Raw genomic sequence first — 56,576 nt, forward strand, 5'->3', positions numbered from 1 at the left:
CCGCTCCTTGGGCTCCCAGTGGTCGCCGACCTTCTCGAACGAGTGCTTCAACGCGCTGTACGCGGTCCGGTGCGAGCGCTCACCCTCGCCGTAGGTCTTCACGGCCGAGTCGTGCGCCTCGATCCACGTCCGCTGCGCCTTCTTGGACGAGCGCGCGATCGTGCTCGGCAACTCCTCGCGTCCGGGCATGGTCGTCCCTCCTCGGGGCTTCGCCTCGGGTTTCACGTCGGCCACCGGGGTACCCGTCGCGCATGACGGACATGCGTGTCGAAGCACTCGACGTCCACAGCCCGGTGGATGGTCAGCTGATCGGCTGGCTGCCCACCGCCACGGACGAGGACGTGGCCGGCGCGGTGCTCACCGCGCGTGAGGCGCAGCCCGGTTGGGCGACGACACCCGCCGCCGAACGGGGAGCCGCGCTCAAGGCCGCGGCCGAGGCGATCCGCGCGCACGCGACAGACCTGGCGACCCTGCTGCACTCGGAGACCGGCCGACCGCTCGCGTCCGCGCGGGACGGTGTGCTGGCCGGTGCGTCCACTCTGGACCAGTACGCCGAGCTGGGTCCGGTCCACCGCGGCCGTTCGCTGCTGGGTTCGCACGACGCGGCCGACTTCATGATCCCCGAACCGCGCGGCGTGGTCGTCGCGCTGACACCGTGGAACGACCCGGTCGCGGTGTCCTGCGGACTGCTCGGTGCGGCCCTGGTGACCGGCAACGCGGTCGTGCACAAGCCGAGCGAACGCTGCCCGCACACCGGTGTGCTGCTCGCGCAGCTCATGGTCGACCACTTCCCGCCGGGCGTGGTGCAGAGCCTCACCGGCGACGGCTCGGTCGGCGCGGCCCTGGCCGCCTCGCCGCACGTGGACCTCGTCGCGCACGTCGGCGGCACGGCGACCGGCCGTGCGATCGCCGCCACGTGCGCCGCGACCGGCGCGAAGGCCCTGCTGGAGAACGGCGGCAACGACCCGCTGGTGGTCGACGCGGACGTGGATCCGGTGTGGGCGGCCGAGCAGGCGGCGATCGGCGCGTTCACCAACGCGGGCCAGCTGTGCACCTCGGTGGAGCGGATCTTCGTGCACCGGGCCGTGGCGGAGGAGTTCCTCGCGGCGCTGTGCGAAGAAGCGCACCGGTGGAACGCCGACCCGCAGCCGCTGGTGGACGTGCGGATGCGGGAACACGTGCACGCGCACGTGGCCGAGGCGGTGGCGGACGGCGCGCAGCCGTTGGTCGGCGGCGTGGTCCCGGACCGCGAGGGCGCGTACTACCCGGCGACCGTGCTCGGCCGGTGCACGCCGGACATGCGCGTGATGCGGGAGGAGACGTTCGGTCCGGTCGCGCCCGTGCGCGTGGTGCCGTCGTTCGAGGAAGGCCTGGCCGAGGCGTGCGTGGACGAGCACGGCCTGGCCGCGACCGTGCTCACCGGGTCGATGGCGCACGCGCAGCACGCGTGGCGGGCGCTGCCGGTCGGCACGGTGAAGGTCAACGCCGTGTTCGGCGGCGCGCCGGGCGGCGCCGCCCAACCGCGCCGGATGTCCGGCACCGGGTTCGGCTACGGGCCGGAGCTGCTGGACGAGATGACGACCGTGAAGGTCGTGCACCTCGGTCAGGCTCAGATCCAGCCCTCCTCCCAGGCCAGCCGGGCGGCCTCGTAACGGGTGTGCACGCCCAGCTTCGTCATCGCCGACGACAGGTAGTTGCGCACGGTGCCCGCGGCCAGGTGGGCCTCGCCCGCGATCGCGGCCACCGTGCCGCCCTGCAACGCGTGCCGCAGCACGTCCAGCTCGCGGGCGGTCAACGGGCACGTGCCCTCGGTGAGCGCGGCGGCGGCGATCTCGGAGTCGACGTAACGCCTGCCCGCGTGCACGTCGCGCAGGATCGAGGCGAGCTGCGCGGCAGGCGTGGTCTTCGGCACGAACCCGCGCACGCCGGCGGTCAACGCCCGCCGCAGCACGCCGGGCCGCGCGTGCCGGGTCACGATGACCACCGCGACGTCGGTCAACCCGCGCACCGCCTCGGCCGCGAGCACGCCGTCGCGCCGGGGCATCTCCAGGTCGAACACGGCGATGTCCGGCCGGTGCGCCCGGACCGCGGCGACCGCCGCGTCGCCGTCGCTGGCCTGCGCGATGACCGAGATGTCGTCCTCCAGCTCCAGCAACGCCGCCAGCGCACCCCGGATGAGGTCCTCGTCGTCGGCCAGCACCACCCGGATCACCGGCCCACCCCCGCCCGGCCGACCAGCTCGAAGCCCTCCGGGTTCGTCGTGCCCGCCTCGACCCGGCCGCCGACCGTCGCGAACCGCTCGCGCAACCCGGCCAGCCCGGCGCCCGCCTCGTTCGCGGCCGCCGAGTCGGCCGACACCCCGTCGTTGCGCAGCCGCACGCACACCAGGCCGTCGACCACGTCGATCAGCACGTCGCAGCGCTGCGCCCGACTGTGCCGCAGCACGTTCGTCGTGCCCTCCCGCACCAGCGCCCCGAACAGCGGCTGCAACGGCGGCGGCACGCCCGCCGCGTCACCCTCGACCGTGGTCTCGATGCCCGCCGCCCGCAGCACGCCCACCGCGTTCGTGATCTCCGTGCCCAGGCTCGCCCGCCGGTAGCCCTGCACCACCTCGCGGGTCTCCTTCAACGCCGTCCGCGCCAGCTCCGCCACCTCGCCCGCGTGCTGCCTGGCCAACTCGTCGTCCCGGCCGATCAGCCGCTGCGCCAGCTCGCCCTTCAACGCGATGGCCTGCAGGTGGTGACCCTGGATGTCGTGCAGGTCGGCGGCGAACCGCAACCGCTCCTCGGCCACGGCCAACGCCTCGGCGGTCTTGCGGCCCTGCTCGTGCTGCACCACCATGTCCCAGATCCAGAGCTGGATGACGTCGGCGAACACGAGCACGGCGGTCATCGTGGCGGCCAGCGCGACCGCCTGCCCGGCGTCCTCACCGCTGAACAGGCCGCCGACGGCGACGGTGAGCACCGCCATGACCGCCACAACCGGCCAGCGGCGCCCGGCCGGCAGGATCGCGGCCACGTGCGCGACCACCAGGGCGGGCAGCGCGGCCCAGACCATGAGGAACCTCTCATCGGCGCTCGCCGCGCCCCACGCCGCCAGCGCCACCACGAACGTCGCTGCGTGCTCCCACGGCCGGTTGGCGCCCCGACCCAGCCCGTTCATGGCCTGGTGCAGGTAGCGGGTGTGCTGGACGATCACGACCACCACGGCCACCGCCAGCAGGGGCCTCGCGACGGGGTCGCGGCCGTTGACGACCAGGTCCAGGGCGGTGCCCGCGCCGACCACCACGCCGCCGGTCACCACCGACCACCAGGTGTAGCGCCGCAGCCTGCTCAGCGCGGCCGTGTTCTGCGGTGTCACAGGTGGAATCTACGAGTCGGATCGCACGCCTGTCTGCTGACATCTGTCACAGGGACCGGTGCGCGACGGCACTGGGTACCGCCCTCGTGGGCGGCCAGCATGGCAACCATGGGAGAAACGGTGATCGACGTGGCGGACCTGAGGTGCCGCTACGGAGACTTCGAAGCCGTGCGAGGGGTGGACTTCGAGGTCCGGCGGGGGGAGTTGTTCGCGCTGCTGGGCACCAACGGCGCGGGCAAGACCACGACGATGGAGACGTTGGAGGGGCTGCGGGCGCCGTTCGGCGGCACCGTGCGGGTGCTGGGGCTGGACCCGTTCCGCGAGCGGGCGGCACTGCGCTCGCGCACCGGGATCATGCTCCAGGACAGCGGGTTCCCGGCCGACCTGACCGCGCGTGAGATGGTGGCGCTGTGGGGCGTCACGAGCGGTCGGCGCGCCACCGAGGACGTGCTGGCGCGGCTGGACCTGGCGCACCGCCGCGACGTGCGGATCAAGCAGCTGTCGGGCGGTGAGCGGCGGCGGCTCGACCTCGCGCTGGCCGTGCTCGGCCGGCCGGAGCTGCTGTTCCTGGACGAGCCGACGACCGGGTTGGACCCGGAGTCGCGGCGGCGGACGTGGGAGGTGGTGCGCGGGCTGCTGGCCGAGGGCACGACCGTCGTGCTGACCACGCACTACCTGGAGGAGGCCGAGTCGCTGGCGCACCGGTTGGCGATCCTGCACGAGGGGCTGGTAGCGGTGTCCGGCGCGCTGGTAGACGTCCTCGCCGCCCAGCCGGCGCGGATCTCGTTCGACCTGCCGGACCGGCTCGACGTCGACGCGTTGCCGATGTTGTCCGGCGACGTGGTGCACCGGCCGTCCGGTCGGGTCGAGGTGCGCACCGGTGAGCTCCAGGACGACATGGCGGTGCTGCTGGCGTGGGCGACGCGGGAGGGCCTCCGGCTGGGTCGGATCCGCGCGCACCACGCGTCGCTGGAGGACGTGTTCCACAGTGCCCGGACGGGCAGGGAGGTGGTGGCCGCATGATCGCCGCACTGGGCGTGGCCGAGCTGAAGCTCCTGCTGCGCAACCGGACCGCCGCCGCGCTGGCCGTGCTGATGCCGTTGGCGGCGGGGATCTTCTTCGCCTTGCAGATGGACGGCGAGCAGGGCGGCTGGACCATGGTCGTGACGCTCCAGCTGCTGTTCTCGTTCGGGTTCACCGTGTACGTGACCGTGACGACCGCGTTGACCGCACGCAGGCAGGACCTGTACCTGAAGCGCCTGCGCACGGGTGCGGCGTCGGACGTGGTGGTGCTGACCGGCATCCTGCTGCCGGTGGTGCTGCTGGGTCTGGCGCAGGCGGTCGTGCTGCTGGGCATCAGCGTGGCGGCGGGCGCCCCGATGCCGTCGCGGCCGGAGCTGCTGCTCGTGGCGATGGTCGGCGGCGTGGCGCTCAGCTGCGCGGCGGGCGTGGGCACCAGCGGCGTCACCGGCACCGCGGAGCTCGCCCAGATCACCACCGCGCCGTTCTTCTTCGCCCTGATCGTCGGTGGTCTGTTCGGGACGAACGGCGGGTTGGACGTGCCGGTGTTCCTCGTGCCGGGCACCGGCCTGGGCACGCTCATCGGCGCGGCGTGGGGCGGCCCGACCGACCAGGTCGGCCTGGCCGCCCTGTCCGTGGCCGGCTGGACGGCCGTGGCCACCGCCCTGTCCGTGCGCTTCTTCCGCTGGGACCCGCGCGGGTAGCGGTCGGCCCGCCACCCGTGCGGGTAGCGGTCAGCCCGCCGGGGTGAAGTCCGCGCTCTGGACGTACTCCATCGCCGCCACGAACGCGGGGTCGGCCATCCGGGCGGTCAGCTCGTCCGGGGTCGGCTCCGCGACCCGCTGGTGCACCCACCACAGGTTGCCGAACGGGTCGCGCAGCCGGCTGACGCGATCGCCCCAGAACAGCTCGGTCGGCTCGGTGACCACGACCGAGCCGCGGGCGACGGCCCGTTCCAGCACCTCGGCGTCGTCGGCGACGTAGAGGCGCAGGAACGAGGGGGTGGCGGGCCACCCCGGCTTGTCGAACATCATCACCACCGAGTCGCCCACGCGGACCTCGGCGTGGCCGATCACCCCGTCGACCTCCACCCGGCCCAGCTCGACGGCGTCCAGGACCTCGACCGTGAAGTCGATCAGTTCGGCCGTCCGACCAGCGGTGATGATCCAAGGCGTCACGGTGTGGTAGCCGTCGGGCACAACGTTCACGGTTCGTCTCCTCGTCTCCGGTGCTACCGACGACGTTAGGGACGATGTAGGCCTGTTCCGGTCCTACATGGCTACCGGCTCGGCGTGGGGCGGCCCAGGGACACCAGGTGGAACCCGGCCTCGGCCACCTTCTCGACCGGCAGCAGGTTGCGGGTGTCCACGATGACCGGGCTGGTCATGGCGGCGGCCAGGTTCGGCCAGTCCAGCTCGGCGAACTCGGGCCACTCGGTCAGCACCACCAAGCCGTCCGCGCCCTCCGCCACCGCCTCGGCCGAGCCGAGCACCCGCACCGGCCCGCAGTCGGCGGTCACGCACGGGTCGTAGCCGGTCAGCCACGCGCCCTCGGCCGCCAGCAGCGAGGCCACCGCCAGCGCGGGGGAGTCGCGCAGGTCGTCGGTGCCCGCCTTGAACGTCAGCCCGAGCAGCCCGAGCCGCACGCCGGCCAACCCGCCGCCCACGGCCTCGCGCACCAGCCCGACCACCCGGTGCGCCTGGTGGCCGTTGGTGCCGATGGTCGCGCGCAGCAACGGGAAGTCGACCCGCGCGTCCTCCGCCGTGGACAGCAGCGCCCTGGTGTCCTTGGGGAAGCACGAACCACCCCAGCCCGGACCCGGTGCCAGGAACGACGCCCCGATCCGGTCGTCCAGCCGCATCCCCTCGGTCACGTCGCCGATGTCCGCGCCGACCTGCTCGCACAGCTCGGCCAGGTTGTTGACGTAGGACAGCTTCATCGCCAGGAAGCAGTTGCTGGCGTACTTCACCAGCTCCGCGCTCGCACTGCCGGTGACCAGCGCGGGCGCGCCCGTGCCCTGGTAGAGCGCGACCACCCGGCGTGCGGCCTCCTCGACCTCCGACCCGACCACGACCCGCTGGGGCCGCAGGAAGTCGTCCACCGCGTGGCCCTCGCGCAGGAACTCCGGGTTGGACACGACCTGGACGTCCGACCGCCCCACCAGCTCCGCGACCCGCTCGGTGGTGCCGGCGGGCACGGTCGACTTGATCACCAGCACGCAGCCGGCGCGCACGGCGTCCCGCGCCTCGCGCAACACCGCGTGCACCGCGGCCAGGTCCGCCGCCCCGTCCGCACCGGTGGGCGTCGGCACGCACAGGAACACGAAGTCCACCTCGGACAGCGCCTCCGCGTTGCCGAGCACGAACCGCAACCGCTCGGCGTGCAACCCCTCCGCGACCAACTCGGCCAACCCGGGCTCGTGCGCGCCGATCTCGGCCCGGCGCAGCGCCGCGACCTTCGCCTCGTCCACGTCCGCGCACACCACCGCGTGCCCGAGCCGGGCGAAGCAGGCCGCCGTGGTCAACCCGACATAGCCCGCGCCGATGACGCCGATCCTGGCCACGGTCCACCTCCCAGCAGCGATCGAGCGGCGTCGAGCACCTCGGCCGCGGTGATGTCGAGCAGCCCCGGGTCGGGCCGGTCGGCGAAGGTGTCGCCGGTCGCCCCGTGCCACAGCACCCGGTGGGGCCCCGACCTCGGTCCCCACTCGGCGGGGGACACGGGGCCGAACAGCACCACGGACGGCGTGCGGTAGGCGGTGGCGACATGGGCCACGCCGGTGTCACCGCAGATGACGAGTCGTGCACCGGCCACCAGGTCCAGCAAGCCGGCCAGGTCGCCCACCCTCGTGCGCCCCGGCGCCACCTCGCGCACCAGGGGCTCCTCGGCGGCGCTGCCGGTCACCACCACGTCCGGACCCAACGCGCGGGCCACCGCCGCGAACCGGTCCGCGGGCCACCGACGTGCGCCGTGGCTCGCACCGGGGTGCACGACGATGGCGCCGTCGCGCGGCAACGGCGGCAGGTGCAGGTCGCACGGGTCGCAGGCGATGCCGAACTGCGCCAGCAGCCGGCACCACCTCAGCACCTCGTGCTGGTGCGCGGGCCACGGCACGTGCACGCCGTGCGTGATGAGCCGGGCGGGGTGGGTGGCGCGCAGGAGCTCGGTGCTCTGCGGACCCCGTCCGTGCAGGTTGACGGCGAGGTCCGGCGAGTCGCAGTCGATGGGCACGAGGCCTTCGGTGGGCAGCAGCCGGTCGACCGCGTCGATCCGGGCCACCGCGTCGGCCAGCCAGCCGGGCGCGGCCAGGGTGATCTCGGCGTCCGGGTAGGAGCGGCGCAACCCGCGCAGCGCGGGCACGGCCGTCAGCAGGTCGCCGAGGCCGAGGGCGCGCAGCACGAGGATCCTCACCGCCGTGCCACCCCACCGGCACGGGGATCGGCCTGAGGCCGTGGCCGGTCCGGGGCATCGGCGGCCCGCGCCACCCGGCGGCCCCGCCGTCCGGCGACGGGCACGGCCCGGTGGCGCAGTTCCCCGCGCAACCGGTGCGCGCAGGCCGCGGGCGGGATGGCGATGCTCGTGACCACCATCTTGGCCACCTCCTCCCGGGTGCGCGGACCGGGCACGATGCGCTGCCCGGCGAACCACGCGGTCAGCCCGATCCACGCGCCGCCGAACGCCAACGCCGCCCGGCGCCACCCGAGCAGTCCACAGAGGACGGCCAGGGCGCCGGACGCCGTGGTGGCCACGTGCCACGGCAGCCGTCCGGGCGCGCCACCGATCCGATCACGCCAGTCGGGACCGAGCAGCCGCCGCACCAACGCGTCGTCGGCGTTGCCGCGCTGCTGCTTCAGGCTGGCGAAGAACCCGGCCTCGCGCACCGGGTGCGTGGTCACGCGGACCCCGTCGACGACCCGGTACCCGTGCTCCATCACGCGCAACGCCAACTCGGCGTCCTCGCGGTAGGCGCGCGGGAACCGCTCGTCGAACCCGCCCGCGTGCACCAGCGCGGCCCGTCGGTAAGCCATGTCCGCGGTGATCCACCGCGCGTCGGCCAGACCCGCGGTGCCGCGCTCCCAGTCGGTCGGCCTGCGGTCCCCGGGCAGCGGCACCACGATCCGCGCCTGCGACGCGCCCACGTCCAGCCCCAGCTCGTCCAGGTCACGGACGAGCCGCGCCTTCCAGTCGTGCGGCGGCACCACGTCGTCGTCCAGGAACGCGACCCACTCGCAGCACGCGGCACGCCACCCGGCGTTGCGCGCGGCGGCGGGGCCGCGACCACCGGTGCGCAGCACGCGGGCCGAGTGCGTCGGTGGCAGCGGGCCGGGGTCGGGCCGGTCGTCCACCACGATGATCTCGCGCGGCGGCGGGCCGTGGCCGTGCTCCAGCGCGTCGAGCACGACGCGCAGGCTGTCCCGGCCGACGGTGGGGATGACCACCGCGTAGTCGACGGTCATGGCTGCCGGGCGGTCCGGGGCCGCCGCACCACGAACCGGCCGATGGCCAACAGGTCGACCGGCGCCGAGCCGAAGCACTCCAGCGCGTCGCGCGGGTCGTCCACCATCGGCCGCCCGGCCGTGTTCAGGCTCGTGTTCACCACGACGGGCACGCCGGTGCGGCGGTCGAACTCGCGGATCACCCGCGCCATCAGCGGTTCCGACGCCGGGTCCACGGTCTGCACGCGCGCGGTGCCGTCCACGTGCACGACCGCCGGGATCCGGTCACGCCACTCGGGACGCACGTCGTGCACGAACAGCATGTACGGGCTGGGCAGCGGCCCGCGTTCGAACAGCTCGGCCGCGCGGTCGGCCAGCACCATCGGCGCGATCGGCCGGAACTGCTCGCGCCCCTTCACCTCGTTGAGCCGGGCCAGGTTCTCCGCCCGCCCGGGGTGCGCGAGCAGCGACCGGCGGCCCAACGCCCGCGGCCCGTACTCGCTGCGACCCTGGAACCAGGCCACCACCTGGTCGTCGGCCAACGCCTCGGCCACCGCGACGGCCACGTCGTCCGGCTCCTCGTACGCGATCTTGGCGTTGCGCAGGTGGTCCTCGATCTCCGCGTCGGTCCACGACCGGCCCAGGTCCGCGCCCGGGATCGCGGCGGCGGGCTCGCCCACGTCGGCCACCACCTGCAACGCCGCACCGAGCGCGGTGCCCGCGTCACCGGCCGCCGGCTGCACCCACACCTCGTCGAACGGGCCCTCGGCGAAGATCCGGGTGTTCGCCACGCAGTTGAGCGCCACCCCGCCCGCCATGGTCAACCGCTTCTGCCCGGTCCGCTCGTGCAGCCACCGGACCAGGTCCAGCAGCACTTCCTCCACCCGCACCTGCACGCTGGCGGCCAGCTCCGCGTGCTCGCGCGTCACCTCGTCGTCCGGGCCGCGGCGCTTGGCCAGCGTCGCCCAGTCCAGCGGCGTGACGTGGAACCCGCCGTCCTCGGTCGCGCGGACGTGCTCGCGCAGCAGGTCGAGGTGCTTGGGCTCGGCGTAGGAGGCCAGCGCCATCACCTTGTACTCGTCGCTGGAGCGCAGGAAACCGAGGTGCTCGGTCAGGTCCTCGTAGAGCAGGCCCAGGGAGTGCGGCAGGTGCTGCGCGGCCAGCGTCTCCAGCCGGTGGCCGCGGTAGCTGCCCGCCAGGTGCGACCGGCACTCGCCGCGACCGTCGTTGACCAGCACCGCGCAGTCACCGCCGAACGGCGCGGCCAGGCCGGTGGACGCGGCGTGCGCGACGTGGTGCGGCACGAACCGGACGATCGCCGGGTCCAACCCGGGCAGCGCGGTCGCCAGGAAGTACGGCGCGCGGCGGGCGTACTGGGTGCGCAGGTCCTCCCACGGCACGTCGCTGGGCTCGACCAGGTCCGGGTCGTAGGAGTAGGCGACCGCGTCGAGGTCGGCCGGGGTGAGCCCGGCGTGCTCCAGGCACCAGCGGGCGGCCTGTTCGGGCAGTTCCCACGCGGAGAACGGCACCGGCCGCTTGCCGTGCTTGCGCCGGGAGAACCGTTCCTCCTCCGCGGCGGCCACCACCTCGCCGTCCACCACGAGGGCGGCGGCGGGGTCGTGGAAGACCGCGTTGATACCGAGCACGCGCACGGCTCTCCCCTTTCGCTCCTGCTCCTGTGTGGACCGACGTCCGCGCCTTCTCCGCGGGCTCACGTCCGCGTCCGCCCGTCGCGGACCGACGTGGTCCGACTACCCGACGAGTTGCCGGTCAAACGACCGCCGCAGCCCTTCGTCCAAGCCGATCTCCGGTTGCCAGCCCAGCACCTCGCGCGCGAGCGAGATGTCGGGACGGCGGCGGCGCGGGTCGTCGGTCATCGCCTCGACGTGCTCGATCGTGGACCTGCCGCCGGTCAGCTCGATGACCTTCCGCGCGACCTCCAGCACGGTGACCTCCTCGGGGTTGCCGAGGTTCACCGGGCCGGGGTGGTCGCTCTCGGCCATCGACAGCAGGCCTCGCACCAGGTCGTCCACGTGGCACAGCGAGCGGGTCTGGGCGCCGTCGCCGTGCACGGTCAGCGGCTCGCCGGCGCGGGCCTGCCGCACGAACGTCGGGATCATCCGGCCGTCGTCGGGCCGCATCCGCGCGCCGTAGGTGTTGAAGATGCGCACGATGCCCGCGTCCACACCGTGCTCGCGCTGGAAAGCGCAGGTCATGGCCTCGCCGAAGCGCTTGGCCTCGTCGTAGACGCTGCGCGGGCCGATCGGGTTGACGTTGCCCCAGTACGTCTCGCGCTGCGGGTGCTCCAACGGGTCGCCGTACACCTCGCTGGTGGAGGCGATGACGATCCGCGCGTCCTTGCGCCGCGCCAGCTCCAACGCGTGCAGCGTGCCGAAACCGCCCGTCTTGAGCGTGTCCACGGGCATCCGCAGGTAGTCGACCGGTGACGCGGGACAGGCCAGGTGCATCACCAGGTCGACGTCGCCGAGCAGGTCGAGCGGCCTGGCCACGTCCTGGACCACCACGCCCAGCCGCGGGTCGTCGGGCAGGTTGTCCGGCGACCCGGTGCGGAAGTCGTCCACGCACACCACCCGCGTGCCGCGCTTGAGCAGCGCTTCGCACACGTGCGAGCCCAGGAACCCGGCCCCGCCCGTCACCACCGCACGTTCGAATCCCATGGGCTGGGCCTACCCGTGGATCCGAGGAGTAACCACCACTTCCCGGGGTACCACCCGCTGGTGGCCCGCGACCGGCACCCGCTGCCGCCGGGGTGGGACGACGGGTGGCGCTCGTGGGCCGACCGGGGTCACCCCGCCGGGGCGTCCCGCTCCACGACCACCTCACCGGCGTGGTCCACCCGGTACCCGACACCGCGCACGGTCGTGATGATCGACGCCGCCTCGCCAAGCTTGTGCCGGATCCGCCGCACGTGCACGTCCACCGTGCGGGTGTCCACCATGCTCTTCGCACCCCACACGCTCGCCATCAGCGCGGTCCGCCCGTGCACCCGATGGGGGTTCGCGCACAGGTGGTGCAACAGGTCGAACTCCAGCCTGGTCAGCTCCACCGGCACGCTCCGGCGCAGCACGCGCCGCGCGTCGACCAGGATCCGCAGCTCCGGCTCGACCCGCGCGACCGGCAGGTCGACCACCACGTCCGCGTCCGGCAGGTCGAGCGCCGAGCGCAGCGCGTGGGCCAGCCGCCCCGCCGCGTCCACCACCCGCGTGCCGGTGGCGGAGACGCGGATGACCACCCTCACCTCGACCTCCGCCACCTCGGGCAATGCCGTCACGGTGGTGATCGGACCAGTGGGGCGTGACGCCCGTCAACGCGTTCCAGCACGTGGGAAGCGTTGACAGCGGGCATGATGAGGCACATGAGGACCATCACCCTGAACAACGGCGTCACCATGCCGCAGCTCGGTTTCGGCGTCTTCCAGGTGTCCATTCAGGACACGTACGACGCGGTGACCGAGGCGTTGCGGGTCGGCTACCGCAGCATCGACACGGCGGCCGCCTACCGCAACGAGGAACCGGTCGGACGGGCCGTCGCGGACTCGCCGGTGCCGCGCGACGAGCTGTTCGTGACGACCAAGCTGTGGAACTCCGACCAGGGCTACGACGAGGCGTTGCGCGCGTTCGACGCGAGCGCCGACCGGCTCGGCCTGGACCGGGTCGACCTGTACCTGGTGCACTGGCCGGCACCCCGGCAGGACCGGTACGTCGACACCTGGCGCGCGTTGGGCAAGCTGCTCGCCGACGGCCGGGTCCGGGCGATCGGCGTGTCCAACTTCCAGCCCGCGCACCTGGAGCGGATCGTGGAGGCCACCGGCGCGGTGCCCGCGGTGAACCAGGTCGAGCTGCACCCGCGGCTCCAGCAGGCCGAACTGCGCGCCTTCCACGCCCGGCACGGCATCGTGACCGAGGCGTGGAGCCCGTTGGCGCAGGGCGCGCTGCTGGCCGACCCGGTCATCACCGACATCGCGGCCAAGCACGGCCGCACCCCGGCGCAGGTCGTGCTGCGCTGGCACGTGCAGCTGGACAACGTCGTCATCCCCAAGTCGGTCACGCCCAGCCGCATCGCGGAGAACTTCGCCCTGTTCGACTTCGAACTGGACGGTGACGACCTGCGGCGCATCGCGGAGCTGGACCGCGGCGAGCGCACCGGCCCCGACCCGGACACGTTCGGCTAGGGAGGACCGACCACCCGACGATCGGACCGCACCGCCGTCACCCACACCACCGCGCGACCACGCGGGCCGCACGACCGCTCGACCACAGGACCGCGACCGAACGGCGCAACGACCGCTAGACGCTCACCGGGCCGCCGGTACGCCAGTACACGCCGTCGTCCCGGCTGAGCAGGCCTTCGTCCACGAGGTACCGGCGCACGGTCACGTGGTCGACCTCACCGCCCTCGCACCACCGCTTCAGCACTTCCACCACGTCCCGTTCGGGGTACCGTCTACCCGGCTCGAACGCGGTGCTCACCTGTTCGAGCACCGCCCGCCTGCGTCCGCGCTGCGCGGGGAGCTTCACCAGCCGCCCGTTCCGCACGAACGGGTCCTCCGGGGCCCGGTTCGCCTGTTCGACCCGGGTGGCCTCCTTGAACAGTTCCTCGCGCAGTCGCAAGCCCGTGCCGTCGGTGACGACGAGCCCGGCCGACCTCAGTCGGCGCAACGAGTTCTCGACGCGCCGAACGTCCAACCCGGTCGCCCCGGCTACGTCCGCAATCGTGCGGGCGCCCAGGACCAACGCGGCGGCCACGCGCAACCTTTCGGGTTCGGCCAGCAGTCCGATCAGTGAATCAGGGGTCACGCTTCGAGCTAACCGAAGCCCGCGGTCTGGTGCACGCCCATTTCCGGCGGACCTTAATAGCCGTGCGCACTGATCACCTCTTCCCCCTGGCGTCGGTGGAGCCGGTTTTCGGCATGCCGACCGAGAACGCCCGCAAGTTCCAGCAGGTGGCCGCCGAGCAGGACCTCGTCATCGACGTGCGGGCCACCAACCCGCACGCGGTGGCCTGGTTGCGCCGGGGCGCGCTGCCCAAACCCGAGGCGGTGAAGGCCAAGACCATCGACGACCTCGACGTCCGGCTCGGCGCGGCCCACCGCCACCGCGGCCTCGTCGGCTACTTCCGGCCCGAGTTACCCCAGTTCGACCTCAGCGACCGGCTGCTGCGCCGGTACGACCAGCGGCGCGTGGAGTTCGACGCGTTGCGCGACAAGATGGAGCAGTACGAACGGCGCGGTGAGTACGTCGTGCGGAACGGGGTCGTGCACGGCTTCGACCGGCGGGGGGTGCTGCGGCCGCTGACCGGCGACCACGACGTGTTCGACATCCGCGCCTCCGGAGGTGCGGACCTCAGTCGCCGCCGGTACGACCGGGCGGTGGCGACGATGATGTCGATGGATATGGGCGTCACCCACGGCGCCCACATGTACTGGCGGCCCACCACCAAGTCCGACCTCGCGATGTTCGAGTCGATCGCCCGCAGCGGCGACGCGAAGCTGCGGTTCCACCCCGACGGCACCATGAGCGCGGGCGACTACCGCCGGCTGAACCCCGGGATCAGCGCGATCACCACACCCGCCAGGGCCGCTCGGCCGTACGCCAGCGTCTCCCACGTCGGCAGGCCCAAGGTGCCGGTGTCGTCGGCGTAGGTGATGAACAGCTGGCCGTAGAGCAGGAGCAGGAGGACTCCGTAGATGCGCGCGTGCCGGTGTTGCCACGCGAGCAGCACGCCGGCCAGGCCCGTGCACACGTACAGGGTGTGGTTGGTGCCGTCGCCCATGGGCAGGAACGGGACCGAGGCGAGGACGATCTGCAGCGATCCCACGACGAACGCGAGCAGCTGCGCCCGGCTGAAGGACTTGGTGTCGCTCTTGGCGTCGTCCTTCGCCTCGGTCTTCTTCCCCGATCGCCGTTCTTTCACGGCCGCCTCGTTCCGCATGACGCTCGGTTACCCGCGTCCGTTCGGCTCATCCGTGCCGCCCGGGCGCTTCCCCCTATGGGACACATCGCCCAACACGGTCCGGCATTACGGTGAACCGGCTGGTTCCCGCTGGAATCCACGCGTGGCGGCACGGTCAGCGCAACAGCCGGTCGATCTCCACCGCGGCGTCCGCAATCGCCTGATCGGGTCGGCGCTCACCGGTGAGCGCCCGCGAGACCGCGGTGGAGATCGCGCGGGAGACCTCCTGGTACTTCGCGCCGTGGGCGGTGCGGGTGCGCGCGGACCTCAGTTGGCCGGTGAAGCCCGGCACGTTTGGGTCCCACTGCCAGGCCAGGTCGTCCACCGTGTCGGCCCGGTTGGGCAGCGCGCCGAGGCCGCCGCCGAACTCGGTGGCGTTGTCGGGGTGCTCCGCCAGCCAGGTCAGCACCTCCCACGCCCGGTCGACCTGCCCGGTGCGGCCCACCACCCACGTCTCGCCGCCGAGTTGCCCGGCCGGGCCGGCGGCACCGTCGGGCAGCGGCGCCGCCGCCCAGTCCAGGCCGGCCTGGTTGAGCTCCGGGATCGCGGCGGGGCCGGTGATCGCCATGGCGCAGCGGCCCTCGGCGAACCGCCGGCGCACGTCGGCGTCGGTCCAGCCCAGCGCCTGCGCCGGGGCGCTCCGGTCGGTGTTGACCAAGCCGTCGAGGTAGGTGAGGGCGTCGACGGACGCCTGGTCGCCGATGTCGGCCACCTCGCCGCCCGCCTGCCACAGGAACGGCAGGAACGTGACGGTCAGGTCGTCGTCCCTCGCGCCGAAGCACAGGCCGGACCGGTCGGCGGAGGTCAACGCCTTGGCCGCGGTCCGCAACCCGTCCCAGGTGGTCGGCGGGTCCGCGAGGCCGGCCGCGGCGAAGTGGTCCCGGTTGTAGACCAGCGCGGTGGTGGTGCTGCGCAGCGGCACGCCGAGCACCCGGCCCTCGTGGGTCGCGCTCTCGCGCACCGGCGGGAGGAACTCCGCGCCGAGCCCCCACCGGTCGAACCGGTCGGTGAGGTCGGCCAGCGCCTTGCCCGCCGCCAGCCGGGCCAGGTCGGTGGAGTCGACGGCGGCGATGTCCGGGAACACGCCGGACGCGGTCGCCTCGGCGAGCTTGGCCTGGAACTCGGGGTACGGCAGGGAGGTGCGCTCGATCCGCACGCCGGGGTGGTCGTGGCGGTAGCGGGCGAGGAGGTTGTCCACGGCCTGGTTGGCCATGAGGGAGTGGTTGAGGTAGTCCCACCAGGTGAGTGTCACCTGATCCGGGGGCTCGGTCTGCTCTGAGTTGCACGCACCGGAAGCGAACAGGGCCACGGCCAGGAGCAGCGCTCGTCCACGCATTCTGCTCCACCCTTCGGGGTAGGCGACCTCTACGGACTGCGATCGTCCTACTCCGCTGCGTGAGGCGGTGTCAAGATCGGAGGTGGTTCAGACCTTCGGCCGGCTTGCCTGCGCCAGGTCGGGGGACCGGGCGGGGGTGGACTGGGTGGGGTTGGGGGACTGGGTCGGGTTGGGGGACTGGGCCGCGATGGGGGATCGGGCGCCGGGAGGGGACGCGGGCTCGCCCGGTCGGCCCGGCTCGGCGGCTTCGCCGGGACCGGGGCTGAGGTCGGCGAGGTAGGTGGCTGCCAACTCGTCGTAGATCGGTGTTGAGCTCACGTTTCGGAATCCTGTCCGGCCGCGGGCTCCAGCGCTGCCCCTCTCACCCCTGTGGGTTACGTCCCGCGCCGCCGGAACGGGCGCGGTCCGCACTGGTGCGGTGATCGTCCGTGCTGGTGGCGGGCCTGCGGGCCGCAGTGGACGGTCCGGCGCGAGGGCGGTGCGCGCGGAGGATGACGCAGATCACCACGCCGTCGTGCCGGTCCTCGATTGGGTCGCCGGTAACAGGGGTACCCGTGGCTGCGATGAGGGCTTAGGTGGCCACCGCCCCCCAGCTGGCCGCCTGACAAGTCCCGGCCGGGCTCCCCTCCCCCCAAGAGTCCGGCCGGGCACCTCATCCCCCATACCGTTGCAGGGCCGTGGTTTCGTTCCGGGTCACCCCGGAACGGGTGTGAACGGCCGATCACCCGGCGGCTCCCTCCGCGCCGGCGCGCGGTGCCGAGGCTGGTGCAGCGCGGGGGGTTCGGGCGCGTCCGGTGTGGACATCGTGACGGGCCGGCCCGGCTCGACCACGATCGACTCACCGTGGTGGCTCGTGCGCAGCGCGTCGCCGGCGACGATCCGGTAGGTGACCGAGCCCGGACCGACCTCCACCGCGAACCGGGTGCCGCGGCTCGACATGCGGAACGCCATCCTGCTCAGCCCCGGCGGCAGGCGCGGCGCGAACGACAGCTCGCCGCCGTGGTCGCGCATCCCGCCGAACCCGGCCACCAGGGCGACCCACGCACCGGCCAGCGAGGCCATGTGCAGTCCGTTGTGGACATTGCGGTGCAGGTCGTGCAGGTCCGTGAACGCCGCCTCGGCCAGGTAGTCGTAGGCCAGCTGCAACGCGCCGACCTCGGCCGCCAGCACCGCCTGCGTGCCGGCCGACAACGACGAGTCCCGCACCGTGCGCGGCTCGTAGTAGGCGAAGTTGCGGGCCTTCTGCGCCGACGTGAACGCGTCACCGCGCACGTGCATGGCCAGCACCAGGTCGGCCTGCTTGACCACCTGCTTGCGGTACAGGTCGAAGTACGGCCGGTTGAGCAGCAACGGGTACTCGTCGGGGTCGGTGCCCTCGAAGTCCCACTCGGCGTGCGAGGTGAACCCCTCGGACTGCTGGTGCACGTCGAGCAGCTCGTCGAACGGGATCAGCATCCCGTCGGCCGCCTTCCGCCAGCCACCCACCTCCTCCGGGGTCACGTCCAGCCGCTCGGCCACGTCGGGGTGCCGCTCGCACGCCTCCGCCGCGTTGCGCAGGTTCTCCTGCGCGATGAGGTTGGTGTAGACGTTGTTGTCCACCACGGCCGAGTACTCGTCCGGACCGGTCACGCCGTCGATGCGGAACCCGCCGTGCTGGTCGTGGTGCCCCAGCGAGTTCCACAGCCGCGCGGTCTCCACCAGGATCTCGGCGCCGCACTCGCGCTCGAACGCGCGGTCGCCGGTGGCGTTGACGTACTGCGCCACGGCGTGCGAGACGTCGCCGTTGACGTGGAACGCCGCCGTGCTCGCGGGCCAGTACGCCGAGCACTCCGCGCCGCTGATCGACCGCCACGGGAACGCCGCGCCGCGCTGCCCCAGCACCTCGGCCCGCTCCCGCGCCTTGCCCAACGTCGAGTGCCGCCACCGCAACGCGTCCCGCGCCGCCTCCGGCACGGTGTAGGCCAGCACGGGCAGCACGAACATCTCGGTGTCCCAGAACGCGTGCCCGTCGTAACCCGGACCGGTCAGCCCCTTGCCGGGGATCGCCCGAGTCTCACCGCGCACCGCCGCCTGCATGATGTGGAACAACGCGAACCGCAGCGCCTGTTGCAGCTCGTCGTCGCCGTGCAGCTCGATGTCGGCGACCTCCCAGAAGTCGTCCAGGAACCGCCGCTGCTCGGCCAGCAGGCCGTCCCAGCCGGTCTGCCGCGCGCCCGCCAGCGCCGCCTCGACCTGCGCCCGCAGCGCGGGTACCGACCGCTGCGCCGACCAGCCGTAGCCCAGGTACTTCACCAGCCGCAGCTTGCCGCCCGCGGGCACGTCCACGGCGGCGGTGAAGCGGGCCAGGTCGCCCTCGGCGCGGATCTCGGTGCGCACCCCGTCCTGGACCTCCAACTCGTGGTCCATCGCGGCGGCCATCCGCAGGCCGGAGTTGCGCGCGTGGTGCGCCAGCACCGCCCGGTAGTCCTCGGCGTGTGCGAAGTCCGCCACCAGCGGCTCGTTCAACGCCGCGGCCACCCGCGGGTCGTCGCCCTCGTTCTCGACCGGTTCGTTGGCCAGCAGGTCGGACTGCACGACCAGCTGCGCGTCCTCGCCCGGCTCGACCTCGTAGAGGATCGCCGCGACCGCCCGCTGGGTCAGCGACACCAGCCGTTCGGTGCGCACGGTCACCCGGCGGCCGGTCGGCGACTCCCACTCGGTGCAGCGGCGCAGCGTGCCGGTGCGGAAGTCCAGCTCGCGCTGGTGGGCGTGGGCCCGGCCGTAGCGCATGTCCAGCGGCTCGTCCCCCACCAGCAGGCGGATCACCTTGCCGTCGGTGACGTTGACGACCGTCTGCCCGGCCTCGGGGTAGCCGTAGCCGGACTCGCCGTACGGCAGCGCGTGCTCCTCGTAGAAGCCGTTGAGGTAGGTGCCGGGCAGCCCGCGCGGCTCGCCCTCGTCCAGCGTGCCGCGCAGGCCGATGTGCCCGTTGGACAGCGCGAAGACCGATTCGGTCCGGCGCAGCTGGTCCACCGCGAGACCGTCCCAGCGCACCATCCAGGGGTGGATCTCCCAACCGGTCACAGCAGCTCCGCGAGGTCTTCGACGACGACGTCCGCGCCGTTCGCGCGCAGCGCCTCCCGCTGGCCGGTCCGGTCGACGCCCACCACGTGCCCGAACCCGCCCGCGCGACCGGCCGCCACGCCCGCCAGCGCGTCCTCGAAGACGGCCGCGTGCTCCGGGTTCACGCCGAGCAGCCGCGCGCCGGCCAGGAACGAGTCCGGCGCCGGCTTGCCCTTGAGCCCGTCGCGGCTGATGACCACGCCGTCCACCAGGGCCTGCACGAACGGGGACAGGCCCGCCGCGTCGAGGACCTTGCGGGCGTTCGCGGACGAGGTCACCACGCCGATGCCCAACCCCTCGTCCTCGACGGCGCGCAGGTAGGGCACCGTGCCCGCGTAGGGCATCACGCCTTCGTGTCGGATGATCGCCTCCAGCAGGTCGTTCTTGCGGTTGCCGACGCCGTGCACGGTGTCGCGGTCGGGCGGGTCGTCGGGCTCGCCCTCCGGCAACGTGATGCCGCGCGAGGACAGGAACTCCCGCACCCCGTCGTAGCGCGGCCGACCGTCCACGTACTTGATGTAGTCCGATTCGGCGAACGGCGCTTGGTCGCGCGGGTGCAGGAAGTCGTCGAAGGTGCGCCGCCAGGCACGGCGGTGCAGCACGGCCGTGCTCGTGAGCACGCCGTCGAGGTCGAAGAGGCAGGCGGTGATCGCGTCGGGCAGTCCCAGGGCCATGGTCATTTGTCTACCCCTTCTCGGTCCGGGGTACCCGCCGGCGGAACGGACTTCGGACCCGGACTCCGGAACCGGGCTCCGGACCGGACTCCGGACTTGGACCCGGAGACGGCATCGGACGGGTGTCGGACGGGCGTCGGCGGAGGGATCCAGGTCATGGGCAAGCCACGCGTGCTGGTCGTCGGAACGGGTTTCGCGGGCTACCACTGCCTGCGTGCGCTGGAACGAGTGCTCCCGGCCGACGCCGCCGAGTTGGTGGCGGTCAACCCCACCGACTACATGCTCTACGTGCCGCTGCTGCCCGAGGTGGCGGGCGGCACGCTCGACCCGCGCCGGGTGGCCGTGCCGCTGCGCCCCAAGCTGCCGCGCACGCGGCTGGTGCAGGCGCACGCCACCGGGCTCGACCTGGCCGCGCGGACGTGCACCGCGGTGGACGTCGAAGGGCGTGAGCAGGTCCTGGAGTGGGACCGGCTCGTGCTGACGGCGGGCTCGGTCACCCGGTTGATGTCGATCCCGGGCGTGGCCGACCACGCGTTCGGGCTCAAGTCGGTCGCCGAGGCGGTGTTCCTGCGCGACCACGTGCTGCGGCAGGTCGAGCTGGCCGAGCAGGCCACCGACCCGGCCGAACGGGCCGCGCGGGCGACGTTCGTCGTGGTCGGCGCCGGGTACACCGGCACCGAACTGGTGGCGCAAGGCCAACTGCTGACCAGGTCGGCGTTGCGCGGGCGCAACGGGTTGACGGAGTCCGAGGTCAAGTGGGTGCTGGTGGACATGGCACCGCGGGTGCTGCCCGGGCTGGACGACCGGCTTTCCGGGCCCGCCGCGCGGGTGCTGCGGGCACGCGGCGTCGACGTGCGGCTGGAGACCAGCGTCGAGGAGGTCACGGCCGACTGCGCCCGGTTGACCGACGGCAGCCGGATCCCGACCCGCACGCTGGTGTGGTGCGTCGGCGTGCGGCCGGACCCGCTGGTGGAGTCGGTCTCGCTCGCCACGGTGAAGGGTCGGGTCGTGGTCGATCCCACGCTGGCCGTGCCGACGCACCCGCACGTGTTCGCGGCCGGTGACGTGGCGGCCGTGCCGGACGTGTTCAACGACGGCAAGCCCACAGCGATGACCGCGCAGCACGCGCAGCGCCAGGGCAAGCTCGCCGGGCGCAACGTCGCGGCCTCCCTCGGCCACGGCGACGTGGGCACCTACCGGCACCGCGACCTCGGGTTCGTGGTCGACCTGGCCGGCTCGCAAGCCGTGGCCAACCCCCTGCACGTGCCGCTCACCGGCCTGCCCGCGAAGGTGGTGGCGCGCGGCTACCACCTGCTGGCGATGCCCGGCAACCGGCTGCGAGTGGCCGTCGACTGGCTCACCGACCTCGTCGCCCGCCGTCAGGTCGTGCAGTTCGGACTGGTCCCCGAGGCGGGCGTGCGGTTGGGCGACGCCGAAGCAGTCGTCCCCTCCCACCGGGGGTGAGGCTCACGCCGGCTTGAGCGGGTCGTGGCCGATGGACATCAGCCGGTGCCTCCAGTGCGCCTCGCCCGCCGTCGGTTCCAGGTCCTCGCGCCGCTGCTCGTGCACCCGTTCCACGACCTTGCGCATCACCTTGACGTCCTCGGTGGTCAGGTCCGTGCGTCGCTTGCGCAGCACCCGGAGCACGTCCTGACCGGTCGGCGTGCCGGCCTGGTCCGGCAGGGTCTCGCTGTTCTCATCCGCCGAGCGGGTGCGCAGCCAGTCCTCCAGTTCGTGCGAGGTCATGTTCACTACGCGGTGGAACTCGTCCCACAGGGTGTCGGTCATGGGGGAGAGGGTTGCCGCTGCGCGGCCGGGTGAAACTGTGTCGGATTGCGCCGCCTCCGGCGTCGCGGGCGAGGTCGCGTCGGGGTTAGATGAGGTCGGGGGCGTATTGGGCCTTGGCGGCGGTGACGGCGGCGGCCAGGTCTTCGTCGGTGGCGGTGCCGGAAGTCTTGACGGCGGTCTCCCAGGCGGCGATGGAGCCCAGGTTGAACTGTTGGGTCTCGGGGGTGTTGGCGGCGGCTACCGGGTCGGTGCCCTCCTCGACCTCGCCGGCCAGGAAGAGGGCCAGGCCGAGCAGTGCGCCGTCCCAGCCGGGGCCGACGTACAGGGCGCCCGCGCCGCTGCCCGCCATCGCCTTCGGCACGGTGTGCTCCAGCTCGACGGTCGTCTGCTCGTCGTCGTCCTCGGTGAGGCGCAGTTCCACGATGCTGGTCTCGGCGCCGAACGTCACGCGCAGCAGCTTCGGCGGCGCGCAGGTCAGGATGTCGCCGCCCGCGTTGCCCTCCAGCTGGAAGTTCCCGCCCTCGCGCAGGTCGCCGCTGACCGGCAGGAACCAGCGCTTGAGCCGGTCGGGATCGGTCACCGCGTCCCACACGTCCGCCGCGGTCGCGTCGTAGGTCCGGCGCAGCAGCACGCCGATCGTGTCGTCCGAGCCCGCGCTCACCTCGCGGTGGATGGCCTTGAGCTGGTCGGCGATGTCGATCACTGTTCTTCCTCCCTGAGTCGCCTCTCGCGCTTTCCGCGCGCGAGTTCGGTGGCCAGCGCGTCGAGGTGCCCGCTCCAGAACCGGCGGAACCGGTCGAGCCACTCGTCCACCTCGCGCAGTCCCTGGTCGTCCACCGCGTAGAGGCGCCGGGTGCCCTCGGCGCGGACGCGGGCGAAGCCGTTCTCGCGCAGCACCCGCAGGTGCTGGGAGACGGCGGGCTGCGAGATGCCGAACTCCCGGCGGACCACCTCCGTGACCGCGCCCGAGGTCAGCTCGCCGTCGGCGAGCAGCTCCAGGATGCGGCGGCGGACCGGGTCGCCGAGTACGTCGAACGCGTGCACGACCTGTATCTTTCAGGCCAGGCTTATATAAGTCAAGTCTAAGACTCGGGAATTGTCGGTGGTCGGTGGCACTATCTCGAACGGATGTTCGGTACGCGTTCGAAGGGAGCCATGCGATGCGTGTTCGACTCGATCCCCGTCAGTGGCCCGGCCGTGTCATCCCCGAGACCGACGCCGAGATCGACACGGCCGTCGAGGCGTTCTGCCTGCGCGCGACCTGGCCCGATGCCCACCGCGCCGCCGTGCGCCGGGTCGTCGAGCCGTGGTTCGGCGAGGGGTGGAGCGTCGATGCCCTGCTCGCGGCGGTCGACCGCAGGCCTGACGGCACCAGGCAGGGCAGCCCGAGAAGCCGCGACCAGGTAGCGCACGACTTCCTCCGTGCGCGACTGAGGTCGTGGTGGCAGGGGGGCGCGCAGCGAGCGCGCCCCCCGGTGGCGGGTATGACGCTGGGCGCCTGGTGGCGCGTCAACCGGCGCAACGCCCGCCTGACCCAGCCGCGTGCCGCGCGGCCGTTGAGCGCGGCGGGCACCTTGGCGCGCGAGCAGTCGCGGGAGCGGGTGCGGGCGAGGCTCAAGGATCCGGTGGAGCGGACCCGCGAGCTGGCGCGGCGCCGGCAGGAGGTGCTCGACAGCCTGTTGGTGCCGGGCCAACGGGTTCCGACGTTCGAGGACGCCCGCAGACTGCTGGTCGACGTGCGGCTGCCCGCGCACCCGGTGTGCAGCCGGTGCGGGTGCAGGCAGGGGGTGCTGCCGAACGCCGCCTGACGCGTCCTTAGTCTGTGGTTCCCGACACGGTGAATTCGGCCGACGGGTCGTGCGCTTTCGGGTCGAGCTCGTGGTGTGGGCGTCGTGACTTCGGGCGGCAACGCCCACGGTGCCCGACCTGCCGACCGAGGTGTGCGCGGCTCGTCGTGACGCGTCCGGTCGACGTCCTGTTCCGCAAGCTGTGGCCGTAGGAGTTGGCAGTGTCCTGGTTGTTCACCATCGTTTTGTGCGTGGCGGCGTTCCTGGCGGGCGCGGCGGTCGTCTGGCTGCGTCTCAACCCCACCATCCGTGACCTGCGCGCCCAACTCGACCAGGCGGCCGCTCCGGCACAGCCCACGGCCCAGGATGAGCCGATCAAGCCCGTCACCGAGGTCGAGCCGGTCACGAAGGTCGAGCCGGTCACGGAAGTCGAGCCGGCCACCGAGGTCGAGCCCAGCACCGAGGTCAAGCCTGCCGCCCCGGCCGAGCCCGCTGCTCAGGTGAAGCCCGCCGAGGTCGAGCCCATCGCCCAGGTTGAGCCCGCTGCCGAGGCCGAGCCCGTCGTCGAGGTTCCTGCCGCCGTCGTCGTGGTCCCGGAGCCTGCCCCGGCCGCTGAAGCCACCCCCGAGCCCGAGGTCGTTTCGGAGCCGGAGGTCGTCCAGGTGCCCGAGGCCGCCGAGCCCGTGGTCGTGCTGGAGCCGGAGCCCGCAGCGCCGGCAGCGGTCGAGGAAGTCGTTGTCGCGCCCGTCGCGGAGGAGTCGGAGGTCAAGGCCAACTCCAAGTCGATGATCTTCCACACCCCCGACTCGCCGTACTACAAGCGCATGAAGGGCGACGTCACGTTCCGCTCCGTCGCCGAGGCGGAGCGCGCCGGCTACACGCAGTGGACCCCGAAGTCCAAGGTCGCCACGTCCGCGCGATGAGTTGGGCCGTTCGGAGCACCTTGTCGTTGCGCCGAAGCGAATAGGGACGGCCTCGTTCGGGTATGCAGCGATCAGGGGGACCTGATACCGACGCGAGGCTCGACGTGACCGCGCTACCGCTCCACCGCACCGACATCGACGGCGCGGTGGTGGTTCGCCCGACCGGCCGGCTCGACCTGACCACCTATCGCGCGCTGCGCGACGGGCTCCTCGAGTGCGCGGTGGACGAGCCGACGGCCGTCATCGTGCGGCTGGGCGAGGGCTTCGAGTGCGCGACGCCCGCGTTCATGTCGGTCTTCGCCACGGTGTGGCTGCGCGTGGCGGAGTGGCCGGGCGTGCCGGTGATGCTGGTCGGCGAGTCGCCCGGCCACCGGGAGGCGCTCGCCGGCGGCGTGGGCGGGGTGCCGCGGTTCAGCGCCCTCAACGCCGCCCTGGCCGCCGTCGAACACCCTCCCGAACGCAGGCGCGACGAAGTGCACCTGCCCGGTTCGTTGATCAGCGCGCGGCTGGCGAGGCACTTCGTCCGGCGGGCCTGCGAGCGCTGGCGCGTGACCCATCTGGTCCACGACGCGGTGACGGTGGCCACCGAACTGGTGGAGAACGCCGTCCGGCACGCCCGTTCCGCCCCCGTCCTGCGCCTGGAACTGCGTGGTCCCCGGCTGACCATCGCGGTGTGCGACGACAGCCCGGACCCGCCCGCGACACCGAAGGGCGAGTCGGACAGCCGGGGCATCACGATCGTGTCGTCGCTCAGCCGGACCTGGGGCTGCTCACCGTGGCCGCGCGGCGGCAAGGTCGTCTGGGCCGTGCTCGACGACTGACAGCCGGGGCTCAGCTCGCCTCGCTCGCCGCCGTCACGATCGTGAAGTGCTCGGTGAGGTCGGTCAGTTCCAACGGGTGCAGCACGACCTTCGTCGTCGCCACCAGCCGCAGCGCCGTGCCCGCCGCATCGCACGCCGCGCGCAGCCCGATGAGCATGTTGATGGCGCTCGAACCGAAGAACGTGACGCCGGACAGGTCGAGCACCAAGGTGCGGCCCGCCTGGCCGAGTCTGCGGTGGACGTACTCCTCGACCACCGGTGCCGTCGCCATGTCGAGCTCGCCCGTCACGGCGACGACCACCACGCCCGTCGACTCCTCGCGAGCCGCGAGCGTGATGGCGTCGGTGAAATCGTCCATGTCCACCCCTGGGTGTGGTCGGCAGAGTGCGGCTGTCTGCTCAACCAACGCCCAGCCTAGGCCCAGGGGAGTCGTGAGCGCCCGTCAGGATGGGTGCAGTTCCTTCTCCAATTGCGACTTGCTCATCCCCGAGGCACCGGACAGGCCGGCGTTGCGCGCCTGGGTCAGCAGTTCCTCCCGGGTTTCCTCACCCGGCCGGTCGCCCATGTGCCGGGCCCGGCTCGCCGCGAACGCGCGCCCGAGCTCCTCGCGCCGCTCCTCGGTCAGCCGCTCGCGCATGCCGGGCAGCACCGACGACTCCTCTTCCTCGACGTGGTGCGTCACGGCGTCGACCAGCTCGCGCAGCGCGTCGTCGAACGCCGCGGAGGTGGGGTCGGTCTGAGCGAGCTTGAGCAGCAGCTGCTCGGCCTCGGCGTGCTCCTCCTGGCTGTGCTCGACCTCGTCGGTCTCGCCGGCCTCGTCCTTGGCGACCGGGTAGACCTCGGCCTCCTCGGCGCGGCTGTGCGCGGTGAGCACGGCGGACAGCACGGGCACCAGCAGAGGGCGCTTCTCCGGGTGGTCCTTCAGCTCGGCGAACAGCCGCTCCACCTCGCGGTGGTCCTGCATGATCAGATCGACTACGTCGGGCATGTCGTCCTCCGTCACGGGTCGTGGCGCAGGTGTAGTACCCCGGAATCAGCCGATCACGCGCCGGATGACGTTCACCGGTCCGATCGACTCGATGTCCTGGACCTTGACCGGCACGCCCTCGGTGGACGCGTGCACGGCGCGGATGCCGTCGATCGCCATCGCCACGTGCGTCTGGCCCGAGTAGTAGATGATCAGGTCGCCGGCCTTCACGTCGTTGCGCGACACCGACCGGCCGATGGTGGCCTGACCGTACGTCGTGCGCGGGATCGCGATGCCGACCGATCGGTACGCCGCCTGCATGAGGCTGGAGCAGTCCCACGTGTCCGGGCCGTTCGAGCCGTACACGTACCTCTTGCCGCGTTGGGCCAGCGCGAACGCCAGCGCCTGACCGGCCTTGCCCGCCGGTACCGGGATCGCGCTCATGTCGCCCGCGTTGTTCAACGCCGCGCGCTCCGCCGCGCTCAGCGAGCGGTAGGCGTCGCGCGCCTCGTTGATCTGTCCGTCCAACGCGGCCTTGCGCTGGTCGATGTCCGCGATGGCCTTGTTCGCGGCGTCGGCGGCCTCGTTGGCGCGGTGGGCCGCGTCGTTGGCCAGGTCGACGGCCGCGCTGAGGCCCTGCAACGCCTCCGCGTTGTCGCCCGCCAGCACGCCGAGCGCGGACATGCGGTTGAGGAAGTCCTGCTGCGAGTCGCTGACGAGCAGTGCCGACAGCTGGTTGAACCGGGCGCCCTCGAAGGAGGCCTCGGTGAGCAGGTCGACCTGGCCGCGCAGCGCGTCCTGCGCCTGCTGGGCCGTGGAGAGGTCGCGGTTGGCCTGGTCGAGCGCACCTTGGGCGTTGGCCAGGGATTCCTGAGCGCGGAGGTGCTCTTCGTTCAGCGCCTCGGCCTGGTGGGAGAGGTCGGTGTACTTCTTCAACGCCTCGGAGGCGTTGGGCGGCACCTCGGGGTCCGCCGCGGCATGGGGGAGGGGCATTGCGACGCCGACCAGCGCGGAGACGGCAGACGCCGTCAGGGCTGCGCGGACGGTGCGCTGAGCGGATTTCGACGCCACGGTCGCGCGGTCCTCCTTGAAGCCGGGTGGGAGCCCCGATCGGGTTACACCCGCTCAGGTCTCGGACAGGTTACGGAACCGCCCGACGCCCGTCCATCAGGGGTCCGTTTCCGTGCCGGTACAAAGATCAAAAGCAACATCATAAAGATCAAAAGCGTCCTCGCCGGACGGGCAGATCAGCAGGATGACGGGATTGGGCGGTCGACTCCCGTCCCAGCGGGTGCCGGGGTCCGTGTCATCCCGCCGACCTCCACAAGGGCAACCACACGTGTCAAGGGGGCCGTTCCAGCCCATCGTTCCTGTTGGGTCGGAAGGTGCCCCCTTGACACGTGCGGTAGGGCTGCGCCAGGTCGGCGGGATGACACGGACCCCTCCTTTGAGAGAAACCCGCCAGTGGACGACCGGGGTCTGGCCTCATGCCGTTGCGTCGTTGTGCCGCTGCTCTTCTCCCCAAAGGGAGGGCTTCGTGTCATCCCGCCGACCTGGCTTTGCCCTACCGCGCGTGTCAAGGGGGCGGGGTTCGGGCTTGCCCGGTGTGGGTCTCCTGCCGCCCCCTTGACGCGGGTGGTAGCCCGGAGGGAGGTCGGTGGGATGGCACGGAGTCCGGACCCACGACGAGACCGGGGCAGGACCGGGTAGTCGGGGTCATCCTGCTGATCTGCCCGTCCGGCGAGGACGCTTTTGATCTTTTCGCCTTGGTCTTTGCCCTTGCTCAGCCCCTGGCCGCGAGGTCATACAAGCCCGTGAGATCCGTCCGCCCCCCAGGATGGCGAACCGCACGACCCGCAGCAGCGGTAGCAAGGCGACCGGCGTCCGTCGGATCATCACCGCGCGCCAAAGCCACCGTCAAAGCGCCACGAACGCGTCACCGCCCCCGGTCGTGTCCGCCACCTCTTCCTCCGTCAACGGGACCACCTCCGTCGACGGGTCCGTCGGTGATCCCGTCGACGGGATCACCGCCGAGTCCCCGCTCCACACCACCACGTTCGCCTCACCCGGCACCTCCAGCGCCACCACCGACGGGCCACGTCCCAGCAGCTCGCGCCCCGCCCGAACGGCCGCCTCCGTCCCGCTGATCGACAGCCCGGTCAACGCCTCCGCCTCCCGGTGATCGGCACGCACCACATCGGCAGCCGCCAGGAGTTGGGCGGCAAGACCGTCGGGCGCGCCGTCCAGCACGACCAACCCGCCCGCCGCGCGGACCGCCGCCAACGCCGCCTCGGCCGGCTGCTCCAGCTGCACGATCACCGCGTCCGCCCCGGCCAGCATCGCCGAGGCGGCGCGGACGTCCTGCGGCGTGACCAACGTCGGGCCGGGGATGTCCTCCAAGTACCGGTACTCGCCGTCGCACACGACGTCCACGATGAGCGCCGTCCGGGTGCCCTCCCGGCACACCACCGCGGTCGTGGCTACGCCGTCCGCGTCGAGCTGCTGGACCAGCAGGCGGCCCTCCCGATCATCCCCGACGACGCCCACCAGCGCCGCCGTTGCGCCGAGCTGCCTGGTGCCCCGGGCGATGTTCGCGCCCTTCCCGCCGAGCATTTCGCGACGTTCCAGCACCCCCGCGCTGCCCCCGGATCCGGGCACCTCCGGCACCACCAACACCAGGTCACGGGCTATCTGACCGACCACCGCGATCCGCATGTTCGAGCGGTACCCGGTGGCCACCAGTTGAAACGAGCCGTTGACGTGGCGTCACCAGGAATGCGATCGTGATTCTGGGAGCGCTCCCAGTTTCATGGTTCACAGATCACCGTCGATCTGAAGGAGAGGTCCTTGCGACTCAAGCGCTTTGGGGCGTTGGCTGTTGCCGCGCTCGGTATCGTCGGTGTGACCAGCGTCTTCGTCCAGAGCGGCGTAGCGGTGGCACACGGGTCGATGACCTATCCGCCCAGCCGCACCTACGCCTGCTACGAGGACGGCAGGATCGGGGGCGGCGGCGGCGACTTGAACCCGACGAACCCGGCGTGCGTCGCCGCGGTGCAGATCGGTGGGAAGCAGCCCCTGTGGGACTGGTACGGCAACCTGATCAGCCTGGCCGGCGGCAGGCACCGCGAGATCATCGCCGACGGCGACCTGTGCGGGCCGACCACGAAGTACGACGCCTACAACCTGACCCGCAGCGACTGGCCGGTGACGACCCTGCGGGCGGGCGCGTCGATCAACTTCAAGTACAACGCCTGGGCACCGCACCCCGGCAGGTGGGACCAGTACGTCACCCGGGACGGCTTCGACGTCACCCAGCCGTTGAAGTGGTCGGACCTGGAGCCCGCGCCGTTCGACAGCATCACCAACCCGCCGCTGGGCAGCGGCGAGTACTCGTGGAACGGCACCCTGCCCAACAAGAGCGGCCGCCACATCATCTACTCGATCTGGCAGCGCAGCGACAGCCCGGAGGCGTTCTACAGCTGCTCGGACGTCAACTTCACCGGTGGCGGCGGCGGTGACACCCAGGCGCCGACGGCGCCCGGCACGCCCACCGCGACCGCGTCCTCCAACTCGGTGGCGTTGAGCTGGTCGGCGGCCTCGGACAACCAGGGCGTCACCGGCTACCAGGTCTACCGCGAGGCGGGCGCCAACGACGTGGCGGTCGCGACGAGCTCGGGCACCACGGCGACGGTCACCGGCCTCACCGCGGACACGGCGTACCAGTTCTACGTGGTGGCACGGGACGCGGCGGGCAACACCTCGCCCCCCTCGGCGGTGGTGTCGGTCCGGACCACCACTGGTGGCACGACCCCGGGCGCGTGCGCGGTGACCTACAGCGTGCCCAGCTCGTGGTCCGGCGGCTTCACCGCGAACGTGTCGGTGAAGAACACGGGCACCGGTGCGGTCAGCGCGTGGCAGCTGGTCTGGGACGTCCCGGCGGGTCAGGGCATCACCCAGGCGTGGTCGGCGGAGGTCGCCGTCGCGTCGGGCAAGGCCACCGCGAAGGGCGCCAGCTGGAACCAGAACATCCAGCCCGGCCAGACGGTGAGCTTCGGGTTCAACGGCTCGTCGCAGGGGACGCCGACGAACCCGACGTCGTTCGCCCTCAACGGCGCTTTGTGCGCCGCGGCCTGATGTTCTGGCGATGCGCGGCCCTGGTCGCGCTCCTGGTGGGGTCGGTCGCCTGCTCTTCGGCGGCGACCGGCTCCACCGGCCTGGGCTCCAACGCCCTCGGCCCGCCGCTGGCGACGCCGTCGGAGGTGGGGGACTGGGTGCGGGAGAAGACCGGGCAGTGCGACGACGTGGTGCCGCGGACGATGGAGGAGTTCGCCGAGTTCGTCGGCCCGTTGCGGGCGGCGCTCTACGCGCCGTACGTGGCGGAGTGGGCGACGTGCGAGGCGGGGCCGTACCAGCGGCTCGGGCTGGTGGTGTTCCAGCGCGAGAAGCTGGCCGACTTCCAGCGCTCGTGGCAGGGAGCGATGTCGTCCGGCGAGGTGTCGGACAACCCGGACTTCGGGTTCGGCAACGGCTTCGCGTTGAGCGGCACGCTCGGCTTGGAGTTGTTGGGACTGCACGAACTGCGTTGCACACCGGTGGGAACCGGCGAGGACGTGGGACACACCCTGCCCGCGGAGGCGGAGGGGTGCACCTACGTCCAGAAGCCGGGTCACCACCACTAGAGGCGGCTCGTCAGCGTGGCGCGGCGGTGCTCTGACGCACCACCAGCGTGGTGGCAAGCTCGATTCGGCGGTGTTCGGGCTCTTCACCACGTGCCAGCGTGATGGCGAGACGGGTGCCCGCCGCGGCCATGTCCTGCAGCGGCTGTCGGACCGTGGTCAGCGGCGGGCCCACCCACTGCGCCACCGGGAGGTCGTCGAAGCCGACGACGCTGAGGTCTTCCGGGATGCGCAGGCCGGCGGCGCGTGCGGCTTCGTAGACGCCGAGGGCCTGCAGGTCCGACCCGGCGAACACCGCCGTGGGCGGGTCCGGCAGGTCGAGCAGCGGTGCGAACTGGGCGCGCCCGGACTCGACGTGGAAGTCGCCGTAGCGGACCAGGTCCGGGTCGAACGCCAGGCCCGCGGTCTCCAGCGCGGCGCGGTAGCCGTCGACGCGGGCGCGGCTGCACAGGACGCGCTCCGGACCGCCGATCATGGCGATGCGCCGGTGGCCGAGTTCGATCAGGTGCCGGGTGGCGGTCAGGCCGCCGTTCCAGTTGGTGGCTCCTATAGAGGGCGTTTCCAGCTGGGGTTCGCCGATCGGGTCGACCACGACGACCGGGATGTCACGCGCGCGCAGCTTGGCCAGCTGCGAGGACGTGAGGTCGGAGAAGACGGAGATCACCGCCAGCGGCTTGCGCGCGATGACCCCTTCGAGCCAGCCGTGGCCGGGGGTGAGCCTGCCCTGGGACTCCGACAGCACCAGCGCCAGGCCCTGCTCGGCGGCGACCTGCTCGGCGCCGCGGATGATCTCCAGGGCCCAGGCGCTCTCCAGCTCGTGGAACATCAGTTCCACCAGGTTGGACCGCCGCGACCGCTCGTCCGCCCGCCTCTGGTAGCCGTGCCGCCGGATGATCGCCTCGACCCGTTCCCGGGTGTGCGGAGCGACGTCCGCGCGACCGTTCATGACCTTCGAAACAGTCGGAACCGAGACCCCTGCCTCCGCCGCGATGGCGGCGATGGTGATCTTGCCCGAGGCTGTGCCATCCGAGGGTGACGGGTCGGCTTTGGTCGGCATGGAGGCAGTCTACGACAGCTCCGCCCAGTTCCGGCCGCTAGACGCGGGGGAGCGGAGGTAGGTTGTTCGTCACTCGGCGCCCGCGTAACACGTTCGAAACAATCGAAGTTTGAATCGAAAGTGTCGAATGTCCGGTTGATCCACCGGCCGTTCAGCTCACGTTACCGCAACGCGGAACGCACCGGACCCACCAAATGAGATGTCCTGAGCGTTGAATTCGGGGGTCCTGAACGTAGGACACGCGCGTTCCGAACGTAGGACACGCGCGACGTGAAGGTACGACTCACGCGGCGTGAGCGTAGGACTCTCGCGCGAGTCGTACGTTCAGGTCCCGTGAGTCGAACGTTTGGGGAGGGGCTCGGGCCCGCCGGGAGAGTGGCGGGCCCGAGCCCGGTCGGGTCAGCCCCGGCGGCGCGTGCCGCCGAACGAGAGGTCGTCGCGCATGGCCCGGTAAGCGGGCTTGGCGGCGAAGTTCTCGTCGAGGATGTTGGCCGCACCTTCACCCTCGAACCACCCAGGCACCCAGGAGTACTTGTCCGTGTACCCCCAGACCGTGAACGACAGGCAGCGAGGCGTCAGCAGGCAGGCCTTGAGCATCGTGCTGTAGACGTTCGCCTGCGCCTGGAGCTTCACCGAGTCGGACGGCATCACCATCCGCACGTCGGCCTCCGTCACCGCGGTGCGCAACCCGAGCCGGTCGAACCGCCCCAGGTTCTCCCGCATCGTCTGCGGTGCGTAGCCCGCGGTGTGGTGGGCCTGCACGCCGACGCCGTGGATCGGCACACCCTGCCGCTTCAGCTGCTTGACGAGGTTGTACACGCCGTCGCTCTTGGCGTTGACGTCCTCGACGTTGTAGTCGTTGTAGAACAGCAGCGCGCCGCGATCGGCCTCGTGGGCCCACCGGAACGCGTCCGCGATGTAGCCGGGGCCGAGAGCCCGCAGCCAGACGGTGTCACGCAGCGTCCCGTCCTCGTTGAACGCCTCGTTCACCACGTCCCACTGCCAGACCTTGCCCTTGAAGTGCCGGACGGTGGTCTGGATGTGGTTCTTCAGCACCGAGCGCAGCTCGGTGGCGGGCAGGCTCGACAGCCACGACGGGTTCTGGTTGTGCCAGACCAGCACGTGGCCGCGCACGGTCTGCCGGTTGGCCCGGGCGAACGCGATCAGCTCGTCCGCCGGACCCCAGTCGTACTGCCCGCGGGTCGGTTCCAGGACCTCCCACTTCATCACGTTCTCGGCCGTGACGCTGTTGAACTCCGACGCGATCCGCTCCCGGTACACCTGGTCGTTCGCCAGCGCCGCCATGTCGACGGCGGTGCCGATGCCCAGGTCGTGACGTGCCGCGAGCTGCCGGAGCGTCGGCTCCGGCGCCGCTGCCGCCGCGGGTGCGACGGCAGCGGCCAACGATCCGACGACGGCCAGAACGAGTGCGACCTTGCGCATGAACGTTCCTCCCAAGCCAACGAGCCGGAGAAAACCTGGACCTACTTGCCGAACCAGACCTACTTGCCGAAACCGGCCGTGAGGCCGCTGAGCAGGAACCGCCGCCCGATCAGGTACACCGCGAAGATCGGCAGCACGGACAGCGTCACGGCCGCGAGCAGCGCGGGCACGTTCGTGCCGAACTGCCCCTGGAAGTCCCACAACCCGAGGGTGAGCACCCGCGACGATTCCGACTGGGTGAGCACCAACGGGAAGAGGAACCCGTTCCACGCGTTGAGCGCCGTGTAGACGACGACCGTCATGATCGCCGGCCGCGCCAGCGGCAGGACCAGCGACACGAGCACCCGCATCGGGCCGGCGCCGTCGATCGCCTGCGCCTCGTACAGCTCGCGCGGCACGTCACGCAGGCTGTTGACCAGCACCAGCATCGCCACCGGCAGCGCGAACGCCGCCGTCGGCAGGATGACCGCGGTCAACGTGTCGTACAGCTGCATCCGGGTGATCATCAGGTACACCGGGATGATCGTCGCCTGCGCGGGGATCGCCAACCCCATCAGGAGCAGGGTGAACCCGCGCTGCACGAACGGGCTGGTGTTGCGCACCACCGCGTACGCGGCGGGCACGGTCACCAGCACCACGATCGCCACCGTCACGACGGTCACGATCACGTTGTTCAGCAGGTACTGGCCGAAGTTGCCGGTCAGCACGGTGACGTAGTTGTCCAGCGTCAGCGCGTCCGGCACCTCCCACGCGCTCTTGCCCAGGTACTCGGAACGCGTGCGCAGCGACACCGTGACCAGGTAGAGCAGCGGTCCGACCACGATCGCCAGCCACACCAGGGCGAACAGCCCGGCGGGCCAGTTGGGACGAGACTTCACGACCCCTCCTGCTGGCTGCTCATCGAGCGGAAACCGCTCCAGCGCATGACCGCGAGCGACAGCGCGGTGCCGAGCACGACCAGCACGACCGCGATCGCGCTCGCGTAGCCCATCTCGAAACCCTTGAAGCCGGTGATGTACATGTGCAGCGGCAGGATGCGGGTCGCGGTGCCCGGTCCGCCGCCGGTGAGGATCAGCACGGTGTCGAACGTGGTCAGCGAGCCGACCAGCATGAGCACCGACGACGTGACGATCGTGTACCGCAGCTGCGGCAGCGTGATGTGCCGGAACTTGCTCACCCGCGAGGCGCCGTCGATGGTCGCCGCCTCGTACAGCGAGGGCGGCACCGCCCGTGCCGCACCCTGGTAGAGCAGCGTGTGGAACGGGATGAACTGCCAGGAGATCACGAGCACCACCGTGTAGAGCGCGATGTCGGGATCGCCCAGGAACTGCGGTCCGCCGACGAACGCGCCGAAGTTCGGTTCCATCAGGGCGTTCCACAACAGCGCGATAGCGGTCGTGGACAGCAGCAGCGGGAGGAAGAAGATCGAGCTGAGCACCGCCCTGGACCACTGCTTGCCGGCCGCCCAGACCCCGATCAGCAACGCGATCGGGGTCTGGACGAGCCACGACACGACCATCAGCACCAAGGTCCGCCACACCGACGCACGAGCTTCGGCGTCGTCGAGCAGCCGGGACCAGTTCTCGCCCCCGGTGATCGCAGGCGTGCCCAGACCGTCCCAAGCCGTGAAGCTCAGGTAGATCACGAGCAGCATGGGCAACGCGGCGAACAGGGCGAAGAATCCGAACGCCGGCACGGCATACCAGGCCGAAGGCCGCTGGGACGACATCAGCGCGCGGCCACCGCGTCGACGAACTGCTGCGGCGAGACCTTGCCCAGGAAGAACTCCTGGAGCTGGGTCAGCATGAACGTGGCGTCATCGGCGGGCAGGTCCTGGTCCCAGGACAGCTGGAAGTTCTTCGAGTCCAGCACCAGCTCGTAGATGTACGACGCGTACTCCGGGTTCGGCGACTTCTTGAGCTTCTCCTCGGCGCCCACCACCGGCGGGACGTCACCGGCCTCGATCAGCGCCTCGATGTAGGAGTCCTTGTGCAGCTCGCTCGTGACGAACTTCTTCGCCGCGTCGAGGCTCTTGGAGTCCGCGGTCGCGGAGTAGAAGTTGCTCACGTTGCCGACGAGGTTGGCCGCGTCGCCCTTGCCGCCGGGGATCGACGGGAACGCCACCCAGCCCAGGTCGCCGTTCTTCACGAAGTCCGGGCTCTGGTCGAGCTGGTTGGTGTACTCCCACGAACCCATGAGGTGCATCGCGGCCTTGCCCTGCGCCATGATGGTCGACGCGCCACCGGCGTCGTAGCCGACGGAGGCGAAGCTGGTGCCGAACGCGCCCCGGTCGATCAGCTCCTTGAGCTTGGTCAGGGACTCGACCACGGCCGGGTCCTTCCAGCCCGCGGGACCGGAGTCACGGATGTTCTTGAACACCTCGGGACCCGCCACGCGGTCGAGCACGTACTCGGCCCACATCAGCTCGGTCCACGCCTGGTTGCCGGCCAGGGCGATCGGGGTGATGCCCTTGCCCTTGAAGGTGTCGACCAACGAGAGCAGGTCGTCCCACGTGGTCGGCGGCTGCGCGCCCGCGTCGGTGAAGACCTTCTTGTTGAAGAACAGCAGCACCGGCTGCATGCCGCGCATCGGCACGCCGTAGTACTTGTCGCCGAGCTTCGCGCCGTCCAGCACGCTGGGGATGAACGCGTCCTTGGCGGCCTTGTTGTCGTTCAGCACCTGCGTGAGGTCGGCCACCTTGCCGGCGTCGACGTACTCCTTGAGGTTGCCACCACCCCAGTTGAAGAACAGGTCGGGCGCCTGCGGCGAACCGATGGCGACCCGGAGCCGCTGCTTGTAGGGGTCGTTGCCGAACGTCTCCAGCGAGGCGTTGCCGCCGCCCGCCTTGAACGAGTCGATCGACTTGTTCTCGATCTTGTTGAGCACCGGGTCCTCAAGCGCCCAGATCTTCAGTGCGCCTGCGTTGGTCTCGCCCGGACCGGACGTGCCACACGCGGACACCACTGCTGTCACGGCGACGAGCCCCATCGCGATGAGGGGACGCACCCATGAACGGCGGGACATGCGACCGCCACCCTTCTGCCACGCTGCGGATTTGTTCGCGGCATCGAAATATTTCGAAACATCCACGACTTGCGCAGACCTTAGGCGGGTGTCCAACCGGTGTCAAGCGTCACCATTCGGCGTGTCTGACTCATGTTTCTGCACGTCAGGAGGTCACTCTTGTGTTTCGATCGAGTTTCGATACTATCGGGACATGCGTCGAGCCACGTTGGCCACGATTGCCGCAGCAGCGGGGGTGTCTCTCCCGACGGTGTCCAAAGTCCTCAACGGGAAGGACGACGTCGGCGCGGAGACCAGGGCTCGTGTGCGGCAGTTGCTCGCCGAGTACGACTACGTGCCGGTGGGGTCCCGTCGGGCCTCCGGCCACCTGCTGGTGGACCTCGTGTTCACCGCCCTGGACAGCCCCTGGGCGGTGGAGATCATCCGCGGCGTCGTCGACACCGGACTGCACGTCGTGGTGTCGTCCACGGACAAACCCCGTCAGCACACGTCGTGGGCGGCGTCGCTGGTCGAGGCCAGGCGCGCGGGAGCGCTGCTGGTCACCTCCCAGCTGACCGCCGCCGACCGCCGGGTGCTGGCCAACTCCCGCATCCCCGTCGTGGTCATCGACCCGGTCGACCTGCCGCAGCCGAACGTGCCCAGCGTCGGCGCGACCAACTGGGCGGGCGGCCTGTCGGCCACCGAACACCTCCTGCGCCTCGGCCACCGCCGGGTCGGCGTCATCGGCGGACCGGCCGGGATGCTGTGCAGCCGCGCGCGGGTCGACGGCTACCGGGCCGCGCTCGACCGCGCGGGCATCGCCTTCAACCCGGAACTGGTCAAGCACGGCGATTTCAAGCACGAGGGCGGGTTCCGCCGCGCGGCCGAGCTGCTGGCGCTGCCGGACCGGCCGACGGCGATCTTCGCCGGGAACGACGAGCAGGCCTTAGGGGTGATCGAGGCGGCCCGGGTCGTCGGGCTGTCCGTGCCGCACGACCTGAGCGTGGTCGGTTTCGACGACCTGCCGGTCGCGGTGTGGTCCTCGCCCGCTCTCACCACCGTGCGCCAGCCACTGACCGAGATGGGCCGCCACGCGGGCCGGATGCTCGCCGACCTGATCGCCGGTCGCCCCGTGGAGACCGAACGCGTGGAACTGGCCACCGAACTCGTCGTCCGATCGTCAACGAAGGAGCCGCCGTGCTGAACCCCTGGGCCGATCCCGGTAAGCCGACCGGAGAGCGCGTCGCCGCCCTGCTGGCCGAGCTGACCCTGGAGGAGAAGCTGGCCCAGTTGGTGGGCGTGTGGGTGGGAATCTCCGACGGCGAGGAGGTCGCACCCGCGCAGCACGAGTTCGCCGAGCCGCTGCCGCCGTGGGACGAGCTGACCAAGCCCGGCCTCGGGCAGCTGACCCGCGTGTTCGGCACCGGGCCGGTCGACCCGCTGGTCGGCGCGAAGGTGCTGGCCGAGACGCAGCGCAAGCTGGTGGCCAACACCCGGTTCGGCATCCCGGCCATGGCGCACGAGGAGTGCCTGTCCGGTTTCACCGCCTGGCAGGCCACCGTCTTCCCGACCCCGCTCGCGTGGGGCGCCTCCTTCGACCCGGAGACGGTCGAGCGGATGGCACGCGAGGTGGGTCTCGTGATGCGCGACGTCGGCGTCCACCAGGGATTGGCGCCGGTGCTCGACGTGTCGCGCGACCCGCGCTGGGGGCGCACCGAGGAGACCATCGGCGAGGATCCGTACCTCGTCGGTCTCCTCGGTGCGGCATACACCAAGGGCCTGGAGTCCAGCGGCATCGTGGCCACGCTCAAGCACTTCGCGGGCTACTCGGCCTCGCGCGGCGGGCGCAACCACGCGCCGGTGCACATGGGCCCGCGCGAGTTCGCCGACGTGGTGCTGCCTCCGTTCGAGATGGCGTTGCGCCTGGGCGGCGCCCGCTCGGTGATGAACTCCTACGCCGAGGTCGACGGCGTGCCGCCGGCCTCGGACTCGGTCCTGCTCACCGGCCTGCTGCGGGACCAGTGGGGCTTCACCGGCGTGGTGGTCGCGGACTACTTCGCGGTGTCGTTCCTGGAGACCGCGCACGGCATCGCGGGCTCGCCGGGCGAGGCCGCCTCGCTGGCGCTGGCCGCCGGCATCGACGTCGAGCTGCCCAGCGTGCGCTGCTTCGGCGAGCCGCTGGCCGAGCTGGTGCGGTCCGGCGAGGTGGACGAGGCGCTGGTGGACCGCGCGGTGACCCGCGTGCTGACCCAGAAGTGCGAGCTGGGCCTGCTGGACGAGGGCTGGCAGCCGGAGTCGCCCGCCGTGCTGCGCGGCGAGCCGGTCGACCTCGACCCGCCCGCCCTGCGCGACCTGGCCCGCACCATGGCCGAGCGCTCCGTGGTGCTGCTGGACAACGCGGCCGACGTGCTGCCGCTGCGCGACGCGGGCAAGCTCGCCGTGGTCGGCCCGTGCGCGGACGACCTGCTGGCGCTGATGGGCTGCTACGCGTTCCCGAACCACGTCGGCGTCCAGCACCCCGAGGTGGCCCTGGGCGTCGAGATGGACACGATGGTGCAGGCCGTGCTGAAGGAGTTCCCGGGCGCCGTGGTCACCACCGCCAAGGGCTGCGAGGTCGACGGCGACGACCGGTCGGGCATCGAGGACGCCGTCGCGGTGGCCCGTGAGGCCGACGTGGTGCTGGCCGTGCTCGGCGACCGGGCCGGGTTGTTCGGCCGGGGCACGTCCGGCGAGGGCTGCGACGCAGAGGACCTGAACCTGCCCGGCGTGCAGGGCGAGCTGCTCGACGCGCTGCTGGCGCTGGACGTGCCGGTCGTGCTGGTGCTGCTGACCGGCCGCCCGTACGCGCTGGGCAAGTACATCGGGCCCGCCGCGGATCCGCAGGCCGCAGAGGACGTGGATGCGCAGCCCGCCGCAGAAGTCGATGCGCGGCCCGCCGCAGGATTCACTGCGCGGCCAGCCGCGGTCGTGCAGGCCTTCTTCCCCGGCGAAGAAGGCGCGGGCGCGGTCGCCGGTGTGCTCAGCGGGCGCGTCAACCCGTCCGGCAAGCTGCCCGTGCAGGTGCCGCGCGGGTCCGGCGGCCAACCGACCACCTACCTGCACCCGCCGCTGGGCGGTCCGGGCGGGGTCAGCTCGGTCGACCCGTCGCCCGCCTACCCGTTCGGGCACGGCCTGTCGTACACGACGTTCGAGCTGTCCGACTTCGCCGCGGGGCAGGAGTTCCCGGCCGACGGCGAGGTCGAGGTGTCGTGCCTGGTGCGCAACACCGGTGACCGGCCCGGCGCCGAGGTCGTCCAGCTCTACCTGCACGACCCGGTCGCGAGCGTCACCCGCCCGGTGCGCCAGCTCGTCGGCTTCGCGCGGGTCGACCTGGAGCCGGGCCAGGCCACCGGGGTGACGTTCCGGCTGCACGCCGACCGCACCTCGTTCACCGGTCGCGACGGCCGGCGCGTGGTCGAGACCGGCGAGGTCGTGCTCCAGGTCGGCTGCTCGAGCAAGGACATCCGCTGGGAGCACTCGGTGCGGCTCACCGGCGAGCAGCGCGAGGTCGGCTACGACCGCGTGCTGGTGACCCCGGTGACCACCACGTCACGGTGAGGTGACCATGAGGTTGGCGCCGCTGCCGGTGCCGCCGGCGCTGCTCGTGCCCACGCGCGAGTTCCGGTCGGTCGGCCCCACCGCGGTGGCCCGAGAGCTGGTCGTGGACACGGGAGGCCTCAGGCCGAGCTGCCTGAGGCCCTCGGAGAGCCGCCGAGTCCACTGACCGGGCTGGGGCGTGAGGGGACTATGGCGGTGGTCCCCTCACGCCCCGCCGAACCGCGGCCCCACCTGCGCGTGCCGCGGAGCACGAAGTGGTTGGCACGCCCGGCTATCGTGACCGCGGGTCACGGTGCCGGAGGAGGAGCCACATGCTTGGCACGGTCGCTGCGGGGTACGAGGGCGTGCGCGAGGAGTTCGCGGAGTTCGTCGCCGGGGAGCGCGAGGACTACGCGGGCCAGTTGGTCGCCTACGTGCGCGGCGAGCTGGTCGTGGACCTTTGGGCAGGTCCCGGGTTCACGGCCGACACGCTGACCGGGGTGTTCTCCTCCACCAAGGGCGCGGCGTACCTCGTGGTGGCGCTGCTGGTGCAGGACGGCGTGCTGGATCCCGACCAGCGGGTGAGCCACTACTGGCCGGAGTTCGCGGCGGAGGGCAAGCAGGACATCACGCTGCGGGAGCTGCTCTCGCACCGCGCGGGCCTGGTCGGCGCGGACGCCGGGTTCAGCCTGGAGGAGCTGGCCGACGACCGGCTGATCGCGGCACGGCTCGCGGGCCAGCGGCCGTACTGGCGACCGGGCACGGCGTTCGGCTACCACGCGTGGGTGATCGGCGCGCTGACCGGCGAGGTGGTGCGGCGCGTGACGGGGCGGAGCATCCAGGAGCTGTTCGAGGAGCGGGTCCGGGCGCCGAACGGCCTCGACTTCTACCTCGGGCTGCCGGACGAGCTGGAGCCGCGTTTCGCGACCACGTTGCCCATGCTGCCGACACCGGAGCAGCAGGCCGAGATCGACGCGGACGTGACCGGGGTCGAGAGCCTGGGCGGGATCGCGTTCAACGAACACCGTGCCGACGCGCCCGAGCTGTGGGACTTCCCGAACCAGCGGATCGCCAGGGCGCAGGGCCAGGCGTCGGCGGGCGGTGTCGCGTCGGCACGAGGTCTGGCCGGCATGTACGCGGCGGCCACCACGGGGCTGAACGGCAGGGCACCGCTGCTGAAGCCGGACACCATGGCGGAGTTCGCGCAGGTCCAGTCGATCGGGTACGACGTCGTTTCGCGCGTCCACAAGGCTTTCGGGCTGGGGTTCAGCGCCGTGGTGGACTTCTACCCGTTCCTGGGGCAGGGCGCGTTCGGGCACAGCGGCGCCGCGGGCAGCCAGGCGCTCGCCGATCCCCGCAGCGGTCTGGCGTACGGCTACAACCGGCGCCGCTACGCCTATCCCGGCGGCGCGGCACCGGAGAACGACCGGCTGCTCCGCGCCTGCGTCACGGCCGCGCGCGCGACCCGGTGAGTGGCCCGGCCGAGCGGGCCACCTCGCCGGTCACGCATCAATAAGGCACTCAGAGGTGCGCGCGCAGGTGGCGGAGCTTGCGCTCGTCGTGCACCCGAGGCGTGGTGTGGCCGCTGAACGGGAACACCGCCATCTCCTTCGGCGCGGTGATCTCGTTGTACGCCGCGTACACAGTGGACGGTGGGCACACCTCGTCCATCAGGCCTACGCTCAGCAACGACGTCGCGGTGATCCGCTTGGCCAGCAATGCCCCGTCCACGTACCGCAGCGTGTCGAGCGCGGCCGGGATCAGGTCGACGTGCTGGGCGAGGAACGCGGCGATCTCCGCGTACGGCTCCTCGCCGGTGAGGGTGATGGCCCGCTGGAAGTCGCACAGGAAGGGCACGTCGGCGTGGCAGACCTTCACCGCCTCGCCGTTGAGCGCCGCGGCGGCCAGGGCCAGCCCACCGCCCTGGCTGCCGCCGGACACCGCGAGCCTGGTCTCGTCGACCCCGTCCAGGGCAGCGGCCACCTCGACGGCACGGGCCGCGTCCACCATCAGCCGCGTCACGTAGTAGGTCTCGGGGCTGGCGATGCCGCGCGTCATCACGCCGGGGTACTCGGGGCCGGCGAGACCGGAGTCCGGGGTGGCGCCGAGCGTCCACCGCCCGCCCTGGCCGCGGGTGTCCATCACGAACACCGCGTACCCGACCGACGGCAGCAACGCGTGCTCCGACGGCAGGCCGCGCCCGCCGCCGTAACCGATGTAGCAGACGACCGTGGGCAACGGCCCGATGCCGGAACCGGCGGGGCGGATGTACCAGCCGCGCACCCGGTCGCCGCCGTAGCCGGAGAACTCGACGTCCCAGACCGAGAGCGGTCCGTAGGCGTCGGCCGCGTACGGGGTCAGCACCGGCGGCAACGCGGCCGCGTGGGCCTCCTCCAGCCGGGACTTCCACCACAGGTCGAGGTTGTCCGGTTCGGCGGTGGTGGTCCGGTACTCGGCGAGTTCCCGTTCGGAGAGGTCGAACCAGGGCACGGCAGTCCCCTTTCGTCATCCGTTAAGCGCTTAATTACCCTACCGGGCGGGGCCGTCCCATCAGCGGTCTAGACTCGATGATCACCGACCGAGGAGGGCGCGGGTGGTAGGCAAGCGACCGACCATCTCGGACATCGCCAAAGCCGCGGGCGTGTCCACCGGCGCGGTCTCTTACGCGCTCAACAACCGGCCGGGAGTCTCCGAGCCGACCCGTCGCCGGATCATGGACATCGCCGACCGCCTCGGCTGGGTGCCGAGCAGCGCCGCCAGGTCGTTGAGCGACGGGCGCGCGAACGCGATCGGGCTGGTGGTGGACCGGCCCGCGCGGGTGATCGGCGTGGAGCCGTACTTCATGCAGTTGATCTCCGGCATCCAGGGCGCGCTGGCGGGTGGGCCGACGTCGTTGCTGCTCCAGGTGACGGACAACTCGGCGGCCGAGCTGGCGGCGTACCGGCGGTGGTGGGGCGAGCGGCGGGTGGACGGCGTGCTGCTGGTCGACCTGGTCCAGAACGACCCGCGGGTGGAGTTGGTGCAGGAGCTGCGGCTGCCCGCGGTCGTGCTGGGCGAGCCGGTCGTGCCGGACCTGCCGTGCGTGTGGACCGACGACGAGCTGGCCGTGGTGGAGGTGCTGGAGTACCTGGTGGCGCTGGGCCACCGGCGAATCGTGCGGGTCGCGGGGCCGACGAAGTTCGTGCACACCCAGACCCGCTCCCGTGCGTTCACCACCGCCGCCGCGCGGTTGGACCTGGCCGAGGCGCGGGTCGTGCACGCCGACTACTCCGACGAGGCCGCCGCCCGCGTGACCCGGCGCGTGCTGACCAGCGGCACCCCGCCCACGGCCCTGGTGTTCGACAACGACGTGATGGCGGTGTCGGCGCTGGGCGTGGCGCACGAGCTCGGTCTGACGGTGCCCGACCAGCTGTCCCTGGTGGCCTGGGACGACTCGGCCCTGTGCCGCCTGGTCCGCCCTGCCCTGTCGGCCGTCCGCCGCCCGATCGCCGAACGCGGCGCCGCCGCCGTGCGCCTGCTGCTGGACGTGATCAACGGCGCCCCGGCCGAGCAGGTGAAGACCTCGGACCCCGAACTGGTCCCCCGCTCCAGCACCTCCCACCCCCCACCTCTCTAACCCCCCAACCCACGAGAGTCCAACCCCCAACCCGCGCGTGTCCTACGTTCAGAACGCGCGTGTCCTACGTTCAGGACACCCATGTCCTACGTTCGCGTTCGTCGCGCCGCCGTGCGGCAAAACCCCAGGTCGCGTGTTCTGAGCGTGCAACTCGGGTGTTCTGAACGTAGGACACGCGTGACGTGGACGTAGGACACGCGCGGGCTGGAGGTACGACTCGCGCGGGTGGGAGGGTTGGCGCGAGGGCGGTTGTGTAGGAGACTTGCGCAAAGGCCTTCTGGGAGCGGTCCCAGGTGGTCGATTCAGGTGTGTCGTCGTGTAGCCGGTTCGGGTCGGGGGGCGGCGTTCGACGGCGGATGGCACCGTTGACACTTAAGCGGTTAATTGCTTTGGTGTGGAGGCCTGCCGGAGGCAGGCGCGCTGCCCTGCGCTCGCTACGTCAATGTCGACAACTACGCGAGGTACATCCATGCGCAAGCGATTCGCCTTGGTCGGTGCCCTCACAACGGCCGCCATCGCCGCCTTGGTCCTGTCCCTGCTGACGGTCGTGCCGGCGCACGCCGCGGCCGGGTTCACCGTCAGCAACGGGCGTCTGCTCGACGCCAACGGCAACGACTTCGTGATGCGCGGTGTGAACCACGCGCACACCTGGTACGCCGACCGCACCACGCAGGCGCTCAAGGACATCAAGGCCACCGGCGCGAACACCGTCCGGGTCGTCCTCAGCTCCGGTGACCGGTGGACCCTCAACAACGCCGCCGACGTCACCAACGTCATCAACCAGTGCAAGGCCAACAAGCTCATCTGCGTGATGGAGGTGCACGACACCACCGGCTACCAGGAGCAGAGCGGGGCGGTCAGCCTCGCCCGCGCCGTGGAGTACTGGAAGAGCATCCAGAGCGCCATGGCCGGCCAGGAGAAGTACGTCATCCTCAACATCGGCAACGAGCCGTGGGGCAACAACGGCCACGCCGGCTGGACCCAGGCGACCAAGGACGCCATCACGTCCCTGCGCGCCGCGGGCTTCGAGCACACGATCATGGTCGACGCGCCGAACTGGGGCCAAGACTGGGGCTTCACCATGCGCGACAACGCCGCCTCGGTGTTCGCCACCGACCCGCGGAAGAACACCGTGTTCTCCGTCCACATGTACGGCGTGTTCGACACGGCCGGTGAGATCACCGACTACCTGAACCGGTTCGTCACGGCGAAGCTGCCGATCGTGGTCGGCGAGTTCGGCAACGACCACTCCGACGGCAACCCCGACGAGGACACGATCTTCGCCACCACCCAGTCGCTCAAGCTGGGCTACCTGGCGTGGTCGTGGTCCGGCAACGGCGGCGGCGTCGAGTACCTCGACATGGTGACCGGCTTCAACGCCGCCCAGCTCACGCCCTGGGGCCAGCGCGCGATCAACGGCGCGAACGGCATCAAGGCCACCTCCCGCGAGGCCAGCGTCTACGGCGATGGCGGCCCGACCGACACCACCCCGCCGTCCACGCCGGGCACCCCGTCCGCGTCCGGCGTCACGTCGAGCAGCGCCACCCTGTCCTGGACCGCGTCCACCGACAACGTCGGCGTCAGCGGCTACGACGTGGTCCGCGTCAGCGGCACCGCGGAGACCGCGGCGGGCAGCTCCACCACCACGTCGACGACCATCACCGGCCTGTCGGCCGGCACCACCTACACCTTCGCCGTCTACGCGCGGGACGCGGCGGGCAACCGCTCCACCCGTTCCGGCACGGTCAACGTGACCACCCAGACCGGCGGTGGTGGCCCCGCGTCCTGCGCGGTCACCTACAAGATCGCCGGCCAGTGGCAGGGCGGCTTCCAGGGCGACGTGAAGATCGCCAACACCGGCACGACCGCGGTGAACGGCTGGACGCTGCGCTGGACCTGGGCCAACGGCCAGACCGTGTCCCAGTCCTGGGGCGCCACCACGGCCCAGTCCGGCTCCACGCTGAGCGCGACCAACGTGGCCTACACCGGCTCCATCCCGGTGAACGGCTCGGTCGCGTTCGGCTTCATCGGGTCGTGGAACGGCACCAACTCGGCGCCCACCGCGTTCACCCTCAACGGCGCCAGCTGCACCACGGCCTAGGAGTCCCAGATGTCGAGGAAAACCGCTGTCACCGCACTCATAGGCGCGTTGGCCACGCTCATCGGCGTCCTGGTCGCCGCGCCGGGTCAGGCGGTCGAGGCCGCCGCACCCACCAGGATCATGGCGCTGGGCGACTCGATCACCGGGTCGCCGGGCTGCTGGCGGGCCCTGCTCGACCGCGACCTGCGCGCCGCCGGGCACACGAACATCGACTTCGTGGGCACCCGGGCCGGTGACGGCTGCGGGTTCGCCTACGACGGCGAGAACGAAGGGCACGGTGGCGCGCTCGTCACCGCGGTGGCCGACCAGAACCAGCTCGTCGGGTGGCTGGCCGCCACCAACCCGAACGTGGTGCTCATGCACTTCGGGACCAACGACGTGTGGAGCAACCGGTCGACCGCGACCATCCTGGCGGCCTACGGCAAGTTGGTCGACCAGATGCGCGCCAACAACGCGGACATGAAGGTGGTCGTCGCCAAGATCATCCCGATGGCGGCGAGCGCGTGCGCGGAGTGCCCGCAGCGGGTGGTCGACCTGAACGCGGCGATCACCGGCTGGGCGGCGGGCAAGTCCACCGCCCGGTCGCCGATCACCGTGGTGGACCAGTGGGCCGGGTTCAACACCGCCGGCGACACCTACGACGGCGTGCACCCGAACGCGTCCGGTGATCGCAAGATCGCGAACAAGTGGTTCCCGGCGGTGGTGTCCGCGCTCAACGGCACCACGCCCACGTCCACCACCACGTCCACCACTACTACAACGACGACGACGACCACCACCACCACCACCACGACTTCCGCCCCGGGCGGGTCGTGCGACGTGGAGATCAAGGTCGTCAACCAGTGGCCGGGCGGGTTCACGGTGGAGATCACCATCCGCAACAGCGGCGCCACGCCGAGCCGCGGTTGGCGCATCGGGTTCACGTTCAAGGCCGGGATGTCCCTCAACCAGGGCTGGAACGGCACCTTCACCCAGAGCGGCACGTCGGTGACGGTGTCGAACACGTCCTGGAACGGCGCCATCCCGCCGGCCGGCACGATCAAGATCGGGTTCAACGGCAGCGGCGACCCGACCGGTTGGACACCGGGGCCGATCTGCACGCTCTCCTGACCGGACCTCGCGGTTGTGCCCGCCTCCGGGCACAACCGCGAGACCCCGGCCCGCGCCGGTACCCTCGAAGAGGGGTGGTGCGTCATGACCGAGCGCAAACCGGCCGGCATGGGGTTCGAGAGCTGGATCGACCGGCAGATCCGCGAGGCGCAGGACCGCGGCGACTTCGACGACCTGCCGGGCGCGGGCAAGCCGCTGCGCGGGCTGCACGAGCCGCACGACGAGCTGTGGTGGGTGAAGGAGAAGCTGCGCCGCGAGGAGGGCACCGCGCTCCCGCCGACGCTGCTGCTGCGCAAGGAGGCGGCCGCCGCGCGCGAGGCCGCCGGTCGGGCGCGCACCGAGGCCGAGGTGCGGTCGATCCTGGCCGACATCAACGCGAAGATCGAGGAGGCGATCCGCAAGCCCATGTCGGGTCCGCCGCTGAACCTGATGCCGTTCGACGTCGAGCAGGTCGTGGCGCGGTGGCGGGCGGAGTCGGCCGCGCGCTGAACGTCCGGTTCCGCCGGGGCCGTCCCGATCACCACCGTGCGGCCCGGCGACCGTGCGGGAGCGAGCGGCTCAGCGGCTACGGCGGGTTCGCCTGGCGATGGCGGCCGCCTGTTCCAACTCCTGCTGGGGCGTGTCGAGCACCCGGCCGAGCCAGGCGCGCCAGTACGGGCCGGGGATGCGCTTGCCGCGTTCCCAGCGCGACACCTCTTCCCTGGTGATGCTGACGTTGCCGGACGCCGCGTGCAGCCGTTCCGCCAGGTCGTACTGGGTCAGGCCGCGTCCACGCCGCAGCTCGGGGAGGATGGTGCTGATCGGCCCCGGTCTGCGTTCGTCGTCACGCGCGGGACGGGGCACCGCGAGCGGGCGCGGTCGGGCCAGCGGAACCGACCAGTCCACTGTGGACCCGTCGCTGATCCTGGCCGCGCCGGCCGAGCGCAGCATCCTGGTCACGGCGAGGTGGCCGGCGAGGTGGGTCGCGGTGAACCGGTCGAACCCGTTGGTCAGCGCGAGGGACGCGAGCCGGACCACCATCGCGGTGGCCAGGCCGGCGCCCCGCCACGGCGGGGAGACCACCACCGCGACTTCGGCCGCGCCGGACTCCACCGTCGCCTCGTAACGGGCGATCGCCACGCCTCGACCCGAGGCGTCACGGGCCACGATCGCGCAGCGGCGCACGTGGTCCAGGTCGGTGAGGTGGGTCAGGAGCGCGGGCGTGGGCGGCGGCGCGGCGCCGCAGAACCGCTGGAACAACGTGTCCGCGTCGGCTCGCTGCAACGCCTCGGCCAGCTCCTCCCGGTCGGCCGGCGTCACGGGCGTCAGCCGCACCCGCCGTCCGTCGGCCAACCGCAGGCTCCGGGCGTTCGGTGACTTCGTTCGCATCGGGTGTCACTCCTGTCGACGCAGCCACGTCGTCGGAGCTGCTGGTGGGGGAGGGGCGCGCGGGGTGCGCGCCGTGACCGGCCACCGGCCACCGGTCCGGGATCCGCCACGGGTCCGCGTGGCACGCGATCACCGCTCGATTCTGGCCCAGTGGGGGCGTCGGCGCAGGGGGCCAATGCGCACCTTCTCGGCGGATCCCACGGAGGGTGGCGACGATGTCACCCTGGGTACCCCCGTTGCCACGGCTGATGGATCCCCTCCACCGCTCTAGTGGAATTGCGAGGTGCGGCGATGGCAGAACCTCAGCGCGTCCCGGCACGCATCGGCGTCGTGGACGTGGAGCGCTTGGAAGCCGAGACCGAACGCCTGCGCGAGGTGGACTACCGGCGAGGTGGTGGCGCGTGCCGCGACTCGGTGGTCGCCGCCGCGACCCGGTACGACCGGCTCCTCGACGCCGAGGGCGCGGGCGCGGTGCGCAGGCGGCTGTTGGTGGGGTTGGCCGACCTGCGCAACCTGGCCGGGTGGACGTGCTTCGACACCGGCCGGGACGACGCCGCCACGCGGCACTGGGACCGGGCGCTCGACCTGGCGACCGAAGCGGGCCACCACGACCTGGCAGCCAACGTCCACTACCGCGTCGGCCGGCTGCGACTGCACCGCGGCGAGCGGCGGGAAGCGCTGGAGGCCTTCGCGTTCGGCCTGGCCGCGGCCCGCCGGGCCGGTTCACGGCGGGCGGTCGCCGTGCTGCACGCGAACCGGGCCTGGGCGCACGCGGGCCTGGGCGACCGGGGCGAGGCGATCCGGCTGCTGCGCCTCGCGCACGACGAGTTCGCCCGCACGCCGTCGGGTCCGGCGCCGGGGTGGGTGCGCTTCTTCGACGAGTCCGACCTGTGCGGGCTGACCGGCGTGGTGCTGACCGAGCTGGCCCGGACGGTGGACCCGTCGCACACCTCGACCGCGATCGACTCGCTGACCGCCGCCGTGGCGGGCTACCCGGAGGCGATGGTGCGCAGCCGCGCGTTCAGCCTGGTGGCGCTGACCTGCAACCACCTGGTGGACCGGGACTTCGACCACGCGGCCGAGGTCGGCGGGCGGGCGTTGGCCGCGGCGGTCGCGGTGAACTCGACCCGCGTCGCCGACCGGCTGCGCCCGCTGCGCCACCTGGCCGACCGCTACCCCGGCAACCCGCACGCCCGGGCGTTGTCGGCCGGGATCGCCGCCTTCACCCCGCCCGTCTGACGGCACCCCGCCCGTCTGACGGCACACGGCCCGTCTGACGGCACGCCGCGGACCGCCGCGCCGCCTCCGGCCCGAACCCGGGTCGGGGGCGGTTGCGCGCTGTGCCGCACCCGCTGTGCTCCGGTCGCGCGATCGAAATCGACTCGAATTCGACGAACTGTCGAACGTGTTCGTCGAACGGCCTTCGAACGAAGTCGAACGAAGTTACGTCGTTGACGTGCGGCGGACATTTTCGCAATACTCTGTTCGCACTTCTGGATAGAGTTCACATTTATGAACAAATTCGCCGGGGAAGGCCCCTCGCCATGCGGATACTCAGTACTGCGCTCGTGCTCTCCTGCGCCCTTGGCGTGATCGCCGCGGCACCCGCGCACGCAGGTCATGACCTGGGGCGACAGGTTCTCCAGCCCGGTGACGGTTGGGCGTCGAGCGGTGCGGGCACCACCGGTGGATCGGCCGCGACGACCGAGCACGTCGTGCGCACGGCGGCGGAACTGCGGGCGGCCCTCGCGGCACCCGCGCCCCGCCTCATCAAAGTGCGCGGCGTCATCGACGTCAGGGTCGATTGCGCAACCTATGCCACCGACGGTTACACGCTCGCGGGCTATTTGGCCGCTTACGACCCCGCCGTTTGGGGGCGTGAGAACGAACCGAGCGGCCCGCTGGAGGACGCCCGCGCGGCGTCGGCGCGCCGCCAGGCGGAGGCCATCGCGCTCAACGTCGGCTCGGACACCACGATCGTCGGCGACGGCCGGGGCGCGGGCATCACCGGCGCGAACGTGCGGGTGCACGGCGTGCAGAACGTGATCATCCGCAACCTCACCTTCCGCGACACCCGCGACTGCTTCCCGCAGTGGGACCCGACCGACGGCGCCGACGGCAACTGGAACTCCGACTACGACGCGGTGTCCCTGCAACGCGCCACCAACGTGTGGGTCGACCACAACACGTTCACCGACCACCCGCACCCCGACAGCGCGGCGCCGAGCTACTTCGGCCGCCCCTACCAGCAGCACGACGGCTCGCTGGACATGACCAACGGCACCGACCTGGTCACGGCGTCGTACAACCTGTTCTCCGACCACGGCAAGACGATGCTCATCGGCTCGTCCAACACCTCGACCACCGACCCGGGCAAGCTGCGGGTGAGCGTGCACCACAACGTGTTCCGCAACGTCGAGGAACGGCTGCCGCGGGTGCGGTTCGGCCAGGTGCACGTCTACAACAACCTCTACGAGCCCGGACCCACGTTCAGCTACGCGTGGGGCGTCGGCGTGCAGTCGAAGCTGTACGTGGAGAACAACTACGTCAAGCTGTCCGGTGGGGGTGCGGTCGAGGACCTGATCTACAACTGGGGCGGCACGGCCATCACCGAGGTCGGCACGCTGGTCGACGGCCGGCCGGTGGACGTGCTGGACGCGTTCAACGCGGCCAACCCGACCACGCCGCTCGGCGCTGACGCCGGGTGGACGCCCACGCTCGACCGGGGCCTGGAGCCCGCCTCGCGGGTGAAGAACCTCAAGGCGGGCGCGCCGGGTCGAGAGCGGTACCACGTGGCCAAGGGCACCGACTTCGACACGGTGCAGGCCGCCGTCGACGCCGCGCCCGAAGGCACGACCATCACCATCGGCAAGGGCGTGTACCGCGAGGTGATCCGGGTGCCCGCGACCAAGCGCGACCTGACCCTCAAGGGCTCCACCGGCACCGCGCGCGACGTCGTGATCGACTACGACAACGCCAACGGCACCAAGAAGCCCGACGGGACCACGTACGGGACCACCGGCTCGGCCACGGCGACGATCGAGGCGGACGGGTTCACCGCCCGCGACCTGACGTTCAGCAACTCGTTCGACCGGGCCGCGCACCCGGAGATCACCGGCACGCAGGCGGTCGCGGTCAAGGCCACCGGCGACCGGCAGTACTACGACCGCGTCCGGTTCCTCGGCCACCAGGACACCCTGTACGCCGACACGCGCGCCGTGGGCACGCGGGCGCGCCAGTACTACCGGGGTGGCGAGATCGTCGGCGACGTCGACTTCATCTTCGGCCGCGCCACGGCGGTGTTCGACCAGGTCACCATCCGGGCGCTGGACCGGGGTGGCGATCCGAGCGGTTACATCACCGCCGCCAGCACGCGGCGGGACAACCCGCACGGGTTCCTGATCATGAACTCGACGGTGCTCAGCGACGCGCCTGCGGGCACCTACTACCTGGGCCGCCCGTGGCACCCCGGTGGCGACCCGGACGCCGTCGCGTCCGTGGTGGTGCGCGACACGAAACTGCCCGCGGCGGTGAAGAACGCGCCGTGGACCGACATGTCCGGCTTCTCCTGGCGCGACGCCCGGTTCGCCGAGTACCGCAACTCCGGCGCGGGCGCCGCGGAAGGTGTCGACCGGCCGCGGCTCACCGCCGACCAGGCCGCCGGGCACACCCTCCGCGCGTACCTCGGCGACTGGAACCCCGCATGAGGACTCGCACGTGGGCGCCCTACGCCCTGATCGCACCGACGCTGGTGCTGATGGCGGTCTTCCTGGTCTACCCGATCGGGAGCGTCGTCTACTACAGCCTCCAGCGGTACAACGTCACGCAGCCGTGGAAGAACGGCTTCGCGGGGCTGGACAACTTCAAGCAGATGCTGTTCGACGACCCGCTGTTCTGGCAGAGCCTCGCGTTCAGCACCAAGTGGGTGTTCGTCGAGGTCGGGCTGCAACTGCTGCTCGGCCTGGTGCTGGCGCTGATCGTGAACGAGACGTTCATCGGCCGGGGCATGGCGCGGGCGCTGGTGTTCTCGCCGTGGGCGGTGTCCGGCGTGCTCACCACGGGCATCTGGATCCTGCTGCTCAACCCGTCCACCGGCATCTTCCAGGAGCTCTCGGAGCTGGGCATCGGCTCGCCGGGCACCTCGGTGCTCGGCAACCCGGACACGGTGTTCGACGCCCTCGTCGTCACCGAGCTGTGGCGCGGTGTGCCGTTCTTCGCGATCCTGCTGCTGGCCGACCTCCAGAGCATCCCCAAGGACCTCTACGAGGCGGCGTCGGTGGACGGCGCGAGCCGGTGGCGGCGCTTCACCAGCGTCACCCTGCCGCACCTCAAGGACGCGATCATCCTGTCGACGCTGCTGCGCGCGGTGTGGGAGTTCAACAACGTCGACCTCATCTACACCCTCACCGGCGGCGGTCCGGCGAACCAGACCACCACGCTGCCGCTGTACGTGGCCCGGCAGGCGGTCGACTCGCACAACTTCGGGTACGGCTCGGCGCTCACCGTCGCCGGGTTCCTGATCCTGCTGTTCTTCTCCATCGCGTACCTGCGGGTGTCGAAGTTCGGGAGTCGAGCATGACCGAGACGTTGACCCGGCCCCCGGTGGACACCCCGCCGCCGCCCAGGCAGCCGACGAAGCGGCGACGCCGGGCCGTGGCCGAGGAACCCGGCAAGCCGTGGATGATCCACGTGCCGCTGGTGCTGTACCTGCTGTTCACGCTCATCCCGTTCTACTGGATGCTGGTGTTCGCGGTGCGCCCGGCCGGCTCCACGCAGCTCGTGCCGTGGCCGATCTCGTTCGAGCACTTCGACACGGTGTGGAACGACATCGGGTTCGGCATCTTCTTCTACAACAGCGTGGTCATGGGCCTGGGCGTGCTCGTGTTCGTGACCATCCTGTCGGTGATGGGCGGCTACGCGCTGGCGCGGTTCAAGTTCCGCGGCCAGCGGGTGTTCCTGCTGGCGATGCTGTGCAGCCAGTTCATCCCCGGCGCGATGATGCTCATCCCGCTGTTCGTGATCTTCAAGGGCCTGGGGCTGCTCAACAGCCTCACCGGCCTGATCATCGCGGAGGTGGCGTTCCAGCTGCCGCTGTCGCTGATCCTGATGAGCGGGTTCATCCGCAACATCTCCGTGGAGCTCGAAGAAGCCGCCATGGTGGACGGCTGCTCGCGCCTGCGCGCGTTCTTCGCGGTCGTCCTGCCGCAGCTCAAGCCCGCCCTGGTGGCGGTCGGGTCGTTCGCGTTCATCGGCGCGTGGAACCAGTTCCTGTTCGCCTTGATGTTCGCCACGCGGCAGGACAAGTTCACCCTGCCGGTCGGCCTGAGCTACACGTTGGGTGAGTTCAACACCGACTTCGGAGCACTCGCCGCCGGTGGCGTGGTCGCGGCCGTACCGGTGGTCCTGGTTTTCGCCGTCGTGCAGCGGTTCCTGGTGCAGGGGCTCAGCGCCGGGGCTGTGAAGGGATAGGGAGCATCATGAGAAAACTGCTGGTCGCCGTGGGTGCCGTGGTCGCCGCAGCGTTGGCGCTGTCCGCCTGTTCGTCGGAGGGAGGTGCGGGCGCCGACGGCGATGTGACCATCACCTTCTGGGACAACAACGGCGGCCCCGCCCGCGAGCCGATCTACAAGGAGCTGATCACCCGGTTCGAGGCCGCGAACCCGAAGATCAAGGTCGAGTACGTCGGCATCCCCAGCGCGTCGGTGCAGCAGAAGTACGACACCGCCATCGCCGGCGGTGAGACGCCCGACGTCGGTGGCGTGACCACCTCGTACCTCGCGCACCTGGTGGGCCAGGAGGCGTTGGCGCCCCTGGACGACCGCATCAACGGCGGTGCGCTCAAGGACAAGCTGCTGCCCTCGCTGGTGGAGACGGTCCGCCAGACCGCGCCGGACGGCAAGCTGTACATCGTGCCGTCGTCGGCCAACATGGACATCATCTGGTACCGCACGGACTGGTTCAAGGACGCGGGCATCGAGCCGCCGAAGACCTGGGACGAGTTCATCACCGCGGCCACCAAGCTCACCGACACCGCCGCGAACAAGTACGGCTACACCATCCGCGGCGGCGCGGGCTCGGTGTTCCAGCTGATCACCGAGGCCTACGCCTACTCCGGCGTGGACAGCTTCTTCAAGGACGGCAAGAGCACGCTGGGCGACAAGGCCAACGCCGAGCTGGTCGACAAGGTCGCCGACCTGTACAAGAAGGCCACCCCCGAGGCGGACGTCAACAACAGCTTCACCCAGATGATCGCCCAGTTCACCGGCGGTTCGGTGGCGATGATGCACCACAACCTCGGCTCCTACAGCGACGTGACCAAGGCGCTGGGCGACAAGGTCGCCGCGATCCCGCTGCCGATCGGCCCGAGCGGCAAGCGGACCGTCGTGCCCAACCCGACCGACGGCTTCGCGGTGTTCAACAACAGCAAGAACCAGGACGCGGCGTGGAAGTTCGCCGAGTTCCTGACCTCGGCGGAGTCCAACGGCTACTGGAACGAGAAGGTCGGCCAGATCCCGGCCAACACCGACGTGCGCGGCGCGGCGTGGATCGACAAGGCCGCGCACGTGAAGATGGCGCTCGGCGTGCTGGAGGACCCGGCCACCGTGCTCGTGCCCGCGCCGGTGTACCTGCCGCAGTACTCGTCGATCACCAAGACCGACAGCGAGCCCCAGTACCAGAAGGTGCTCCTCGGCGAGCTCTCCGCCCAGCAGTTCCTGGACGACATGGCGAAGAAGCTCACCGAGGCGCAGAAGGAGTGGGAGGACCGCAAGTGATCGAGCGCGTCGAGGTGTCGGTGTTCACGACCACCGCGTGGACCGCGGTGGACCCGCACGGGCACCGGCACCCGAGCACCGAGCACGAGGTCCGCGAGGCGCTGCTGGAGATCACCGACTCCGACGGTGTCGTCGGACGCGTCCAGGTGCACCCCGACCAGCTGCGGCCCGCCGTGCTCGACTCGATCGTGAAGCCCGTGCTGATCGGTGCCGACCCGTGGGACCGGGAGCGGTTGTGGCGCAGGATGGCGCGCAAGCAGCGCGGCTCGCACGGCCGGTTCACCGACCGCGCGCTGGGCTACGTCGACACGGCGTTGTGGGACCTGGTGGGCAAGCGGGCCGAGCAGCCGGTGTGGAAGCTGCTCGGCGGCGCGCGCGAGCGCATCCCGGCCTACGCCAGCACGATGTGCGGTGACGAGATGCCGGGCGGGTTGAGCACTCCCGGCGACTACGCGGCGTTCGCCAAGCAGTTGGTGGAGCAGGGCTACCGGGCGATCAAGCTGCACACGTGGATGCCGCCGGTGCCCGGCGCGCCCAGCGTGCGCGCGGACATCGCGGCGTGCCAGGCGGTGCGGGAGGCGGTCGGGCCCGAGGTGGCGTTGATGCTGGACGCCAACCACTGGTACTCGCGCACCGAGGCGCTGGAACTGGGTCGGGCGTTGGAGGAGCTGGACTTCTACTGGTTCGAGGAGCCGATGGAGGAGGCGTCGATCAGCTCCTACCGGTGGCTGGCCGAGCAGCTGTCCATCCCGGTGATCGGGCCGGAGGTGGCCTGGGGCAAGCACCTGAGCCGTGCCGAGTGGATCACCTCCGGCGCGTGCGACATCCTGCGCGCGGGTCCGACCGACGTCGGTGGCATCTCGCCGACGGTGAAGGCGCTGCACCTGGCCGAGGCGTTCAACATGGACTGCGAGATCCACGGCGACGGCTCCGCGAGCCTGGCCGTGCTCGGCGGGACGGACAACGGCCGCTGGTACGAGCGCGGCCTGCTGCACCCGCTGCACGACTTCGACCGCGTGCCGCCCCACCGGCTCGCGATCGCCGACCCGCTCGACGCGGACGGGCACGTCGCCATGACGTCCTCTCCCGGTCTCGGTGACGAGTTCGACGTCGAGCACATCCGCAAGCACACCGCGGAGAGGTGGTGAGTCCGATGTAGACCCGGGTCACCGCCACGTTCGACCGCCGCCGGTTCCCTTTTCATCCACAGTCGTATGGAGGAAACCGCATGTCTCGCAAGACTTCCCGCGCGCTGCTCGCGGCGACGGCCCTGGCCGCGTCCGTGATCATGGTGCCCTCGGCCAACGCCGCGTCGTTCAACCTCGAAGGTTGGGGCACGCAGTGCGGTGGCACCTCCGGTGGCTCCGGTGGTGGCACGGTGACCGTCAGCGACGCCACGGCGTTCACCAACGCCGCCAAGTCGACCACCACGCAGACCATCCGCGTGTCGGGCACCATCACGCTGTCCAGCATGACGAAGATCGCCTCGAACAAGACGGTCATCGGGGTCGGCTCGGGCGCCACCATCGCCGGGCACGGGCTGAACGTCGCCAACGCGTCCAACGTCATCATCCGGAACCTGAACTTCAGGGACTGGCAGGACGACGCGATCAACGTCCAGTACTCGACCCGGGTCTGGATCGACCACAACAGCCTGCGCAACGGC

55 protein-coding genes and 1 pseudogene (2 of these 56 cut by a window edge) are annotated in these 56,576 nt (G+C 71.4%); 26 read left to right on the forward strand and 30 right to left on the reverse strand.

Annotated elements, in window-relative coordinates:
* On the reverse strand, positions 1-189 hold the 5' portion of the coding sequence (locus ACYVLT_RS15370; RefSeq protein ID WP_461120852.1) for a ChaB family protein. It extends 207 nt beyond the left edge of the window; only the first 189 of its 396 coding nucleotides appear in the window; its start codon is at positions 187-189; its stop codon lies beyond the left edge, outside the window.
* A gap of 62 nt (positions 190-251) precedes the next feature.
* Between ACYVLT_RS15370 and ACYVLT_RS15375 the strand changes: the two genes are divergently transcribed.
* Positions 252-1,652 (forward strand): aldehyde dehydrogenase family protein, encoded by a 1,401-nt coding sequence (locus ACYVLT_RS15375; RefSeq protein ID WP_461120853.1) that lies wholly within the window; start codon positions 252-254, stop codon positions 1,650-1,652.
* Here the strand turns inward: ACYVLT_RS15375 and ACYVLT_RS15380 are convergent.
* Positions 1,610-2,212: a response regulator transcription factor gene (locus ACYVLT_RS15380; RefSeq protein ID WP_461120854.1), complete on the reverse strand. Its 603-nt coding sequence runs from the start codon at positions 2,210-2,212 to the stop codon at positions 1,610-1,612. The two genes, ACYVLT_RS15375 and ACYVLT_RS15380, sit on opposite strands and share 43 nt — an antisense overlap.
* Positions 2,209-3,360: a sensor histidine kinase gene (locus ACYVLT_RS15385; protein ID WP_461120855.1), complete on the reverse strand. Its 1,152-nt coding sequence runs from the start codon at positions 3,358-3,360 to the stop codon at positions 2,209-2,211. Before ACYVLT_RS15385 ends, ACYVLT_RS15380 begins: the two co-directional genes overlap by 4 nt.
* Before the next feature lie 108 nt (positions 3,361-3,468).
* Between ACYVLT_RS15385 and ACYVLT_RS15390 the strand changes: the two genes are divergently transcribed.
* On the forward strand, positions 3,469-4,383 hold the full coding sequence (locus ACYVLT_RS15390) for an ABC transporter ATP-binding protein (RefSeq protein ID WP_461120856.1): 915 nt from the start codon (positions 3,469-3,471) through the stop codon (positions 4,381-4,383).
* Positions 4,380-5,084 carry an ABC transporter permease gene (locus ACYVLT_RS15395; RefSeq protein WP_461120857.1) on the forward strand — a complete coding sequence of 235 codons (705 nt, stop codon included), beginning with the start codon at positions 4,380-4,382 and terminating at the stop codon, positions 5,082-5,084. The genes ACYVLT_RS15390 and ACYVLT_RS15395 overlap by 4 nt, the downstream gene beginning before the upstream one ends.
* Positions 5,085-5,114: 30 nt before the next feature.
* On the opposite strand, the gene ACYVLT_RS15400 is transcribed toward ACYVLT_RS15395, so the two are convergent.
* The 7 genes and pseudogenes from ACYVLT_RS15400 to ACYVLT_RS15430 all read right to left on the reverse strand — a co-directional run bounded on the left by ACYVLT_RS15400 (position 5,115) and on the right by ACYVLT_RS15430 (position 12,108).
* Positions 5,115-5,588, reverse strand: coding sequence for a VOC family protein (locus ACYVLT_RS15400; RefSeq protein ID WP_461120858.1), 474 nt, complete (start codon positions 5,586-5,588; stop codon positions 5,115-5,117).
* 71 nt (positions 5,589-5,659) lie between these two features.
* Positions 5,660-6,943, reverse strand: coding sequence for a UDP-glucose dehydrogenase family protein (locus ACYVLT_RS15405; protein ID WP_461120859.1), 1,284 nt, complete (start codon positions 6,941-6,943; stop codon positions 5,660-5,662).
* A complete protein-coding gene (locus tag ACYVLT_RS15410; protein ID WP_461121129.1) occupies positions 6,901-7,785 on the reverse strand; it encodes a glycosyltransferase family 9 protein in 885 nt (294 codons plus the stop codon). The genes ACYVLT_RS15405 and ACYVLT_RS15410 overlap by 43 nt, the downstream gene beginning before the upstream one ends.
* A gap of 113 nt (positions 7,786-7,898) precedes the next feature.
* A pseudogene (locus ACYVLT_RS15415) lies at positions 7,899-8,837 on the reverse strand (glycosyltransferase family 2 protein); the annotation flags it as partial.
* The gene (locus ACYVLT_RS15420; RefSeq protein WP_461120860.1) at positions 8,834-10,468 is read right to left on the reverse strand and encodes a carbamoyltransferase family protein; all 1,635 of its coding nucleotides are present in this window, start codon (positions 10,466-10,468) and stop codon (positions 8,834-8,836) included. The pseudogene ACYVLT_RS15415 and the gene ACYVLT_RS15420, both read right to left, overlap by 4 nt.
* Positions 10,469-10,567: 99 nt before the next feature.
* The gene (locus ACYVLT_RS15425; protein WP_461120861.1) at positions 10,568-11,494 is read right to left on the reverse strand and encodes an NAD-dependent epimerase/dehydratase family protein; all 927 of its coding nucleotides are present in this window, start codon (positions 11,492-11,494) and stop codon (positions 10,568-10,570) included.
* 128 nt (positions 11,495-11,622) lie between these two features.
* On the reverse strand, positions 11,623-12,108 hold the full coding sequence (locus ACYVLT_RS15430; RefSeq protein ID WP_461120862.1) for a winged helix-turn-helix domain-containing protein: 486 nt from the start codon (positions 12,106-12,108) through the stop codon (positions 11,623-11,625).
* Positions 12,109-12,183: 75 nt separating this feature from the next.
* Here ACYVLT_RS15430 and ACYVLT_RS15435 point away from each other — a divergent pair, with 75 nt between their 5' ends.
* Positions 12,184-13,008 carry an aldo/keto reductase gene (locus ACYVLT_RS15435; protein ID WP_461120863.1) on the forward strand — a complete coding sequence of 275 codons (825 nt, stop codon included), beginning with the start codon at positions 12,184-12,186 and terminating at the stop codon, positions 13,006-13,008.
* Positions 13,009-13,123: 115 nt separating this feature from the next.
* On the opposite strand, the gene ACYVLT_RS15440 is transcribed toward ACYVLT_RS15435, so the two are convergent.
* A complete protein-coding gene (locus ACYVLT_RS15440; RefSeq protein WP_461120864.1) occupies positions 13,124-13,633 on the reverse strand; it encodes a DUF2087 domain-containing protein in 510 nt (169 codons plus the stop codon).
* 62 nt (positions 13,634-13,695) lie between these two features.
* Here ACYVLT_RS15440 and ACYVLT_RS15445 point away from each other — a divergent pair, with 62 nt between their 5' ends.
* Positions 13,696-14,478, forward strand: a complete 783-nt coding sequence (locus ACYVLT_RS15445) for a hypothetical protein (protein WP_461120865.1) — start codon at positions 13,696-13,698, stop codon at positions 14,476-14,478.
* Here ACYVLT_RS15445 and ACYVLT_RS15450 read toward each other — a convergent pair.
* The 5 genes from ACYVLT_RS15450 to ACYVLT_RS15470 form a co-directional block, all read right to left on the reverse strand.
* Positions 14,364-14,750, reverse strand: coding sequence for a hypothetical protein (locus tag ACYVLT_RS15450; RefSeq protein WP_461120866.1), 387 nt, complete (start codon positions 14,748-14,750; stop codon positions 14,364-14,366). The genes ACYVLT_RS15445 and ACYVLT_RS15450 overlap by 115 nt on opposite strands.
* A gap of 154 nt (positions 14,751-14,904) precedes the next feature.
* The gene (locus ACYVLT_RS15455; RefSeq protein WP_461120867.1) at positions 14,905-16,125 is read right to left on the reverse strand and encodes an extracellular solute-binding protein; all 1,221 of its coding nucleotides are present in this window, start codon (positions 16,123-16,125) and stop codon (positions 14,905-14,907) included.
* A gap of 87 nt (positions 16,126-16,212) precedes the next feature.
* A complete protein-coding gene (locus ACYVLT_RS15460) occupies positions 16,213-16,443 on the reverse strand; it encodes a hypothetical protein (protein WP_461120868.1) in 231 nt (76 codons plus the stop codon).
* A 375-nt stretch (positions 16,444-16,818) separates the two neighbouring features.
* Entirely contained in the window at positions 16,819-19,161 is a 2,343-nt protein-coding gene (locus tag ACYVLT_RS15465; RefSeq protein WP_461121130.1) for a glycoside hydrolase family 65 protein, read from the reverse strand.
* 23 nt (positions 19,162-19,184) lie between these two features.
* Positions 19,185-19,901: a beta-phosphoglucomutase family hydrolase gene (locus ACYVLT_RS15470; RefSeq protein ID WP_461121131.1), complete on the reverse strand. Its 717-nt coding sequence runs from the start codon at positions 19,899-19,901 to the stop codon at positions 19,185-19,187.
* Positions 19,902-20,057: 156 nt separating this feature from the next.
* Between ACYVLT_RS15470 and ACYVLT_RS15475 the strand changes: the two genes are divergently transcribed.
* A complete protein-coding gene (locus ACYVLT_RS15475; protein WP_461120869.1) occupies positions 20,058-21,365 on the forward strand; it encodes an NAD(P)/FAD-dependent oxidoreductase in 1,308 nt (435 codons plus the stop codon).
* A gap of 3 nt (positions 21,366-21,368) precedes the next feature.
* On the opposite strand, the gene ACYVLT_RS15480 is transcribed toward ACYVLT_RS15475, so the two are convergent.
* The 3 genes from ACYVLT_RS15480 to ACYVLT_RS15490 form a co-directional block, all read right to left on the reverse strand.
* Positions 21,369-21,689, reverse strand: coding sequence for a DUF3140 domain-containing protein (locus ACYVLT_RS15480; protein WP_461120870.1), 321 nt, complete (start codon positions 21,687-21,689; stop codon positions 21,369-21,371).
* Between the two features lie 85 nt (positions 21,690-21,774).
* The gene (locus tag ACYVLT_RS15485) at positions 21,775-22,392 is read right to left on the reverse strand and encodes an SRPBCC domain-containing protein (RefSeq protein ID WP_461120871.1); all 618 of its coding nucleotides are present in this window, start codon (positions 22,390-22,392) and stop codon (positions 21,775-21,777) included.
* Positions 22,389-22,733 carry an ArsR/SmtB family transcription factor gene (locus tag ACYVLT_RS15490; RefSeq protein WP_461120872.1) on the reverse strand — a complete coding sequence of 115 codons (345 nt, stop codon included), beginning with the start codon at positions 22,731-22,733 and terminating at the stop codon, positions 22,389-22,391. Before ACYVLT_RS15490 ends, ACYVLT_RS15485 begins: the two co-directional genes overlap by 4 nt.
* A 116-nt stretch (positions 22,734-22,849) precedes the next feature.
* On the opposite strand from ACYVLT_RS15490, the gene ACYVLT_RS15495 reads away from it, so the two are divergent.
* From ACYVLT_RS15495 to ACYVLT_RS15505, 3 genes are all read left to right on the forward strand, one after another.
* Positions 22,850-23,497: a hypothetical protein gene (locus tag ACYVLT_RS15495; RefSeq protein ID WP_461120873.1), complete on the forward strand. Its 648-nt coding sequence runs from the start codon at positions 22,850-22,852 to the stop codon at positions 23,495-23,497.
* Between the two features lie 200 nt (positions 23,498-23,697).
* On the forward strand, positions 23,698-24,399 hold the full coding sequence (locus tag ACYVLT_RS15500) for a sunset domain-containing protein (RefSeq protein ID WP_461120874.1): 702 nt from the start codon (positions 23,698-23,700) through the stop codon (positions 24,397-24,399).
* A gap of 104 nt (positions 24,400-24,503) precedes the next feature.
* A complete protein-coding gene (locus ACYVLT_RS15505) occupies positions 24,504-25,220 on the forward strand; it encodes an ATP-binding protein (RefSeq protein ID WP_461120875.1) in 717 nt (238 codons plus the stop codon).
* Between the two features lie 10 nt (positions 25,221-25,230).
* On the opposite strand, the gene ACYVLT_RS15510 is transcribed toward ACYVLT_RS15505, so the two are convergent.
* The 4 genes from ACYVLT_RS15510 to ACYVLT_RS15525 all read right to left on the reverse strand — a co-directional run bounded on the left by ACYVLT_RS15510 (position 25,231) and on the right by ACYVLT_RS15525 (position 28,902).
* Entirely contained in the window at positions 25,231-25,578 is a 348-nt protein-coding gene (locus ACYVLT_RS15510) for an STAS domain-containing protein (protein ID WP_461120876.1), read from the reverse strand.
* Positions 25,579-25,662: 84 nt separating this feature from the next.
* Positions 25,663-26,208 (reverse strand): hemerythrin domain-containing protein, encoded by a 546-nt coding sequence (locus ACYVLT_RS15515; RefSeq protein ID WP_461120877.1) that lies wholly within the window; start codon positions 26,206-26,208, stop codon positions 25,663-25,665.
* 45 nt (positions 26,209-26,253) lie between these two features.
* On the reverse strand, positions 26,254-27,258 hold the full coding sequence (locus ACYVLT_RS15520; RefSeq protein ID WP_461120878.1) for a C40 family peptidase: 1,005 nt from the start codon (positions 27,256-27,258) through the stop codon (positions 26,254-26,256).
* 846 nt (positions 27,259-28,104) lie between these two features.
* Entirely contained in the window at positions 28,105-28,902 is a 798-nt protein-coding gene (locus ACYVLT_RS15525; RefSeq protein ID WP_461120879.1) for a PfkB family carbohydrate kinase, read from the reverse strand.
* 186 nt (positions 28,903-29,088) lie between these two features.
* Here ACYVLT_RS15525 and ACYVLT_RS15530 point away from each other — a divergent pair, with 186 nt between their 5' ends.
* Both ACYVLT_RS15530 and ACYVLT_RS15535 read left to right on the forward strand, forming a co-directional pair.
* Entirely contained in the window at positions 29,089-30,321 is a 1,233-nt protein-coding gene (locus ACYVLT_RS15530) for a lytic polysaccharide monooxygenase (protein WP_461120880.1), read from the forward strand.
* Complete coding sequence (locus ACYVLT_RS15535; protein WP_461120881.1) at positions 30,321-30,866, forward strand: hypothetical protein; 546 nt, start codon at positions 30,321-30,323, stop codon at positions 30,864-30,866. The genes ACYVLT_RS15530 and ACYVLT_RS15535 overlap by 1 nt, the downstream gene beginning before the upstream one ends.
* A gap of 10 nt (positions 30,867-30,876) precedes the next feature.
* On the opposite strand, the gene ACYVLT_RS15540 is transcribed toward ACYVLT_RS15535, so the two are convergent.
* From ACYVLT_RS15540 to ACYVLT_RS15560, 5 genes are all read right to left on the reverse strand, one after another.
* Complete coding sequence (locus ACYVLT_RS15540) at positions 30,877-31,920, reverse strand: LacI family DNA-binding transcriptional regulator (protein WP_360464201.1); 1,044 nt, start codon at positions 31,918-31,920, stop codon at positions 30,877-30,879.
* 399 nt (positions 31,921-32,319) lie between these two features.
* Positions 32,320-33,363: an endo-1,4-beta-xylanase gene (locus ACYVLT_RS15545; protein WP_461120882.1), complete on the reverse strand. Its 1,044-nt coding sequence runs from the start codon at positions 33,361-33,363 to the stop codon at positions 32,320-32,322.
* Between the two features lie 59 nt (positions 33,364-33,422).
* On the reverse strand, positions 33,423-34,241 hold the full coding sequence (locus tag ACYVLT_RS15550) for a carbohydrate ABC transporter permease (RefSeq protein ID WP_461120883.1): 819 nt from the start codon (positions 34,239-34,241) through the stop codon (positions 33,423-33,425).
* Positions 34,238-35,059 carry a carbohydrate ABC transporter permease gene (locus tag ACYVLT_RS15555; RefSeq protein ID WP_461120884.1) on the reverse strand — a complete coding sequence of 274 codons (822 nt, stop codon included), beginning with the start codon at positions 35,057-35,059 and terminating at the stop codon, positions 34,238-34,240. Before ACYVLT_RS15555 ends, ACYVLT_RS15550 begins: the two co-directional genes overlap by 4 nt.
* A gap of 32 nt (positions 35,060-35,091) precedes the next feature.
* The gene (locus tag ACYVLT_RS15560; RefSeq protein ID WP_461120885.1) at positions 35,092-36,387 is read right to left on the reverse strand and encodes an extracellular solute-binding protein; all 1,296 of its coding nucleotides are present in this window, start codon (positions 36,385-36,387) and stop codon (positions 35,092-35,094) included.
* 193 nt (positions 36,388-36,580) lie between these two features.
* Here ACYVLT_RS15560 and ACYVLT_RS15565 point away from each other — a divergent pair, with 193 nt between their 5' ends.
* From ACYVLT_RS15565 to ACYVLT_RS15580, 4 genes are all read left to right on the forward strand, one after another.
* Entirely contained in the window at positions 36,581-37,570 is a 990-nt protein-coding gene (locus ACYVLT_RS15565) for a LacI family DNA-binding transcriptional regulator (protein WP_360464215.1), read from the forward strand.
* On the forward strand, positions 37,564-39,963 hold the full coding sequence (locus tag ACYVLT_RS15570; RefSeq protein ID WP_461120886.1) for a beta-xylosidase/alpha-l-arabinosidase: 2,400 nt from the start codon (positions 37,564-37,566) through the stop codon (positions 39,961-39,963). The genes ACYVLT_RS15565 and ACYVLT_RS15570 overlap by 7 nt, the downstream gene beginning before the upstream one ends.
* Before the next feature lie 7 nt (positions 39,964-39,970).
* Positions 39,971-40,129 (forward strand): hypothetical protein, encoded by a 159-nt coding sequence (locus ACYVLT_RS15575; RefSeq protein WP_461120887.1) that lies wholly within the window; start codon positions 39,971-39,973, stop codon positions 40,127-40,129.
* Positions 40,130-40,274: 145 nt separating this feature from the next.
* Positions 40,275-41,414, forward strand: coding sequence for a serine hydrolase domain-containing protein (locus ACYVLT_RS15580; RefSeq protein ID WP_461120888.1), 1,140 nt, complete (start codon positions 40,275-40,277; stop codon positions 41,412-41,414).
* Positions 41,415-41,463: 49 nt separating this feature from the next.
* On the opposite strand, the gene ACYVLT_RS15585 is transcribed toward ACYVLT_RS15580, so the two are convergent.
* The gene (locus ACYVLT_RS15585; RefSeq protein WP_461120889.1) at positions 41,464-42,432 is read right to left on the reverse strand and encodes an acetylxylan esterase; all 969 of its coding nucleotides are present in this window, start codon (positions 42,430-42,432) and stop codon (positions 41,464-41,466) included.
* Between the two features lie 103 nt (positions 42,433-42,535).
* Here ACYVLT_RS15585 and ACYVLT_RS15590 point away from each other — a divergent pair, with 103 nt between their 5' ends.
* The 4 genes from ACYVLT_RS15590 (at position 42,536) to ACYVLT_RS15605 (ending at position 47,258) form a co-directional block, all read left to right on the forward strand.
* Positions 42,536-43,558, forward strand: coding sequence for a LacI family DNA-binding transcriptional regulator (locus tag ACYVLT_RS15590; RefSeq protein WP_461120890.1), 1,023 nt, complete (start codon positions 42,536-42,538; stop codon positions 43,556-43,558).
* Positions 43,559-44,027: 469 nt separating this feature from the next.
* A complete protein-coding gene (locus ACYVLT_RS15595; RefSeq protein WP_461120891.1) occupies positions 44,028-45,659 on the forward strand; it encodes a cellulase family glycosylhydrolase in 1,632 nt (543 codons plus the stop codon).
* 9 nt (positions 45,660-45,668) lie between these two features.
* Positions 45,669-46,769: a cellulose binding domain-containing protein gene (locus ACYVLT_RS15600; RefSeq protein WP_461120892.1), complete on the forward strand. Its 1,101-nt coding sequence runs from the start codon at positions 45,669-45,671 to the stop codon at positions 46,767-46,769.
* A gap of 84 nt (positions 46,770-46,853) precedes the next feature.
* A complete protein-coding gene (locus tag ACYVLT_RS15605) occupies positions 46,854-47,258 on the forward strand; it encodes a DnaJ family domain-containing protein (RefSeq protein WP_461120893.1) in 405 nt (134 codons plus the stop codon).
* Positions 47,259-47,327: 69 nt separating this feature from the next.
* Here ACYVLT_RS15605 and ACYVLT_RS15610 read toward each other — a convergent pair whose 3' ends face one another.
* Positions 47,328-48,137: a GNAT family N-acetyltransferase gene (locus tag ACYVLT_RS15610; protein ID WP_461120894.1), complete on the reverse strand. Its 810-nt coding sequence runs from the start codon at positions 48,135-48,137 to the stop codon at positions 47,328-47,330.
* A gap of 291 nt (positions 48,138-48,428) precedes the next feature.
* On the opposite strand from ACYVLT_RS15610, the gene ACYVLT_RS15615 reads away from it, so the two are divergent.
* The 7 genes from ACYVLT_RS15615 to ACYVLT_RS15645 all read left to right on the forward strand — a co-directional run.
* The gene (locus tag ACYVLT_RS15615) at positions 48,429-49,376 is read left to right on the forward strand and encodes a tetratricopeptide repeat protein (RefSeq protein ID WP_461120895.1); all 948 of its coding nucleotides are present in this window, start codon (positions 48,429-48,431) and stop codon (positions 49,374-49,376) included.
* A 305-nt stretch (positions 49,377-49,681) separates the two neighbouring features.
* Positions 49,682-51,844, forward strand: a complete 2,163-nt coding sequence (locus ACYVLT_RS15620; RefSeq protein ID WP_461120896.1) for a pectinesterase family protein — start codon at positions 49,682-49,684, stop codon at positions 51,842-51,844.
* The gene (locus tag ACYVLT_RS15625; protein WP_461120897.1) at positions 51,841-52,716 is read left to right on the forward strand and encodes a carbohydrate ABC transporter permease; all 876 of its coding nucleotides are present in this window, start codon (positions 51,841-51,843) and stop codon (positions 52,714-52,716) included. The genes ACYVLT_RS15620 and ACYVLT_RS15625 overlap by 4 nt, the downstream gene beginning before the upstream one ends.
* The gene (locus ACYVLT_RS15630; RefSeq protein ID WP_461120898.1) at positions 52,713-53,606 is read left to right on the forward strand and encodes a carbohydrate ABC transporter permease; all 894 of its coding nucleotides are present in this window, start codon (positions 52,713-52,715) and stop codon (positions 53,604-53,606) included. The genes ACYVLT_RS15625 and ACYVLT_RS15630 overlap by 4 nt, the downstream gene beginning before the upstream one ends.
* Before the next feature lie 8 nt (positions 53,607-53,614).
* Positions 53,615-54,910: an ABC transporter substrate-binding protein gene (locus tag ACYVLT_RS15635; protein WP_461120899.1), complete on the forward strand. Its 1,296-nt coding sequence runs from the start codon at positions 53,615-53,617 to the stop codon at positions 54,908-54,910.
* Positions 54,907-56,058, forward strand: a complete 1,152-nt coding sequence (locus tag ACYVLT_RS15640; RefSeq protein ID WP_461120900.1) for an enolase C-terminal domain-like protein — start codon at positions 54,907-54,909, stop codon at positions 56,056-56,058. Before ACYVLT_RS15635 ends, ACYVLT_RS15640 begins: the two co-directional genes overlap by 4 nt.
* Positions 56,059-56,138: 80 nt before the next feature.
* On the forward strand, positions 56,139-56,576 hold the 5' portion of the coding sequence (locus tag ACYVLT_RS15645; RefSeq protein WP_461120901.1) for a pectate lyase family protein. Its footprint extends 501 nt past the window's final position; only the first 438 of its 939 coding nucleotides appear in the window; the start codon lies at positions 56,139-56,141; its stop codon lies beyond the right edge, outside the window.

It is taken from the genome of Saccharothrix stipae, from assembly GCF_054781895.1.

Coding starts and splice junctions, on each gene's coding strand:
- ACYVLT_RS15375 (WP_461120853.1), top strand. CDS start 252: ATGACGGACATGCGTGTCGAAGCACTCGACGTCCACAGCCCGGTGGAT.
- ACYVLT_RS15390 (WP_461120856.1), top strand. CDS start 3,469: ATGGGAGAAACGGTGATCGACGTGGCGGACCTGAGGTGCCGCTACGGA.
- ACYVLT_RS15395 (WP_461120857.1), top strand. CDS start 4,380: ATGATCGCCGCACTGGGCGTGGCCGAGCTGAAGCTCCTGCTGCGCAAC.
- ACYVLT_RS15425 (WP_461120861.1), bottom strand. CDS start 11,494: ATGGGATTCGAACGTGCGGTGGTGACGGGCGGGGCCGGGTTCCTGGGC.
- ACYVLT_RS15435 (WP_461120863.1), top strand. CDS start 12,184: ATGAGGCACATGAGGACCATCACCCTGAACAACGGCGTCACCATGCCG.
- ACYVLT_RS15455 (WP_461120867.1), bottom strand. CDS start 16,125: ATGCGTGGACGAGCGCTGCTCCTGGCCGTGGCCCTGTTCGCTTCCGGT.
- ACYVLT_RS15465 (WP_461121130.1), bottom strand. CDS start 19,161: ATGGTGCGCTGGGACGGTCTCGCGGTGGACCAGCTGCGCCGGACCGAA.
- ACYVLT_RS15470 (WP_461121131.1), bottom strand. CDS start 19,901: ATGGCCCTGGGACTGCCCGACGCGATCACCGCCTGCCTCTTCGACCTC.
- ACYVLT_RS15475 (WP_461120869.1), top strand. CDS start 20,058: ATGGGCAAGCCACGCGTGCTGGTCGTCGGAACGGGTTTCGCGGGCTAC.
- ACYVLT_RS15480 (WP_461120870.1), bottom strand. CDS start 21,689: ATGACCGACACCCTGTGGGACGAGTTCCACCGCGTAGTGAACATGACC.
- ACYVLT_RS15495 (WP_461120873.1), top strand. CDS start 22,850: ATGCGTGTTCGACTCGATCCCCGTCAGTGGCCCGGCCGTGTCATCCCC.
- ACYVLT_RS15510 (WP_461120876.1), bottom strand. CDS start 25,578: ATGGACGATTTCACCGACGCCATCACGCTCGCGGCTCGCGAGGAGTCG.
- ACYVLT_RS15515 (WP_461120877.1), bottom strand. CDS start 26,208: ATGCCCGACGTAGTCGATCTGATCATGCAGGACCACCGCGAGGTGGAG.
- ACYVLT_RS15525 (WP_461120879.1), bottom strand. CDS start 28,902: ATGCGGATCGCGGTGGTCGGTCAGATAGCCCGTGACCTGGTGTTGGTG.
- ACYVLT_RS15535 (WP_461120881.1), top strand. CDS start 30,321: ATGTTCTGGCGATGCGCGGCCCTGGTCGCGCTCCTGGTGGGGTCGGTC.
- ACYVLT_RS15540 (WP_360464201.1), bottom strand. CDS start 31,920: ATGCCGACCAAAGCCGACCCGTCACCCTCGGATGGCACAGCCTCGGGC.
- ACYVLT_RS15545 (WP_461120882.1), bottom strand. CDS start 33,363: ATGCGCAAGGTCGCACTCGTTCTGGCCGTCGTCGGATCGTTGGCCGCT.
- ACYVLT_RS15560 (WP_461120885.1), bottom strand. CDS start 36,387: ATGTCCCGCCGTTCATGGGTGCGTCCCCTCATCGCGATGGGGCTCGTC.
- ACYVLT_RS15565 (WP_360464215.1), top strand. CDS start 36,581: ATGCGTCGAGCCACGTTGGCCACGATTGCCGCAGCAGCGGGGGTGTCT.
- ACYVLT_RS15575 (WP_461120887.1), top strand. CDS start 39,971: ATGAGGTTGGCGCCGCTGCCGGTGCCGCCGGCGCTGCTCGTGCCCACG.
- ACYVLT_RS15580 (WP_461120888.1), top strand. CDS start 40,275: ATGCTTGGCACGGTCGCTGCGGGGTACGAGGGCGTGCGCGAGGAGTTC.
- ACYVLT_RS15595 (WP_461120891.1), top strand. CDS start 44,028: ATGCGCAAGCGATTCGCCTTGGTCGGTGCCCTCACAACGGCCGCCATC.
- ACYVLT_RS15600 (WP_461120892.1), top strand. CDS start 45,669: ATGTCGAGGAAAACCGCTGTCACCGCACTCATAGGCGCGTTGGCCACG.
- ACYVLT_RS15605 (WP_461120893.1), top strand. CDS start 46,854: ATGACCGAGCGCAAACCGGCCGGCATGGGGTTCGAGAGCTGGATCGAC.
- ACYVLT_RS15610 (WP_461120894.1), bottom strand. CDS start 48,137: ATGCGAACGAAGTCACCGAACGCCCGGAGCCTGCGGTTGGCCGACGGA.
- ACYVLT_RS15615 (WP_461120895.1), top strand. CDS start 48,429: ATGGCAGAACCTCAGCGCGTCCCGGCACGCATCGGCGTCGTGGACGTG.
- ACYVLT_RS15620 (WP_461120896.1), top strand. CDS start 49,682: ATGCGGATACTCAGTACTGCGCTCGTGCTCTCCTGCGCCCTTGGCGTG.
- ACYVLT_RS15625 (WP_461120897.1), top strand. CDS start 51,841: ATGAGGACTCGCACGTGGGCGCCCTACGCCCTGATCGCACCGACGCTG.
- ACYVLT_RS15630 (WP_461120898.1), top strand. CDS start 52,713: ATGACCGAGACGTTGACCCGGCCCCCGGTGGACACCCCGCCGCCGCCC.
- ACYVLT_RS15635 (WP_461120899.1), top strand. CDS start 53,615: ATGAGAAAACTGCTGGTCGCCGTGGGTGCCGTGGTCGCCGCAGCGTTG.